Consider the following 57,671-nt stretch of genomic DNA (forward strand, 5'->3'; position numbering starts at 1 on the left):
TCCCTGAATAACCTGACGCCGGAAGAATACCGGCTGATGGCTGAAAAACCGGAACTCTCAAAAAGTGTGTGGAACTAAAACAGGTATGCTTACAGGGCAAATGGTAACCAAGGCGGAACGACCAGTTTCGGGTCTTTGGTCAGTTGCTCTGGCGGGTCTGGAGGCAATTTAGGTATTGCGAGAACTTCATTTGGGACAGCTGCGTTTGCAGACCCTGCTTCTAATTACACTGGATCGCCTATCAGAACCAAAGATAGCCAAAGCGGCGGGCCGGGATTGGTATATCAAGTAGGATTTGTTCTAAGTGGAGGTGGAGGCAACAGTGATTATGGCAGTGGTGGTGCAGGAGCAAGCGGCGCGGGGCTTCCGGGGAGAGGTTATGGATCGGGAGGTGCCGGGGCCGCAGCTGGAGTAAGCTCAGCTGCACTTGCAGGAGGCGCTGGAATGCCAGGGTACGTTATTATTGAGGAGTACAGTTAATGGAATCTGGAAATTACGCAGTAATGGAGAATGATGAATATTTAGTGCTTAATACTATATTTGTACAAGATAAAATATCCATCAAAGGTAAATATCTTGTATTTATTGCCGAGGGGGTTTCTTGCGGAATAGGAAACTTTTACAATCCTAAAGATGGCCTGTTCTATTTAGACGGAGAATATAATGTGGTATCAGGAACTCCATTGGAAGTGAAAATAGATTTGGCAGGTTAACAATAACAATCTTCCGGTATGTAAAAAAGTAAGTTGCTTGGTGGGGTTATGACAAATCTAAATCAGTATCATCCTGAAATTGATGAGAAGAATTACCTTAGATTCAGGCACAACGTCCGACTATAGGTTACACTCGTGCAGCATACATATAAAAACAATTACCGGAAGATTCACGGCTTAGAACTAAAAAGGGGGATCCATGCACAACAAGTTCCCCCTGGAATTAAATTACGCAGAAACCTTATTGTTGTGGAAGCGATCCGCTATCACTGCACGTAATATTTTATTAATCGGGGCTTCAAAGAACTTATAAAGTAGGATGGATGAAAAAATACATAATGATAAAAGAATTGAAATTGAAACAAAGAAATCAAATGGCGTTATTATTTCCTTTTTTATAATAAGAGCAAAATGGTTTATAACTATTTGGTGAATCATGTAAAAACTAAATGAAGCCTCACCAAGAAAAACAAAAGGACGATAGGATATTGCTTTTGATATTATACCATTTGATAATGAGAATATTAAAATAATTGCTGCGATAGGAAGGACGTAATAAATATCATACCTCATATCTTGTGATGTTATATCTCTAGATGTCACGAACAACGCTAGCGCGACGAGGGATAAAAACTCAAGCAATGAGGATTTTATAAATGTAAGTTGAATGTGTTTTAGTTTGACGTAGGCATGGTACACTAGCATTCCTGAAAGGAAGTCACCAATTCTAAAAATAGGATTGATATAAAATAACCAAAGCCGATTAAATCCGTTTATAATCTCAGTGTCTGAAATTAAAATCTGCACAGTGACTATTATAACTAACAATAAACAAAGCAAAGTAGCTATCTGTCTAAATGTTAAAAAACATAGAAAAATGAATGAAGAATAAAAAAACATTTCAACAGATATGCTCCATGAGACCCCATTGAACGAGAACACAGACTCTATAGAAGGATACCAAGACTGAACAAGTAGGGCATTTGCTAAGGTACTAATCGGTGTTGGCTCTGATATGTGATTGCCATTTAAAAACAAAGCAATCGCGGTCAATAATGTGAGTAAATGAACTGGGTAGACACGGGCTAATCGATTCATAATAAACTCCCATGAATTACTTGCACCGGAAATAAGTTTATCTCTGTAACTATAAGATATTATAAAACCTGAAAGAACGTAGAAGAACGTTACCCCTATTGTTCCTTCATAGAAATACGCGCTTAAATATTTTAAATTTCCGCCAGAGTGAATGGATACTGTGCTAGCGTGAAACATAAAAACCGCTAGAGCAGCAAAGAACCTTAATGATGTTAAAGCATTCAGTTTATTCATATTAATCCAGTGAAACTCAAACCATAACAAGTGCGCTACCAGTATCATAAACCTAAGTATACCCGTAGGTTACGGCAAATCCAGCATCACCCAACCCCGTGGGGTTTATTCTATCTTCACAAACCCTCTCAATCGAATCTATACTGTATGTTCATACAGTGCTTGGGGGGTGGTTATGGGCGGTAAAGATTTGGGATTTGATGTTGTACTGCGCTGGCAGACTCGCAATCACATTCAGCCGGGGACATACGTGTTCTTCCAGCGGCTAAAGGAGCACGGTGGCGGCTTCTGGTTGGGTCAGGCATACGACGATTGGTTTGGGTTTGTGATAGAGGAGCCGGTGTCGCTGAGGCAGGGGATGGAATATCTGATGTCGATAAAGAGGAATGAGCCGCAACTTGGCGGGTTCCATGATGACCCAGATGATTTCTTTCTGCGATGAAAAGTGACGCCCAAAGTCACGTGAGTTATTATGTGGCGAGTGTCCTGCAGAAAAGCATGATTATCTGGTCAACTTTTTGCTTAGTACACGCCTTAGTACATATCTCCGTAAGCATCATTCATAATCCAATCCTAACTCATTGAATAATAAAGAATTTGGACATTAAGCAACTGATTTATTTATGTAATCTCGAACGCGAGCGGCATTTTGGCCGGGCGGCGGAAGCCAGTTTTGTCAGTCAGCCGACGCTGTCGATGCGCTTAAAAAATCTCGAGAAAGAACTCGGGCTGAACCTTATCAACCGTGGCAATAACTTTGAAGGTTTCACCGCCGAAGGGCTGCGGGTGCTGAGCTGGGCGCGGGAAATCGTGGCGGTGTATGAAGGCCTGAAGCTGGAAGTGGAATCGCTTAAGCAGGGCATGAGCGGCACGTTACGCATCGGCGTGATGCCGCAGTGCAGCGTTTCTCTGGCGCAGCTTATCAAAGCGGTGAGTCTGGTGCATCCGGGGCTGGATTACCGGGTGTCTGAAGTGAGCGCCGATCAGCTGATCGAGGCGCTTAGTAGCCATTCGGTGGACGTCGGCATCGGATTCTTCGAATTCTCTACCCTCAATGAACTGCGCTTCCAGCTAGTGCCGATCGATGACGGCGGTGTTGACGTGGTTTATCACCCGGATCACTTCCCGGAGTTGCAAAAGCTCAGTCTGATCAGCGCCGAAGAGGCCGTGGCGTTGCCGCTGTGCCTGTCCGAACCGAGCCGCTATTTCCGCCGCTATCTGGATAATTTCTTTCGTCAGGCCGGGCTGGAGCTGCATCCGCGCCTGGAAAGTACCTCGATATTCCAGCTGATGCAGGGCGTTTTTGTCGGCATCGGCTGTGCGCTGGTGCCACGCGGGCATCTGATCGACGAAATGAATCCGGCGCTGAAACGTTGTCCGCTGGATATCACACCGATGAGCCGCCATGCCGCACTGGTGGTTGCCGAAGCAGGGCGGTCAACACCGCTGGCGCAGCACTTCTTCACCACTGCCGGTCTGTGGTTAGCGCAGCAGCAGATTCAGAAATAAACCAATACCATTCAGTGCAGCTTTATCTCATGAAATCCTATTGATGTAATGAATGTTTGGGGTCAAGCTTTGCGTTATGCCTTAAGTGAAATGGATGGAATAAAAATGAAAGCATTAAAGACGGTGATTCTTGCAGTGGCGACGAGCGGTGTTTTACTGGCAGGCGGCGCGCAGGCGTCGAATAATCTGCTCGGGCAACTTCAGCAGGCGGCTAACGAAGGGCTGAACGGTGCGGGCAAGAACACCAACAGCACCGGCACGACCTCTTCGCTGACCTCACTGCTTAGCGGCGGGGACAGCGCACTGACTTCGACCAGCGCCAACAACGTAGCAGGTGTGTTGCAGTATTGCGTGAAAAACAACGTACTTTCCAAAGCCAGCACCGATAATGTGAAAGACCAGCTGTTGAGCAAACTGGGTATCCAGACCGCCTCCGGCGCACAAAGCCAGGATTACCAGCAGGGGCTGGGTGGCTTGCTGAAAACCGGTAAAGATCAAAGTGTGGATCTGAATAATCTTGGCAGCGGATTGACGCAGGTGAAAGAGAAAGTCAAAACCAAAGCATGTGATGTGGTGCTGAAGCAGGCCAAATCGTTTATTTGATTTTTGCATGGGCCGATGCAATTGATGGCTTTTAACTTCCTTCCAGTACAAGGTCAAAACCGTGGGTTGCCACCCATTTTGCCTTATACACAACTTTGCGAATGATGGGGAAGCAGACTGGGATTTTGCGGGGTTTGGTTTTTGCTCCTCCCCCTGCGAAGGGGGAGTGTTTAGACCGAGGACATGGTGAACACATGTTCGGGAACATGGTGAACACTTTTTAGCAATGTTTACCCACCGTGATCGACTTCGACGTCAGGTCGATCACGCCTATTTTTGTTTTATACCACCACACGCTGTAAATGCCATCGACTGTCTCTTCTTCTATACCCAGCCGCTCTTTGATGAACGCCTTTCCAACGTGATATTCCTTCCCTTTCAGCGTCACTCTTCCGCTGATATCGACCTTCCTTGTCTGCATATGCTCACCGTATTCTGCGGCTTCAGGCTTTGGATTATAGGCTCGTGGACTGGCGTGATATCGGCTGGACGGGACGGATAATGCGATACCCTCATGAGGGCGCTGCGTATTGTAAATATTCCGCCATTCATCCAGCGCCAGCTGCATGACGGGCAGCGACGGGAAGTCCCGCCGCGACAGCAACTCCGCTTTTAGCGTCCGGTGAAAACGCTCATCTTTACCCTGCGTCTGGGGATGATAAGGTCTTGAATGACTGACGCTTATTCCCTGACGCATCAGCCAGAGCTCCAGTTGTGTCCAGACGCCTCCCGTATGTCCCCAGGGCGCGCCGTTGTCCATCGTCATCCGTTCCGGAAGGCCATAACGTTCGAAGGTGCCGATAAGTTTATCCTGCACCGTCTCACGACGTTCGTCATGACAGCCTTGTAAACACAGGGAAAAACGCGAATGGTCGTCCAGAATAGTCAGCGGATGACAACGCCCTTCGCCGCAGGGAACGTGCCCTTTAAAATCCATTTGCCACAGGCTGTTGGGATGAGGGTGTTCGAAGCGTCCCACTGCGGGATGGCTGGCGGGTTCTTCAGGCAGAATAAGGCCGTGGCGTGTCAGAACGGCGTGTACCGTACTGACGGCAGGCAGCGTGAGGCCGATATCCTCGAGACGGCGCTTGAGCTTACGGGCACCCCAGGCGGGATGCTGAAGGCGGAGTGAAACGATGCGCGGTTCAAGTTCCGCGTCAGTATGTAAAAGCGTGGTGATGGGGCGACGGGAACGGTCGGCCAGCCCGGCCTCACCCGCGGCAACAAACCGCCGGAGCCACTTGTAGCCAGTGTTCGGAGCAATGCCGAACAGCCGGCAAAGTGCGCGAAAGTTAGCGCCCTCGAGGCGGGCGAGTGAAACAAACTCGAGACGTAATGACATGGTTGAAACCTCATTCCACGGCATAGGTACGTTCCTCACAGAAGTACAGATGCCTTAGTTTTAAGTGTTCACCATGTCTCCGAACAAGTGTTCATGATGTGTCCGGTCTAAACAGGGAGGCCGGGTGGGGGTATGGCTGGCAATAAACTGGTTAAAACACTTTAACCTTTTGATTTAACGTTAATACCCCACCCCAACCCTCTCCTTCGCAGGGGAGGGAGCTGTCCGAATTGTCCTTGAAATTGAGTAGGCTGTTTTCTTTTCAGACCTTGTGTCGGTGAAGTTGTGACCTAAAAGCCTCCAGCCTTTATCAAAAATCACGCCGTAACGACGGGATTTTGCAGCATCCGCAACTACTCCGCGTACACCTTCTCTTTGCTCTCACACAAATCTTCGATCAGACAACTCCCGCATCGCGGTTTACGTGCAATACAGGTATATCGTCCGTGCAAAATTAGCCAGTGATGGCAATCGAGCATAAATTCCTTCGGGACGACTTTCAGCAATTTCTCTTCGACGTCTTCGACGGTTTTTCCCGGCGCGAACTTCGTCCGGTTGCAGACGCGGTAGATATGCGTGTCGACGGCAATCGTCGGCCAGCCGAAGGCGGTGTTAAGCACCACATTAGCAGTTTTACGCCCGACGCCTGGCAGGGCTTCCAGCGCGGCACGGTCTTCGGGAACCTCACCGTTGTGCTTTTCCAGCAAAATGCGACAGGTTTTGATCACGTTCTCGGCTTTTGAATTGAACAGGCCGATGGTCTTGATGTATTCCTTCACGCCGTCCACGCCGAGTGCCAGTACGGAAGCAGGCGTATTGGCGACCGGATACAGCTTCGCGGTCGCTTTATTCACACTGACGTCCGTGGCCTGCGCGGAAAGTAGCACCGAAATCAACAGCTCAAACGGGGTGGTGTACACCAGTTCGGTGGTCGGGTGCGGATTGTTGTCCCGCAAACGGCTGAGGATCGCGACGCGCTTTTCCTTATTCATGCACACTTCCTTTTGGCAGAGTTTCTTCAGCCGCGACGTGCTGCACGGCTTTGCGCGCTTTCATGCGCTGGTCGATCAGATATTTGCCTGCCAGCAGCAAGCCGAGGCCGATAAAGGCGCCCGGTGGCAGCATCGCCAGCAAGAACGGGTTGTCCAAATGAATCACTTCGACGCGCAGTACCTTCGCCCAACTGCCGAGCAGTAAATCAGCGCCGTTAAATAACACGCCGCTGCCGAGAATTTCACGCATGGAACCCAGCACGAACATCGCACAGGTCGCGCCGAGGCCGGTCATCGCGCCGTCGAGCGCCGCCAGATGTACCGGGCTGCTTGCCGCGCAGGCTTCCGCCCGTCCGACCACAATGCAGTTAGTGACGATGAGCGGAATGAAGATCCCCAGCGCCTGATAAAGACCAAACGCATAGGCGTTGATCAGCATCTGTACGGTACTGACCACCGAAGCGATAATCAGCACGTAAATCGGAATACGGATTTCATCCGGGATCCACTTACGGAACGCCGAAATCATGGCGTTGGTGCAGGTCAGCACCAGCGTGGTCGCCAGCCCCAGCCCTAAGGCGTTGGTTGCGGTGGACGTCACGGCCAGCAGCGGACAAAGCCCCAGCAGCTGCACCAGCGAGGAGTTATTGGTCCACAGACCCTGAACGATTATCTTTTTGGCTTCACTCATCACGGGCTCCACAAGGGGTGAGGTGGGAAAGCTGAGACGGTACCGTCCCGATAAATAATGCGGTGCGTTTAACGGAACGCACCACGGCGCGCGGAGTAATGGTCGCGCCGGTGAACTGATCAAACATACCGCCGTCTTTCTTCACTGCCCAGCGCGCATCACTTGCGCCGTTGACGGTCTGATTGGCGAAATGCTTGATCCAGTCGGAAATACGCACTTCAATTTTGTCGCCCAGGCCCGGCGTTTCATGCTGTTCCAGCACGCGCGAACCGTACACGTTGCCGTTAAAATCCGCGGCAACCAGTAACTGAATGGCACCGGAGTAGCCGTCTGGCGCGGTGGTTTCTACCACGGCAGCGACCGGTTTACCGGCTTTGCGCGCCAGATACATCCGGTGTGGTGTAGCGGTGCCGAGAGATTCATCAGTGACGTTGTAACATTCATTCTGCAAGTTGTTATCATATACGCTGGCAGGAATGACCTGATCGAACAACGTTTTTTGCTGTAACAGCGCCTGATGTTCAATCGTGGGCTTGGTCATCAGATTGACCAGAGCGGTCATGCCGGTCATCAGGGCGCCAAAAAATGCCAGGATCAGGCCGTGGCGTCGCATTGTAGCTAACATAATTCTTCCTCAGCGATGCCCGTAAACGCGCGGCTGCGTGTAGTGATCAATCAACGGCACGGTAATGTTGGCCAGCAGAACGGCAAAGGCCACGCCGTCAGGATAACCGCCGTAAGTGCGGATAAGCCACATCAGTAAACCAATCAACGCACCAAATATCAGACGACCTTTCGGCGTGGTTGACGCGGTGACCGGATCGGTCGCGATAAAGAAAGCGCCCAGCATCGTTGCACCAGAGAACAGGCCCACCAGCGGCGAGGAGTAGCTCTCCGGCGCCAGACCCCAGGCGAGAGCGGCGCAGAACGTCAGCATGCCGAGCATTGCCACCGGAATGTGCCAGCTGATGATTTTGCGCCACATCAGGTACAGGCCACCGGCCAGGAACCCGAGGTTAATCCACTGCCAGCCGAGACCGGCCAGCGCGCCGCCAAACAGCGGGGTGGCAAGGATTTGATCGGCAGAATGGCCGGAGCGCAAACCGGTTTTGAACGCATCCAGCGGCGTTGCCTGCGTCACGCCATCGACGTTCATCTGTAACTGATATGCGCTCAGATCCTGACTGTTGTGACCGGTAAAAATGGTCAGCAGCGTGTCGGCAAAACCGACGTGATGATGCTGCAACGCATCCGGCGGCAGCCAGGTGGTCATCTGTACCGGGAAGGAAATCAGCAGCACGACGTAACCGACCATCGCCGGGTTAAACGGATTCTGCCCCAGCCCCCCGTACAGTTGCTTGGCGATGATGATGGCGAAGATCGTGCCGAGCACCACCATCCACCAGGGGCCGAGCGGCGGCAGGCTGATACCCAGCAGAACCGCCGTCAGCAGGGCGCTGTTATCGCCAAGACGTTTTTTTACCGGTTGTTTGCGCAGCTGCAATACCGCGCCTTCCGCCAGCAGCGCAATGGTGATTGCCAGCGCGAGCTGAACCAGCGTGCCATAACCGAAAAACCAGACCTGAGCGACCAGGCCGGGAATGCACGCCATAATCACCATCATCATGATGGTGCTGGTGTTCTGGCGGTTATGTGTAAAAGGTGAACTTGCAATCCTGAAGGCCATTTATTCCTCGTTCGACATGGTCTGAGCGGCTTTACGGGCCTTAACTCGGGCGATCGCAGCAGCGACGGCAGCTTTGCGTGGATCGCTTTCTTGTTGTGATGTGTCTTTTTGTTCCGGTTCAGCGTCCTGCGCTTCACTCAGCGCGGCGGCCTTTTTGGCCTTTGCACGGGCAATGGCAGCGGCGACGGCGGCTTTGCGTTTGTCGTCAGCAGAAGGCTCTGCCGGTGACGTTGTCACGGATTCAGCCGCAGCGGCTTTCGCACCGTCCGGCTGTGCGGCAGCGGCTTTTTTGGCTTTTACGCGGGCGATTGCGGCGGCCACGGCGGCTTTGCGATCGTCAGCGGCTTGCGCCGCAGGCGCGACGTTCAGCTCGCTGTCCGTTGCTTCCACCACCACGCCGGTCCCGGCTTTTTTAGCCTTCATCCGGGCGATGGCAGCAGCGACGGCGGCTTTACGGTCATCATCGGCGGTCGGTGCGACTTCAGGTACGGGCTCAGAGGCCACGGGAATTTCTTGCTCAGCGGCCGCTTTTTTGGCTTTCGCTCTGGCAATTGCTGCTGCAAGCGCCGCTTTACGCGGATCGGCATCGGCAGAGTCTGCCACCACGTCAGCTGCTGGCGCAGCTTCGACCGGCGCGTCATCGAGTTTCACGGCCGCTTTCTGATGTTTCTCTTCACGTGCTAATTTTTCACGTTCCATACGCGCCTGTTTGGCTTCGAAGCGGGCTTTAGCTTCGGTGGCGCGGGCGGTTTCAGTGTCGATGGCGCGGATTTCGGCCTTTTCCTGCCGATAATATTGCACCAGAGGAATGTTGCTCGGGCAGACATAGGCGCAGGCGCCACATTCGATACAGTCGAATAAATTATGGTTGCGGGCTTTCTCGTGTTCCTGACCTTTACTGAACCAGTAAAGTTGCTGAGGCAGCAAACCGGCCGGGCAGGCGTCGGCGCACAGGCTGCAACGGATGCAGGCTTCTTCCGGCTCAGGCTGACCAAGTTCGGATTCAGACGGGGCCAGCAGGCAGTTGGAAATTTTAACCACCGGCACGTTAAGCGATGGCAGGGTGAAGCCCATCAGAGGCCCGCCCATGATCACCATCTTTTTGTCGCCCTGCGGCTGCAATGCGCCTTCCTGCATCAGGTGCGCCACCGGTGTGCCAAGACGCGCCCAGACGTTGCCCGGTTTCGCCATCGCTTCGCCGGTCAGCGTCACCACGCGTTCGATCAGCGGTTCGCCATCGATGATTGCGCGTTTGATGGCATACACCGTCCCGACGTTTTGCATCAGCACGCCGATGGACGACGAGTGATGGCCTTTCGGCACTTCGAGTCCGGTCAGAATTTTGGTCAGCTGTTTGGCGCCGCCGGACGGGTATTTGGTCGGTACCACGCGCAATTCGAACCGCACGCCAGCGGCCAGATCACGCTCCATGCTGGCTTTGATGGCGGCTTTAAATGCAGCGATGGCGTCAGGCTTATTGTCTTCGATGCCGATCATCACGCGTTCCGGGTGCAGCATATGGCACAGAATGCGGGTGCCTTCGAGGATCTGATCTGCATGCTCCTGCATCAGCCGGTCATCGGCGGTGATGTAAGGTTCGCACTCGGCGGCATTGAGAATAAGCGTGCGGGTAGAGGTCAGCCCGCCCGAGAGTTTGCTGGCGGTCGGGAAGCCCGCGCCGCCGAGACCGGCAATACCGGCCTGACTGATGCGCTGATTCAGCTCATCGGCGGAAAGTTTGCGATAGTCGGCAATCAATTCGCGTTCGCACCAGGTGTCCTGGCCGTCGGCGTCGATCAGCACGCACTGCTCTTTCAGCCCCGAAGGGTGCGCGGTGATGTGCGGCTCAATGGCAGCGATCACGCCTGAGGTCGGAGAATGCACCGGTACCGTACGGCCACGGCCTGTGGTCAGCGGCTGACCTTTCAGAACGTGGTCGCCAGCCTGCACGCACAGCTCGCCCTCAGGGCCAAGATGTTGCTGAAGAGGGATGATAAAGCGCTCAGGCAGCGGCACGTTGCGCAGCGGAACGTGGCTCGACTGAGTCTTCATTTCTGGCGGATGGATCCCGCCGTCGAAGTCCCAGATTTTGTCTTTTTTGAGCGCGGCAAACAGATTAAACATGTTACTCCGCATGGATGACCTGAACCGGAATGGATTGCATATCCCACTTCCAGTTTGCGGTGGTGGTTTTGATCGGCAGCATTTCGATGCAGTCGGTCGGGCACGGCGCGACGCACAAATCACAGCCAGTACATAAATCGGTCACTACGGTATGCACGGCGCGGGTGGCACCCACGATGGCATCGACCGGGCAGGCCTGAATGCACTTAGTGCAACCGATGCAGTTGCTTTCGTCGATGTAGGCCACGCGGCGAACCGGTGCGGCAGCGGCGGCGTCTTCGCCCATCGGCTGTGGCTCAACGTTGAGCAGCGTGGCGAGTTTCAGCATGACCGCTTCGCCGCCCGGCACACATTTATTGATGCTGTCGCCATTGGCCACGGCTTCGGCGTAAGGTTTACAGCCGGGATAGCCGCATTGCGCGCACTGGCTTTGCGGCAGGATATCGTCAATCTGATCGACAACCGGATTGCCTTCCACGGCAAAACGGCGCGATGCGTAGCCCAGCAGCAGGCCAAAAACCAGTGCCAGAGCGGTCAGCGCGGCAATCGCTACCCATAATTCAAACATCAGAATTTCACCAGACCGGTGAAGCCCATAAAGGCCAGCGACATCAGACCTGCGGTGACCAGCGCAATGGAAGATCCTTTGAACGGGGCAGGGACGTCAGCGACGACCAGACGCTCACGGATGGCGGCAAAGAGCACCATGACCAGCGAGAAGCCAAGCGAGGCGGCGAAGCCGTATAGCGCAGATTCCATAAAGCCGAACTGCTGGTTGATGTTCAAAAGCGCCACGCCGAGTACGGCGCAGTTGGTGGTGATGAGCGGCAGAAAGATGCCCAGCAGGCGATACAGTGACGGGCTGGTTTTGCGCACCACCATTTCAGTGAACTGCACCACGACGGCGATGACCAGAATGAACGCCATCGTGCGCAGATAGACCAGCTCCAATGGCATCAGGATGAAGGTGTTGACCATCCACGAGCAGATATTCGACAGGGTGATGACGAATGTGGTCGCCAGCCCCATGCCGATAGCCGATTCGAGCTTCTTGGAAACGCCCATAAAAGGGCACAGGCCAAGAAACTTCACCAGAACGAAGTTATTCACCAGCATGGTGCCAACAAACAGTAATAAGTATGAGGTCATGTCAATAGCCCGGACATAATAAACATTAAAACTTCAGGGTTATTCCGTGAAGGTTTCTTTCACCCGCAGTGAGCGCTTGAAATAAGGCACAAACACCGCAGCGGCTAATAACGGTAACAATAAGTTACGAACAGCCAGATCGTCGGTAACCGGCGAGAAAGCAAAGGCTTTTACCGCCAGCAATACGGTACACAGCAACCAGATAATATACATTTTCGGCAACGCTTTGGCGCGCTTGCAGAATTGCCACAGTACAGCGACGGTAAATAACCCCATCGCCAATGTGGTCACTACGGAGAAATACCATTGCAGGGTAAATGCCTGCGAATTGGTCAGTAAATAATCCCGCGATTCCGGCATAAATAATGCCATGGAAAACAACGCCAGCATTAATACGACGCTCATCAGCGTCACAATCAGATACGCCATCGGGGCCAGTAGCCATCCGCCAATACGTTTGTAGCCCGGAATATTCGACATAAAAAACCTTTATTACGCGGGTTTTCCACCCGGACAGTACAGGGAGCTTTTCCCCATCTTCAAGGCGCAGTAGCTTAACCTGAGAGATAATTTCTCGTTATCGTATTTATGTGATCAATATCCCCTTCGTTTTTGAAGGGGATTTGCAATGAATGGCAGATTAACGCACAGGGACCAGAATTTCCGTCGCGACGATCACCACAACCAGACCAACCAGAACCGGCACGGAAGTGCGTTTGACCACTTCAAACGGGGAGATTTTAGCCATACCGGCGACGGCGACGATCACACCCGAGACCGGGGAAATCGTGCGTCCGAGGTTAGAGGCCTGAAGCATCGGGATGACCAGATACTCCGGATTAATGCCCATTTTCGCCGCCAGTTTCGGGATAAGTTCGACGAAGGCATAGAAGGAGGCGTTACCTGAACCGGTGGTCATGGCGGCCAGCACGGTGATCGTAACCAGAACCAGCATCATGATAATGCTGCCGGAACCGAAGTTCTGCGCCAGCCCGATCAGGCTGCTGATGAACCCGACAGTGCTCAGCCCTTGGGCGAACACGCCCGCCGCGACCAGTAACATCACCACGTTGGCGAAGGCATCCGCCATGCCGCGATAGGCGACGTCCAGACCGGCGAACACGATTTTTCCGCTGCGGTTGCGCACGGTTTCAATCAGTGCGGTAAGCAACATACAAATCACCAGAATGGTGATGATGTGCAGATTCGGTCCCCATTTGCCGTCGAATATCAGCACACCGATGATGGGAGTGAAGGGAAGAATGGCGTAAAAGGCGGGCGCGTTGGTTTCCACAACGTCATCTTTATTCGAATCCACGGCACCCACCAGTTCAGAGGTATCGCGTTTATCCAGATAACGCTGCCAGAAGAAGTGGGCGACGGCCATCGCCACAATGGCGGCGATAGAAATCGGCAGGGTGACTTTAAACGCGAAATCTACCAGCGGCATGTTCGCCGCCTGCGCCGCCAGCACCACGTCGCCGGAGGTGGGAGAAAGAATGATCGCCGCAGGCGACGCACAAATCGCCGCTGCCGCACCACGGCTGATGCCGACGTTGACCATAATCGGGAACAGTGTTGCCATCAGCAGCACGCCCAGTCCGGTCGCTGAGGAGACGGCCAGTGACATCAGGCACGCCAGGATATAGGCGGCGACCATCAGGATATACGGGGAATTGATCATCTTGAGCGGGCGGGACGCCAGTCTGACCACCACGTCGTTCGCGCCGATGTGCGTCATGTAAGCCGCGAAACCGCACAGCATCATGATCATCATTCCGAGATCGCCACCCCGGCTCATCAGCAGAATTTTGACGTACTCGACGATATCCGTGGTATTCCAGCCGGTGCTTTTCGCACCTTCCGGCAGCACGCTGTGACCCATCAGCGCACTTATTACCAGCAGCAACAGCCCGCCCACCATGAGCACGCCAGTTGGTGAATATCCTTTGATGATGTATCGCCCGACAAACACGGCGACCACCAGCCCGATCAGCAATTCCCACATACGTTGACTCCCCGGAGATTAAATTTGGACAAAGGCGGGCACTGTGAACAATAAATGCGGTGCGTGTTATGACGCCCATCAATGATTGGGGTTGAAACGGGGAGGGGATTTGGGAAATGTGATGCGAGGCTGACATAACGGGGGGCGGCTTTTAAATCGATTTTTAGGGCAAGACCTTGTGCTGCCGCCCAAACCGGCCCAAAGGACGCGTAAACGCGCGCCCTCTGGACTCCCGCGTTATCAAAAAACGTGCCCTGCATCCCGGCTATGTTTCAGAAACTCCCGCTATTGCCGCAAAATCCCGCCGCTGCGCGGTTCCCTCCGGTCGGGTTACAACCCGCGAAAAAGACGCGCGGTTTTCCACCTCTCCCTACGGCGTGATTTTTGAAAGCGGCCAGAAGCTTTTAGGTCACAACTTCACCGGCTCGGATCATTTCAAAAAACCAAATACATTTTGTTTTTTAAAAAATGGTGAGATGGCGCGATCAAAAAATCCTGCCGAACGGAGCGGCCTGAAGACCTGGGGCTTCAGGACCGAGAGAGGGCACCGCGAAGTGGCAGGGTTTTGCGCCAAACGCGGGAGCCACAGAACACGGCCATCGTTCTGGCGACTATCTCAAAGCTTCGGGATTTCCCGATAAAACCCAACGCCTATCAGCCTCCCAAACAAGAACGGGATAAATTTCCGCCCGCGCAGCCACGCCTCCATCCGGGATGGGGGTTTGGTTCTTTTCTTCTGTCCGGCACGACTGATCATAATCTGCAACGATTGTGTCGCCCACGTTGGAAACGTCCGGCGGCGCTGGATGCGTTGCAGATGCCGCAACGTCAACGTCCCGGATATCAGTGGCTGCGTAATAATATTGGCTGTCGCCACCGCGTCCTGAATCGCCAGATTTACACCCACGCCGCCAATCGGTGACATCGCATGCGCCGCATCGCCGATGCACAGCAGGCCAGGCTTTGCCCATTCTTTCAGGCGGTCAATGCGGATCACCAGCAGGCGCACGTCGTCCCAGCTGGCGATATCTTCCTGCAAACGCCCGCGATCGAAGGGCGAGACTTCGGCCAGCAAATCGAGAAATGGCGGAATGCCCTGCGCCCTGAGGGCGTCGAGGCTGTCCTTCGCGATCGAGTAGCCGCACTGCCAGTAATCGCCACGGTCGATCATGATGAAATTTTTCTTCGGCCCGCGATGCCGCATCGACCATTCAGGGTCGTCCGGGCGCTTGTTGATTTTCAGCCACAGCACGTCGCGCGGTGCGCCGAAGCGGCGGATTTCCATACCAGCCTGTTCACGTACCACCGAATTACGCCCGTCGCAGCCGACCACCAGATCTGCATGAAAAGGCTGTTGTTCGCCATCGACTTCAGCCAGCACACCGGTGACCTTGCCGTGGTCTTCCTGCAAGGACAGGACCTGTGCGTTGTGGATCAGACGGAAATTGGGCAGCACGGCGGCTTTACCGGCAATGAAGTTCAGAAAATCCCACTGCGGCATAAACGCAATGAATTTGCACTGCGTCGGCAGATGGCTGAAATCCGCCAGCGTGGTTTCCTTGCCGTTGATTTCGCCGTAGAGCTTTTCGGCGCGCTGGTGCGGCAATTTAAGAAATTCATCGAGAAAGCCGAGCTGCCAGATAATGTCCAGCGTCGAAGGGTGAATGGTGTCGCCGCGAAAATCACGCAGGAAATCCCGATGTTTTTCCAGCACCGTCACGTCAATACCCTTACGCGCCAGCAAATAGCCCAGCATTAAACCGGCCGGGCCGCCGCCCACAATGCAACATGACGCTGCGGCTGACTCAGTATTCGATGACATAAAACCCTGCCTGACAAAATGAATTTACATGATAACAATTATCATTTGCGCCGATGCGCGTCAATCGACCTGACCTCTCATTTCCATTGGCGGATTGCGCCATACCGGAACAACGCCTGCACGTTTCCTGTCCACTTCACCTGCAAATTGCACCACGGCGATCTTTTCCTTTGCGTCCGTTTTGAATGAAAAATAAACATTAGGCTATTAAATCATGCGGTTAAATTCTGTGCGTAAAACTGGCAGACAAATTGCAAAGTGGTCCACAGGTTGAGTTGTTGGGCCAATTTAGGCAGATGGCGGAGACACAGATGCACGGTGAACTGAATTTATTGCACCCGATCGCGCCACAGCAGAGTGACACGCTGGTGCTTGATGCGCTGACCCGTTATGTGGCGCAGTCCGGCACCCGCGTGGGGGAGAAGTTACCGCCTGAGCGCGTGCTGGCCGAAGGGCTGGCGGTAAGCCGCAACACGGTGCGTGAGGCGCTGAAACGCTGGGAAGCGCTGGGGATTATCCTGCGTAAAAAGGGCAGCGGGACGTTCCTGCAATCGGAAGTCACTGCCAACGACAGCTTTCTGTCGCTGCGCTTCAAAAATGATTCCGCCACCATGCTGCACGCGCTGGAAGTGCGCCGGATCATCGAATGTGAAGCCTCGGCGCTGGCGGCGGTGCGCGCCACGGAGAGCGATTTGCTGTTCATCGAACACAAGCTGGATGTGATGGAAAAAGTCCACCTGAGCGTCGGTTCTGCCGGGGCAGAGGACTGGCAGTTTCACGCCGCAATCTACACCGCCGCGCACAATCCGCTGCTGTTACAAATGGTTGGCGGTATCTACGACCTGCTGCACGCCTTTTTCGAATCGCCGCCTGAACAGGCGTTATTCAGCGACTCATTCCCGCTGCACCGCACCCTATTTGAAGCCATCGCGCGTCGCGAACCTGAAACCGCGCGCAGGCTGAGCAACGACATTCTGAACATAACTGAACGCGACATGAAGGAAGTGATCAATGCAGCAAGATGATAAAAGCCAGCACGATGAGTTGTCGGAAAGTACCCGTTTAGTTCACGACGCGCGCCACGATCGCGGGGCGATTTCGCCGCCGATTTACCAGTCGTCACTTTTCAGCTTCACCGATTATGACAGCATGATCGCCCGTTTTCGTGGCGACAGCGACCACGCACTCTATTCCCGCGTCGATAACCCGACGGTAGTGGAATTGCAGAAAAAGGTGGCGCAGCTGGAAGGCGGCGAAGCCTGTCTGGCGTTTGGCAGCGGGATGGCGGCAATCAGTAACGCTATTCTCAGCGTAGCCGGTCCCGGCGACAAAGTGGTGTGCGTCAATCACGTTTACCCGGATACCTACCGCTTCCTGCGCGGGTTCTGCACCCGTTTTCAGATTGAATCTCAGTTCGTCGACGGCAGTTCGCTGGCCGTTCTGGAAGAAGCATTGCAGGGCGCGAAGCTGCTGTATCTCGAAAGCCCGAACAGCTGGGTGATGGGCGAACAGAACCTGCGGGCGATTGCGGAATTAGCAAAAAAATACGGCGTGGTGACGATGATCGACAACAGCTGGGCATCGCCGATTTTCCAGAAACCGCTGGCGGCGGGCATCGATCTGGTGATCCACTCCGCGTCCAAATACATCAGCGGACACAGCGACGTGGTGGCCGGACTGGTTATCTCCAGCGCTGAACGCATCAGTGCCATCAGCCGTCATATCAGCCCGTTTCTGGGGGGCAAACTTTCTGCTAATGAAGCCTGGTTGCTGCTGCGCGGCCTGCGCACGTTGCCGCTGCGCATGCGTCAGCATCATGAAAGCGCACTCCAGCTGGCGCACCGCCTGCAAGGTTATTCGCGCATCACGAAAGTCAATCATCCCGGTTTAGATCCGCTGCCAACGTCAACCCTGACCGGTTACAGCGGCCTGTTTTCATTCGAGCTCGGTGACGGCATCGACATTCCTGCTTTCTGCAACGCGCTGAAGTTATTCCGCATGGGCGTCAGCTGGGGCGGTTTCGAAAGCCTGGTGATGCCGGCGGTCTCCGTGCTGAATCAGGCGGGTGAATTCAATTCGGCAATTGATTTCGGCGTATCGCCACGGGTGATCCGCATTTCCATCGGCCTGGAAGATACCGAGGATTTGTGGCGCGACCTAAAAAACGCCATTGAAAGCGCCTGTTTCTGAAGATTTTTCTCAAAGACTGTTCCTGTGATCCGACCTTTAGCTCCGTGGAGAATCAAGATTATGCGACACCCGAAACGTCATCTGCTCAGCCTGCTGGCTTTCAGCGTCAGCCTGTGTTCCAGCGCCAGCTTTGCCGCGACCAAACTGACGCTGGTGGAAGTGATCACCAGCCCGGCGCGTACCGAAATGCTGCAAAAAATGCTCACCGCCTACAAAGCGCAACACCCGGGGGTTGAGATTGAAGTGGTGTCGCTGCCGTGGGGGCAGGCGTTTGAAAAACTGGGCACCATGATCCAGAGCGGACAATACCCGGACGTGGTGGAAATGCCGGACACCTGGCAGGGGCTGTACGCCAGTAACGGCATGCTGGCGGATCTTGAACCGCGCCTGAAAAGCTGGAACGGCACGCCAGACTTAACCGACAAAACGCTGACCATGGCGCGCTCTTCCGGCGGCACGGCGACGATGGTTCCTTATGGTTTCTACCTGCGGGCGATGTTCTGGAACAAGAAACTCTTCGGGCAGGCGGGACTAACCGAACCGCCGAAAACGATGGAGGAATTTATGGCCGATGCGAAGAAAATCAGCGCGCTCGGCAACGGCATCAGCGGCTACTGTATGCGCGGCGGCGTGGGTGGCACTAACGCCTGGATGATGTTTATGGCGGCGATGAACGGTTCGCCGGAGTTCTTCGATAAAGAGGGTAACAGCACTCTGACGCAGCCGGGCGCCATTAAAGGTGCGCAGTTCCTGGTGGATATGTATCAGAAAGGTTATGCACCGAAAGACAGCGTCAACTGGGGCTTCAATGAAATCGTCTCCAGCTTCTACTCCGGCAAGTGCGCAATGCTCGATCAGGATCCCGATGCCTTGATTGCCATCAAAAACAGCATGAATCCGGATGACTTCTCAGTCGCGCCGATGCCGCTCGGACCGAACGGCAAAGCTTATCCGACCATCGGTTACACCGGTTGGTCGATGTTCAAACAAAGCAAAAATCAGGATCAAAGCTGGGACCTGATCTCGTTTCTCAGTAACAAAGAAAACAACCTGACGTGGTCGAAATTCGTTGGCACGTTGCCGATTTATAAGGGCGCGGAGCAGGACGCCTATTACCACGCGCCGCAGTTTGCTGGCTGGTTTGCCGAGCTGAATAGCCCGGATTACATCCCGCTGACCATGCCGACGCACCTCAAAGGCTGGGGCTATTTCAACTCGGTCATCGTTAAAGACAGTTCGCAGGAAACGCTGCTCGGGCAGAACGACACCGAAAGCATGGTGAAAGACTGGGCGAAGTACCTGACGAAAGAACAGAAAGCGTGGCTGGCCGCGCAGAAGTAAGGTTCAACGGCTCCGGCAACTGCTGCCGGAGCGCAAATTCCCCTTTGTTGGAGACGCGTCATGATGTTGGAAGTTTCACCACCAGACACCGCTGCCGCGCCGCGCTTTCCCCGTTTGCGGGCGCTGCTGGAACCCTGGGTTTACCTCAGCCCGACGCTGGTGCTGATCGCGCTGTTTATTTTTGTCCCGATGGCGATCGGCATTTCCTATGCATTCCAGAACATTCAGCTGCTTAACCCGTCCGACACCGGCTGGGTAGGTTTGGATAATTTTCGCACCATGTTTGACGACCGGCATTTCTACGCTGCGCTGCGTCACACCTTCAACTGGACACTGACGTCCTTAGTCCTGCAATTCGCGCTCGGTCTCGGGCTGGCGTTGCTGCTTAACCGCGAATTTGCCGGACGCGGCTGGGTGCAGGCGCTGGTTTTTCTGCCGTGGGCAGTACCGGCGTTTCTCTCCGGCCTGACCTGGGCGTGGTTGCTCAACCCGGTGATCGGCGTGCTGCCGTACTGGCTGACCGATCTGCACATTATTTCCGAGCCGTACAACATTCTGTCCGATCCGCAACTGGCGCTGTACGGGCCGGTGGTAGCCAACGTCTGGTTCGGCATTCCGTTCTTTGCGATAACTTTGCTGGCGGCGTTGCAGTCGATACCGAAAGATTTATACGAAGCGGCGGCGATGGACGGAGCGTCCGGCTGGCAGCAGTTTTGCAAAGTGACGCTGCCGTTTCTGGCACCGATGATTGCCATCACGGTGATGCTGCGCACCATCTGGATCGCCAATTTCGCTGACCTGATTGTGGTGATGACCGACGGTGGTCCGGCGAATTCGACATCCATTCTCTCAAGTTTCATTTTCACTACCGCCTACCGCAAACTCGACTTTGGCTATGCCTCTGCGATGGCGGTTTTCCTGCTGGTGCTGATGACGCTTTACGCGCTGGTTCTTCTGCGAATCCGCCATCAGTTACTGAAATAAAGGAGCGCCATATGAATGCATTGTCATTAGGACTCTGGCTGCGCAAAGGCGGCCACCGGCTGGGGATCCTGTGTTATCTGATTTTCTCGCTGTTTCCGATTTACTGGCTGATCAAAATTTCCATCACCCCGGACAAACTGCTCTACAGCGAAGGCGTGAAGATGTGGCCGGGGGAGATGACGCTGGTGCATTTTCAGCGCGTGTTTACCGAAAGCCAGTTTCCGCTGTATTTCTTCAACAGCCTGATTGTTTCATTCGGCACGGCGTTTCTTACCACGGTGATTGCCGCCGGTGCGGGCTTTGCGTTTTCCCGCTTCAGCTTTAAAGGCAAAACGGTGATGGCCGCGCTGTTGCTGTTCACCCAGATGTTCCCGCTGGTGATGATCCTCGCGCCGATTTACAAAGTAATGGCACCGCTCGGGCTGACCAACAGCCTGCTGGGATTAATTCTGATCTACACCGCTTTTAACGTGCCTTTCGCGACCTTTCTGATGCAGTCATTTTTCGACAGCATTCCTAAAGATCTCGAAGAGTCAGCAATGCTGGAAGGGTGCAGCCGTTTTATGGCGCTGCGTAAAGTCATCATCCCGCTGACCTTGCCGGGCATGGCCGCCACGCTGGGATTTGTGTTTACCGCGGCATGGAGCGAACTGTTGTTCTCGCTGATGTTAATCAACAAAAATGACGTGATGACCTTCCCGGTGGGGTTGCTAAGTTTTGTGTCGAAGTTTGCGGTTTCCTGGGGCGACATGATGGCGGCGGCAGTGCTGGCGCTGATCCCTGCTTGTCTGTTCTTTGCGTTCATTCAGCGCTACCTGGTTCAGGGGCTGACTGCCGGTGCGGTAAAAGGATAATTTTATGGCTCAGATTACGATTTCCGATCTCCAAAAACGTTACGAAAATGTCGAAGTGCTGCGGCACATTAACCTGACGATCAAAGACGGTGAGTTCGTGGTGCTGGTCGGCCCGTCTGGCTGCGGCAAATCCACCTTACTGCGCACCATCGCCGGGCTGGAACTGGCGACGGCGGGGGACATCCACATCGGCACGCGGCTGATGAATCAGGTTGCGCCGAAAGACCGGGATATCTCGATGGTGTTCCAGAGCTACGCGCTCTATCCGCACATGACAGTGGCACGCAACATGGGGTTCAGCCTGGAAGTGCAAAAGCGCCCGAAAGCAGAAATCGACGCCGCCGTGAATAAAGCTGCCGACATTCTCGGCCTGACCGCGTTATTGCATCGCCGCCCGAAAGAGCTTTCCGGCGGGCAGCGCCAGCGCGTGGCGATGGGCAGGGCGATTGTGCGCGAACCGCAGGTATTCCTGTTCGACGAACCGCTCTCCAATCTCGACGCCCAGCTGCGCGGCCAGATGCGCATTGAAATTAAAAGTCTGCATCAAAGAATGCGCAACACCATTGTTTACGTGACCCACGATCAGGTCGAAGCCATGACGCTTGCCGATCGTATCGTGGTACTCAATCACGGCCTGATCCAACAGGTCGGCACGCCGCTGGAGCTTTACGACACGCCCGCTAATAAATTCGTCGCCAGTTTTATCGGTTCACCTTCGATGAACTTTATCGACGGCACGATAGAGATGGGCGATTCCGCCCCGCAGCTGCGCATCAATCCCACCCTGACGCTACCGGTGGACCCGGCCATTACCGGTCTGCAAAGCGATGCAAAAGTCATTTACGGCGTTCGTCCCGAGGCGATTGTGCTCTGCTCCGGGGACGCGCCGGGCGCACTGCCTCTGGATGTGACCCTCATTGAACCGACCGGTCTGAGCGAGCTTATTCACGGGACGCTGGGCGGCGAAAAGCTGAGTGTTTACAGCATGGTGAGATCGGGAGCCGCGCCGGGGGACAGAGTGTGGATAACAATTGATACCGCAAGGGTGCAGGTGTTTGACGGAGGGAGTCAGAGGCGGCTGGCGAAACAAGGGGAAAATTTGGTGCCATGACCGGGCACCGGGCGGTTCAAACCATTCGGGAATGGTGAAATTTTTAAAACAATGATCGAGGATATTTCGGTTTCTGACGCTCAGCGATCCCATAGCGCACTGCGTCGAAACCGCCCAAAGAGGACCAGGACGGGCCCTCTTTGGAATCTCCGCGTCTTTTTAAAACACGCGCTACCGCTGGAACGATGGACGTGTTCTTTGACTCCCGCGTGTGGCGCAAAACCCTGCCGCTGCGCGGTTCCTTCTCTCGGTCTTCGAGCCTACGGTCTCGAAGCCGCTCCGTTCAGCAGGATTTTTTGATCGCGCCATCTCGCCATTTTTAGAAACAAATCCAAGACATCTGAACTGCGCGTTTGGTTTTTAAAATGATCCTGAGCCGGTGAGGCTGTGACCTAAAAAGCTCTGGCCGCTTTCAAAAATCACGCCGAAGGGAGAGGTGGAAAACCGCGCGCCTTTTTGCGCGGGTTGTAACCCGACCGGAGGGTACCGCGCCGCGGCGGGATTTTGCGGCAATAGCGGTGGTGGCTGAAACATAGCCCGTCTGCATGGCACGTGTTTTAAAGAGCCGCGGATTCTTAAGGGGGCGGCGATAAGCCCCCTTAAGGCCAGTGTGGGTGGCAACCCACGGTTTTGACATTGACGTTGATTTTAAACAGCAGGCCAGTGGGCAGCCCGGCCAATAAAAATTACGCCGGTTTAGCCTCCGCCAGCCTCATCAACCTGCCCCCCACGCCTACACCTGCCACCAGCATCACACTAATAAACACCGTGATCCCATTCCACCCGTACGCATGCCAGAAGAATCCGCCCAGCGTACCCGCCACACTCGAACCCGCGTAATAACAGAACAGATACAGTGAGGAGGCTTGTCCTTTCGCACGGCGTGCGCGCCTGCCGATCCAGCCGCTGGCGACGGAATGGGCGGCGAAGAAGCCGCCGGTGACCAGGATCATCCCAATGAAAATCAACCAGACCGGCGAAAAGGCAGTGAGCAGAATACCGGCCAGCATGATGGCGATTGCACCGATTAGCACCGGGCCCCGGCCATAAACGCCGGTCAGCACGCCCGCTTTCGGCGAACTGTAGGTGCCCATCAGGTACACCACTGACAAAATCCCGACGATGGCCTGACTCATATTGTACGGCGTCCCGAGCAGGCGATAGCCGATGTAATTAAACATCGTCACGAAGCTGCCCATCAGCAGAAAACCTTCGACGAACAGCAAAGGCAGCCCGCTGTCGCGCCAGTGCAGTTTAAAGTTGATGAGCAGTTTGCGTGGTTTCAGCGAGCTGGCGCGAAAGTGTTTGGAGGCCGGGAGGATGCGCCAGAACATAATGGCCGCCGCCAGCGCGAAGAGGCCGACTACCGCAATCGCGATGCGCCATGAGAAGAAATCGGTCAGCACGCCGCTGACCAGTCGCCCGCTCATGCCGCCGATAGAGTTGCCGCTGATGTATAACCCCATCGAGAAAGCCACCACGCTCGGGTGAATTTCTTCGCTCAGATAGGTCATCGCCACCGCTGCTACGCCGCTGAGCGAAAGGCCAATCAGGGCACGCATGACGAGAATGCCATCCCAGCTTTGCATAAAGGAACATACCAGCGTACAACCTGCCGCGAGCAGCAACGCTACCACCATCACCGATTTACGCCCGACGGCATCCGAAACCGGCCCGGTAAACAGCAGGCCGATGGCCATCAGCCCGGTGGATAACGACAGCGAAAGGCTGCTGGTCGCCGGTGACACGCCGAAATCATGAGATAACACTGGCAGGATCGGCTGCACGCAATAAAGCAACGCAAACGTCGCCAGCCCGGCAGAGAACAGGGCGAGTGTCACCCGGATAAACTGCGGCGTACCACGTTTGATAAAGGGCGATTTTGGAGTAGTGCGGGCGACGGAGGTGTCAGGATTAAGTTCGTCGTCATTGACCAGACTGTTATCAAAGGGAGATCCGGATGGTGCAGCGGGCTTCCGCTGAGTGGTTTTCACTGTCAATCCTTAGCGAGGGTGATAATAAAAAATATTTGAAAATGTATGAAAATTTTAACCCTGAGATTTATATTGTCTAATATATTAATTTCGCTGAAACGATATGTTTAAAGTATCAATTGGAGCCAACGCCGCGCGATGAGCCATATAGAACTGCGTCACCTGCGTTATTTTATCGCCGTCGCTGACGAGCTGCATTTCGGGCGGGCAGCTGAGCGGCTGCACATCTCCCAGCCGCCGTTGAGCCAGCAGATTCAGGCGCTGGAGGCCCACGTCGGTGCGGCGCTGTTTTACCGCAGTAACCGGACGGTGCGGCTGACGCAGGCGGGCGTGACGTTTGTGCATGAAGCGCGGCAGATTTTGCAGCGGGTGGAAGAAGCGTCAGAGCAGGCAGCGCGGATCCATCGCGGTGAGTCCGGCAATCTGACGCTCGGGCTGACCTCTTCGGCACCGTTTTTACACCGGGTTTCCCGCACTCTGCATCGTTTCCGCTTAACTTATCCCGACGTGAATATTCGCATTGAACAGCTCAACAGCAAGCAGCAGATCGACCCGCTGCTGGAAGGCAAACTGGATCTGGGGATTATGCGCAACGGCGATCTGCCGCCGCAGCTGGCGCATCAGCTGATATGGTCGGAGCCGCTGATTGCCGTGGTGCATAAAGACAATCCGCTCAATGATTTGCCCGCCGGTGAACTGACATTCCAGCATCTGGCCGATCAGCCTTTTGTATTTTTTTCCAAAGATGTCGGCACCTCACTGTACGACGATATTCTCGACCAGCTGAGAGCGCAGGGGATCACGCCCTATATCACGCAGGAAGTGGGTGAGCCGCTGACCATTATCGGGCTGGTCGCCGCCGGACTGGGCGTGTCGATTTTACCGGCGTCCTATCTGCGCATTCAGGTCGACGGCGTGAAATATTTACGCTTCGGGGATATGCAAGGCACCACAGAACTCTGGCTGGTGAATCACGCCGAACGGCCGATGACGGCGGCGACCAAGGCCTTTACAGATCTGATGATGAAAGAGGACGGTGTTTGACATAAGACAAAAGCTGCTGAATTTCCAGTCAATTCCGAACGTGTTTTCGCGCAATGTGTGCACTAAATCACATAACGAATCAAATAGTTGACGGCATATGGCAAAAACCCCACCATAGCCTCTAATCTTTATTTTGAAGCGCGAAAATAACAGGAGTTCCCTGAGTGATCCCCGATGGGCAGCCCGGCCATATTGATCAAATCAAACAAACTAACGTCGGTGCTGTGTATCGCCTGATAGATCAGTTTGGTCCTATTTCGCGCATTGAGCTTTCCAAAAAAGCCCAGCTGGCACCTGCCAGTATTACCAAAATTGTCCGTGAACTGATTCAGGCGCACCTGGTACTTGAAACGGAATTTCAGGATCCCGGCAGCCGCGGGCGTCCGGCAATCGGTTTAGCCCTCGACACGCAAGCCTGGCACTACCTTTCTGCCCGCATCAGCCTCGGCTCTATCACGCTGGGGTTACGCGATCTGAGCAGCAAACTGGTGGTGGAAGAAGTGTTGCCGCTGCCGGAACAGGCTCCGCAGTCGCTGATGCAGCGCATCATCGTTGAAATCGATCAGTTCTTTATCCGCCATCAGCGCAAACTCGAACGCCTGACCGCCATCGCCATTACCCTGCCGGGCATGATCGACGCGCGGCGCGGCATCGTTCACCGCATGCCGTTTTATCACGATGTGTTCGATATGCCGCTCGGCGATACTCTTTGCGCACATACGGGGTTGCCGGTGTACGTGCAGCATGACATCAGCGCGTGGACGCTGGCGGAAGCCTTGTACGGCGCATCGCGCGGCTGTAAAAACGTGGTGCAAATTGTTATCGATCACAACGTTGGCGCAGGTGTTATTACCAGCGGACGCGTTCTGCACGCGGGCAGCAGCAGCGTGGTTGAAATCGGTCATACGCAGGTCGATCCTTATGGCAAACGCTGTTATTGCGGCAATCATGGCTGTCTGGAGACCGTCGCCAGTACCGACAGCATTCTCGAACTGGTGCGTCAGCGTCTGACCGCTTCAGCCCCCGCAAGTTTATTGCACGGGGTAACGCTGACCATCGAAGCGGTGTGTGATGCGGCAAACCGTGGCGATCAGCTGGCACGCGACGTCATCGTCGGCGTGGGGCAGAGCGTCGGGCGGATGTTGGCGATCATGGTCAATCTGTTCAATCCTGAAAAAGTGCTGATCGGCTCACCGCTTAATTTATCGCAGGATATTCTTCATCCGGCAATAATGTCTTGTATTCAACAGCAATCCCTTCCCGCATATAGTGAAAATATCAAACTCGAATCCACGCAATTTTATAATCAGGGAACGATGCCTGGCGCGGCATTAGTTAAAGACGCGCTGTACAGCGGATCATTGCTGATAAAACTCTTACAAGGCTAAGTTTTTTATAACGTTAAAGACTGATTTAAAATAAATCCGAATAAGCTTTCTCGCGCTGGTAAACAAAACATTGCGCTAACGCAAACCGCTCGCATCTCGCATCGCCTAGACTTTCCGTCGTTACTTTGTCTCTGGCGGTGTTTTTCCGGAGACTATCTTTCAATAAGACGGAGAGATCCCGGAGCCTGAATTCCATGTTAACGCACTTTTTCGTCACGGGTACGGACGCCCGTGTAGGTAAAACCATTGTCACACGTGCCTTGCTACAGGCTTTAGCCGCGCAGGATCGCTGCGTTCTTGGCTACAAACCTATCGCTACTGGCAGCCAGGAGTTGGCCGACGGGGTTCGAAATAAAGATGCGGTAACTCTTCAGCAGTCATCTTCTATTGCTTATCCTTTTAAGAAAATAACGCCACTGGCATTAACGGATGAAGATATTTATGCCAGTGAAATACCGAAAAACGTGTTTGAAATAATGACAGACGGCCTCAATTTTATGCGTGAAGAGGCAGATTCGGTAGTGGTTGAAGGATGCGACGGCTGGAGAACCTTGATTACTCCACATCTTTTATATTCCGACTGGGTACGCCAGCAAAATATGCCGGTCGTGCTGGTTGTCGGTATTCAGGAAGGCTGTGTCAGTCACGCGTTATTAACCGCGCAGGCCATTATTGCTGACGGATTACCGTTGTTAGGCTGGGTGGCAAACCGAATTAATCCATGCCTAGCTCATTATCAGGAGACTATCGAAGCGCTTACCGCGAATATTTCCGCGCCGCTGCTCGGTGAAATTCCGTATCTGCCAAGGGCAGAAAGCCGCGATATGGCGAAGTTTATCGATCTCTCCAGTTTTAATCTGAAAACGCTGACCAGCGCCTGATTGGCCGCATCGCTACGTTCCACAACGGTTAAACGGTTCCGGCTTCCTCGCCCGGAGCCGTTTTTTTTGTCTATAATTCAGGATTAGCTTTAATGCATCAATCTGAAGAAAAAAGAGAACATGGCCGTTACGCACTCATCTGAACACTCACCCGTCGTTAAAAATGCTCACCGTCCGCTGATCCTCATCGCCTGCATGTTGTCGATGTTTATGGCCGCCGTGGAAGTGACGATTGTCGCGACCGCGATGCCGACCATCATTGGCGATCTCGGCGGTTTCTCGCTGCTTGGCTGGGTATTTGCGGTCTATTTGCTGACGCAGGCGATCACCGTGCCCGTGTATGGCAGGCTGGCGGATTTGTACGGTTGCCGGAAGATGTTTTTCATCGGCACCACTCTGTTTTTGATTGGCTCGGTGCTGTGTGGTTTTGCCCCTTCGCTCGGCTGGATGATCGGTTTTCGCGCCTTGCAGGGGCTGGGTGCCGGGGCAATCACGCCGATTGCCACCACGCTAATCGCCAACGTTTACGGCCCGCAGGAACGTGCCAAAGCGCAAGGTTATCTGTCAAGCGTGTGGGGCGTTTCGGCGATCGTCGGCCCGCTGATGGGCGCGTTTATCGTTTCACATTTTCACTGGGCGGTGGTGTTCTGGGTCAACGTGCCCATCGGACTGGTGGCGATGGGCATTCTGATCAAATACCTGCCGCCGGACGGCCAGCGTAAACAACATCAGCTGGATCTGGCGGGAACCGGGTATCTGACGCTTTCAGTTGCCGCATTGCTGCTGGCGCTGTTACAGGCCGAAGTGCTCGGCTACTGGGCGCTGGGGCTGATTGCGCTGGCGGTGTGCAGCGCGCTGTTGCTTATCCGGCAGGAGCGCAAAACGCCGGAGCCGCTGTTCCCGCTGGAGCTGTGGCAAAGCAAGGTGATTATCGCCGGGAACATCGGCGGCCTGATTATCGGTGCGACCATGATGGGGATCAGCGCATTTTTGCCGACTTACGTGCAGGGCGTGCTCGGCGGAACGCCGCTGGAGGCAGGCACTACGCTGGCGCTGATGTCCATCGGCTGGCCGCTGGCGAGTATGCTCAGCAGCCGTCTGATGCAGGCGACGTCTTACCGCGCTACGGCGGTAATTGGCGGGATTTTGCTGGTCGGCGGCAGTCTGGCGTTACTGCTGCTTTCACCGACCTCGGGCCTGTGGATTGCGCGCCTGGCGGCGTTTTCGATTGGTGCAGGGATGGGGCTGTGTAACACCACGTTTATCGTCTCCGTACAAAACAGCGTCGGCCCTGCTATCCGTGGAATAGCCACGGCTTCCACGCTGTTTACGCGAATGCTGGGTTCCGCCATCGGCACTGCGCTGCTTGGCGCGACGCTCAATCTCAATCTGCAATACCGTTTGCCGGAGATTGCCGATCCGGTGCAAAAGTTGATGGAGAAAGCCACCCGCAGCGCGATGGGCTCTGACCAGCTCAGCGCGCTGACCGACAGCGTGGCGGCCTCGCTGCACTGGGTATTTGTGGTGTCGGCGGTGATTTCCGTACTGGCGGTCGCTGCCGGTTTATTGATCCCGGCGGGTGACCGCCCGCATGCAGCACCTCAGCGCGAAAGTTAATTTATGCCTGGCGTTGCGAAAGCCTGAATGCGGCTAACATCAGCGTCAGGCTCAGTAACACTGCGACCGACGCCATCGCCATCCCGTCGCCCACCGAGCCCTGCTCAAACTGACGCCAGACAAAGACCGACACCGTCTGCACGCCCGCCGGAGAAAGCAGCAGGGAGGTAACCAGTTCGCGCGACGCGACGGCAAACACCATCATCATTGAGGCCAGCAAACTCGGTAATACCAGCGGCAGCAGGATCAGCCGCAACGTCTGCGCCGCCGTTGCGCCGTGAACGCGGGCGGCAGCATCCAGATTACCGCCAATCTGTTTCAGCGCTGCGCTGACGTAGCGTACCGGATAGGGCAGCAGCAGGCAGCAATAGGCCAGCAGCAAAATCCCCCAGGTGTTATACGGCGTGACTGGCCAGAAACTGCGGTTCCACGCCAGAATCAGCCCGACACCGACCACAATCCCCGGCAATGCGGCGGGCAGCAGAGAAAGCCCGTCGATCACGGCCGCACCACGAATTTTCCTCGCCACCACCAGCCACGACGCCAGAAAGCCGGTTGCCCCAGCAATAAGCGCTGTACCGAGCGCCAGACTGAGGCTGGTAGAAAGCGCACCCAGCGCGTCGCCGTGGGTGGCAAACAGCGCCGCGAAGTGCCGCAGGGTGAGATTGGCAAAAGACAGCCCGCCGGACAGCGTGCCGGAAAACGCCGTTACCAGCATCGATGCCAGAGGCAGCGCGACGGCGGTCAGCGCCACCAGCGAAAACAGCGCCAGCACCGGCACCGTCCAGCCGGACAGCGGCTTTGGCGTTACGTCCGCCGGTTTGCCGGTCATACTTTCGACATTTTTCCCCGCCAGCACCGCGCGCTGAACGCTGTAAGCGCACAACGCCATCGCCACCAGCACCAGCGAAAGCACCGCCGCGCCCGGCAAATCGATTGGCCAGTCCGCCAGCCGCTGCTCGATGCCGGTGGTCAGCATCAGAATACCGCTGCGTGAGCCCAGCGCGCCGGGCACGCCGTATTCCTCAATCGACAGCGTGAACGCCAGCAGTAAACTCGACGCCATCGCCGGTAACGCCATGGGCAGCGTAATGCGGATAAAAGCCTGAAACGCACCGGCGCCGTGGATGCGCGCGACATCCGCCAGCCGGCTGCCGCTGGCGGCCATGCTGCGCGAAACCGCGAAATAGACCACCGGAAAAATATTCAGCGTCATCACCACAATCATGCCCGGCAGTGAAAACAGAAAATCATTGAGATGCAGCCACGGCAGCAACTGCTGCACATAGCCGTTGGTCTGCAACGCCAGCATCCAGGAGAGTGCGGCGATATACGGCGGCAGCAAAAATGGCACCAGAAACAGCACGTCCCACAGCGCCGCGCCCGGCAGCCGGAACAATCCGCGCAGTGCGCCGAGCGGAATACCGATCAGCGCGCTGCACAAGGCCACGCCCAGCCCGACTTTTAACGTTGTGGCGATCAGCGCCAGCATCTGTGGTTCGGCGAAGACGCGGGAAAAGGCGCTGAACGGCGCAGAATAGCGGCCGGAATCCAGATGCGGGAAAATCGCCTGCAGCACCACAAAGCTGACCGGCACGGCGACCAGCAACAGCAGCGCAAGACCGGTCACGCCCGGTAAAAAAGCGTTTCTATTCATGATTCAGTTCTCAGAAACGGGCTACGCAGCGGGTGTGCGCAGCCCGTCGGGGGGTTACGGCTGGGCGAAGAGTTTGGCGAAACGATCGAGAACGTCTTTGCGCGAGGCGGACGCTTTCGGGTCTTCCGGCAGCAGTTTCAGGGATTTAAACAGCGGACGTTTAGCATCAATATCGGTACGGGCGGGCATCAGCCATGCGTCGGCCACCAGCTTCTGACCTTCCGGCGACAGTGCGTAATCGATAAAGGCTTTAGCCTCTTTTTGCTGCTGGCTGGATTTGAGGATCATCATCGGGCGCGGGGCGATCACGGTGCCGCTCTGCGGGAAAATTACTTTGACGGATTCACCGTCCTGCATACTCGCGTAAGAGACGTAATCCACCGCGCCAAATACCGCCGCTTTCGCGCCTTGTAACACCGGCGTCAGCGCCTGCGCGTTCGGCCCGGCAATGATCATGCCGTTGGCTTTCAGGTCGTCAAACAATTTCCATGCCTGTTGCGCGTGGGCATTCTGCAACCCGATCAGCAGATCCAGCGACGCGCCGGACAGGGAGGGATCCGGTGTGGTGACTTTGTCCTTGAACTCCGGTTTAGTCAGGTCGCCCCAGTCTTTCGGCTCGGACGTTCCGCTTTTGGTGTTCCACACAATCCCCAGCGCGGAAATGCCCTGCGCCACGTAATACGGCGTCTTGAACTGCGCCGGAACCTGCGCCGCGTTCGGGCTCTGATATTCCAGTAACCAGCCGCGCTGTTCGAGATCGGTAGCGGTATCCCATGACGCTGAGATCAGCACGTCTGCGCGCGGATTGGCCTGTTCGGCTTCGAGGCGCGCCATCACTTTGCCGGTGGTGGCCTGAAACACATCGACTTTTACGCCGGCCTGTTTTTCATAGCCCGCCGCCAGTTTTTTGGCCAGCGAACCCGGCCCGGCGGTATAAAGCGTCAGTGCCTGGGCGCTGCCCGCTGCCATTGCGAGAGAAAGAGTCATTGCAGTCATTACGCCTGTTTTGGTTCGGGATAAAAGTGTGCGAGTCATTGAGTCAATTCCATCAGAGGTTAAGCAACAAAAGGGGAAACAACGGAAGCATCATTCAGGTCAATACTGGCGATCGCGCCCTGGTCCATGCGTGCAATACGGTGCGCCAGTGCGCGGGCTTCGTGCCGGTCGTGGGTGACGTACACCGCCGTGGTGCCGAGCTGGCGCAAAAGCGTCGCCATCTCTTCACACAGGCTTTCGCGCAGATCGCGGTCAAGATTGGAGAGCGGTTCGTCGAACAGCAGAATGCGCGGCTCAGCGACAATCGCCCGCGCCAGTGCCACGCGCTGTTGCTGACCACCGGAAAGCTCGGAAGGGCGTCGTGAAGCGAAATCGGCCAGCCCGACGCGATCGAGCGCAGCCATCACTTTTTCCTGCTGAAGTGCGCCACGAACTCCGCGCATTTGCAGCGGAAACGCGACGTTCTGCCGCACGCTCATGTGCGGCCACAGCGCGTAATCCTGAAAGGCCATGCCGAGATTGCGCCGCTCCGGTGGCAGACTGAAGGTGTCGCTGGCGACGATTTCGCCGTCGAAGCTTAACTGCCCGGAGGCCGGGTGCAGTAAACCAGCGAGCATTTTCAGCAGCGTGCTTTTGCCGCAGCCCGAGGGGCCGAGCAGGGCGAGGATCGTGCCTTTGGGCACGGTCAGATTGACGTGATTGAGTACCGGTGTGCTCCCGAAGAAATGGGACACCTGATGGACTGCGATAGCGGGAGGCGAAGCAATGCGCGGTGGCGCATCCCCGCCGTTTAAAGCTGGAATGTTCATGACGGTACTATCCTCTTTGGGACTTATTAGTGCTGCTGAGCCTAAAGAGAATGTGTGACGGTGACATGACAGGTTTGTGAAGGTAGAAAGTGAATGTAGAAATTTGGCGGTGCAGGCAGGGAACCTGCACCGGATCATTCGTACACTGTTTTATTTCTTATATTGCTGTTCACCCCACGCCAGCATCCCGGCCAGCAGCGGTTTCAGAACGCCCTGTAATTCAGTGGCTTTAGCGTCGTCATAGGCGAACGGTTCGATCTCTTCCATGTAATTCACCTGCGCCAGCTCCAGCTGAACCGCGTGCTGATGCACATCCGGCTGACCGTATTCGCGGGTAATGTAGCCACCTTTGAAACGGCCGTTCAGCACGTGGCTGAAGCGCGATTGTTGCATGCAAACGCCTTCCACCACGCCGCTTAAACCGGGCGAACAGCTTGCGCCGCCGTTGGTGCCGAGATTCAGATCCGGCAGTTTGCCATCGAACAGACGCGGGATTTGTGAGGCAATAGAATGCGCATCAAACAGCAGCGCGTAGCCAAACTCCTGTTTCATCCTCGCCAGTTCTGACGCAATAGTGTGGTGATACGGCTGCCAGATTTGCGCCAGATACTGCTGGCGCTGCGCCACGGTCGGCTCCATCCCGGCTCTGAAGGTCGGGCGGCCATCAAATAACGTATCCGGGAACAGGCCAGTGGTGGCGGTGGCATAAAGCGGGGTGTCGTCGGCCGGACGATTGAGATCAATCACAAAGCGGGAATATTGCCCGACCAGAATGCTGGCCCCGAGCGCACGGGCAAAATCATACAACTGCGGAATATGCCAGTCGGTGTCAGAAAGCGGCAGCGCGGCATCGGTCAGCCCGCTGGCGACTTCCGGCGTCAGGTGCGTTCCGGCGTGCGGAATGCTGATCAGCAACGGGGCGGTTCCCCGGATGAAATGTAACGGTTCGGCGATAACAGAATTAGCTGAAAGGCTCATAAACGAACTTCTCCACGCAGGTGACCACGAAAAATAACGGTGCAGGGCAGCTGTCCGCCCAGCCAGTAAACCAGTTCAGCCGGGCGCGACAGCGGCCAGTGAATAAAATCGGCGACCTTGCCCGCTTCCAGCGAGCCGTGAGAATCCTGCAAACCCAGTGCCCGTGCGCCGTGGCAGGTCACACCGGCCAGCGCTTCTTCCGGCGTCAGTCGAAACAGCGTACAGCCCATATTCAGCATTAAGCGCAGAGAAAGCGCCGGAGAGGTTCCCGGATTGGCATCACTGGCCAGCGCCATCGGCACGCCGTGAGTGCGAAAATGTTCCACCGGCGGGCGCTGCGTTTCGCGCAGCAGATAGAAGGCGCCGGGCAGTAATACCGCGACGGTACCCCCGGTGGCCATTGCTTTGGCATCGTCTTCGGTGGCGTATTCCAGATGATCGGCAGACAGGGCATGATGGCGTGCGGCCAGCGCACTGCCGTGCAGGGAAGAGAGTTGTTCGGCGTGAAGTTTTACCGGCAGGCCGAGGAATTTTGCGGCATTGAAGACGCGTTCCACCTGCTCTGGCGAAAACGCCAGGTGTTCACAAAAGGCATCCACGGCGTCGGCGAGATTTTCCTGTGCAACCACCGGCAGCAGGGTGTCACAAATTAGCTGAATATATTCATCCGGCCGGTCTTTGAATTCAGGTGGCAGCGCATGGGCGGCGAGGCAGGTGGATTTCACCTCGACCGGCAGCATATGGCCAAGCCTGCGGATCACCCGCAGTATTTTGATTTCGCTTTCCACGCTCAGGCCGTAGCCCGATTTAATCTCCACGCAGGTGACGCCTTCGGCCAGCAGCGGTTGCAGGCGGACTAACGCCTGCGCCAGAAGTTCATCCTCGCTGGCGGCGCGTGTGGCGTTGACCGTTGATAAAATGCCGCCGCCCGCTGCGGCAATCTCTGCGTAACTCACGCCATTCAGCCGCTGTTCAAATTCAGCGCTGCGATTCCCGCCAAATACCAGATGCGTGTGGCAATCGACCAGCCCCGGCGTGATGATCCCGCCGTCGAATTGATGTTCGATGGCGTTCGGGTAATTCGGGCAGTCAGCGTCAGCGCCGACCCACAGGATCTTGCCGCCGCTGACGGCAATCGCGCCGTTTTCGATCAGGTTGTATTTCCCGTCCCGCATGGTGACCAGCGTGGCGCCGCGCCAGACGCTGTCACATTGCGAGGAGGGTTCAGAAGAGAAATGCGTGGACAGCGTTAAGGGCATGACGGGCTCCGGACAAGGTTGATCTTGTATAGACAACTAAAGTCAACCTAGCGCATAACCCGAAAACCGGCAAGCGAAAAGCGTCTCAACCGTGACTGGTGAAGCGTCCGAACAGCTGATAACGGGAACCAGCGTAGATCAGCCGCGCCGACGTGACCACGCGGCTGCCGCTCCAGGTACGGCGGTGGATCAGCAGGCAAGGCTCATGCTCGCTAAGCTGCAACAGTTCTCGCTGCTCGTCGCTGGCGCTGACGGCTTCCACACGATGCTCACCGGCAGTCAGCGGCGCGATGGTCATCAGATAGGTATAAGGCGACTGCTTATTCAGCACTTCTTCCAGATAATCGGGAGCCATTTCCGGATTCACAAAACGCTCTTCGATCTGTACCGGCACATGATTTTCGTAATGCACGATTTGCGAATAAAACAGGATTTGCCCGAGGGCGACGTCCATCTGCTGCACCTGTGCGGCATCCGCCAGCCGGGCTTCGCACAGCAGAATTTTGCTGTCGTGCTGATGGCCGCGCGCGGCGATTTCATCGGCGATGTTATGCACTTCCAGCATCGGGGTATAGGCCTTGGCTTCGGCCACGAAGGTGCCGACGCCCTGCATGCGGATCAGAAAACCTTCGCTGGTCAGCTCACGCAGTGCGCGGTTGATGGTCATGCGGCTGACGCCCAGCTCGTTGGTCAGCTCACTCTCGGAAGGTACGCGCTGATGCGGTTTCCATACGCCCGCGCGGATCTGGCTGACGATCGCCTGTTTCACACGCTGATAAATAGGGGCGGGGGCGTCGCTCATTGCGGCCGCCAGTTCGGACAATGTCTGCTGGGACACTCCCTGTTGCGCTGCACCAGAATGAAAAAGTGGTGTCGGCTCCGACATGTCTCGTACCTCGCTCGTTGATCTTGCTGAATTGTTTTCCGTTCACAGCCCCGTAGTGTCCACCACGGGCAGGCAAACGAAAAGAGGACGGGGGAAACAAAAATCAAAAAAATTCCTGTTGCAAGTTTACAGCGCAATCAGGCATATGTATATGTATAGACAAGTTGATTAAAACAGTAGCGTTTGTTTATCAAAAATTGCATTTATGTTTCCCCATGTTGATTCAGGAACGATGTCATGGCTGCTTATTTTGCTTCACGCGCCTTACTTGCCGACGGCTGGGCGCACGATGTTCGTCTGGAGGTTGACGCCGCCGGAATGCTGACGGCGGTGACGCCGGGTAGCCATCCGCAGGGCTGCACCACGCTTTCAGGACCGGTGGTGCCGGGCATGCCGAATCTGCATTCGCACGCTTTTCAGCGGGTGATGGCCGGGCTGGCGGAAGTCGCCGGAGATCCGCAGGACAGCTTCTGGACGTGGCGCGACCTGATGTATCGCATGGTGCAACGCCTGACGCCTGAGCAGACCGGCGTCATCGCCCGCCAGCTGTATATCGAAATGCTCAAAGGCGGCTATACGCAGGTTGCCGAATTCCACTATCTGCATAACGACCTCAGCGGGAAGCCTTATGCCGATCGCGGCGAAATGACCGCACAGCTGAGCGCGGCGGCGGAGCAGGCGGGCATCGGCCTGACACTGTTGCCGGTGCTGTACAGCTACGCCGGATTTGGCGCGCAACCGGCGCAGGACGCGCAAAGACGCTTTATTCAGGACGTGGACAGCTACCTGCAACAGCAGGATACGATCCGTCAGCAGACTGGCGGCAAACCGTTGCAAAACGCCGGTCTGTGCTTCCACTCGCTGCGCGCCGTGACTCTGACACAAATGCGTGAGGTGCTGGCGGCGGGCGACAAAAATTCCCCGGTACACATCCACATCGCCGAACAGCAAAAAGAGGTGAACGATTGCCTCGGCTGGAGCGGACAGCGGCCAGTCACCTGGCTGTATGACCATCTGGATATTGATAGCCGCTGGTGCCTGATCCACGCCACGCACACCGACCGTTTTGAATTAGCCAGCATGGCGAAAAGCGGCGCGGTGGCGGGATTATGTCCGACGACGGAAGCTAACTTAGGCGACGGCATTTTCCCCGGCGTGGAATACCTGGGTCACAACGGCCGCTGGGGCATTGGCTCCGACAGCCACGTTTCGCTCAACGTAGTGGAAGAGCTGCGCTGGTTCGAATACGGCCAGCGTCTGCGCGATCAGCGCCGCAACCGCCTGACGCTGCCGCATCAGAACCAGCATTCCGTCGGCGACGTGCTCTATTCCCACGCCTTACAGGGCGGTGCGCAGGCATGCGGTGCGGCGATCGGCGAGCTGGCCGTGGGCTATCGCGCCGACTGGCTGGTACTCGACGGCAGCGATCCCTATCTGGCGGCGGCCAAAAACAGCGAAATTCTTAACCGCTGGTTGTTTGCCGGTAACAGCGGGCAAATCCGCGATGTCTATGTCGGCGGTATCGCGCGTATTGTCGAAGGTCAGCATACACAGCAACAGACCGCTGCGGCGGATTTCCTCAAGGTGCTGAACCAACTGGCGGAGCGTGACGCATGACCGGCTGGCAGCCATTCAGCTTTGCGAGCCTGCCGGTCAGCCCGTGGCGTAACGGCGGCGGCGAAACCCGCGAAATCATCAGCTTTCCGGCAGGAAGCGCGGATTTTGACTGGCGTGCCAGCATCGCGACCATCGCGCAGGACGGCCCGTTTTCCTTATTCCCCGGCATTGACCGTTCGATCACGTTACTCAGCGGTGCAGGCGTCCATTTGCTGGCCGCACCGGACATCAGCCATTCCCTCAGCCGTGTGGCTGAACCTTTTGCTTTTCGCGGCGAACAGGCGGTCAGCGCCCGGCTGCTCGGCGGCGTGACCACCGATTTCAACATCATGACCCGCCGTCGTTCTTGCCTTGCACGGGTGATTGCCGCCCGCGATACGCTGGCGGTTTTACCTGAAAACGGCGGCGTGATTTACGTCCTTAACGGTGACTGGCATCTGCCGGACGGCGCGCAAATCGGGCAGGGCGATGGATTTTACTGGACGGCAACGGCGCAGATAAACCCGGTTATCGTCAGCACAGAACACCCTGACGGCCTGCTGCTTTGGGCCTCAATCATTACGGATTAATCGTTGCGAAGAACAGCCCGACAGACTGTGTTCTGGTGCGGGTTTTCGTTTAGCTTAACTTGTCTATACAGGAATAGATTATGGCTTCTTCATCCCCAGAAATAACCCTTTGCCCTCTGCAACCGGGTCAGGTTGATTTACCGACGCTGCGCCAGATTTATCAGGGTAACGTCCGCCTCGAGCTGGCGGAGGGCGCGCGGGCAGACGTTCAGGCTTCTCAGGAAACGGTCACGCGCATCGTCGAATCTGGCAAGGTGGTTTACGGCATCAATACCGGCTTCGGCAAGCTGGCGCAAACGCGCATTCCGGCGGAAAGGCTGGCGGAATTGCAGCGTAATCTGGTGCTGTCGCACAGCGTCGGCATTGGCAAGGATCTGGCGGATAACGTGGTGCGTCTGGTGATGGCCACCAAAGTGCTGAGCCTCTCGCGCGGGCATTCCGGTATCCGCATTGAAGTGATCGACGCGCTGATTGCCTTGTTCAACGCCGGTGTTTATCCATGTATTCCTGAGAAAGGATCCGTGGGCGCGTCCGGCGATTTAGCACCGCTGGCGCATCTTTCCCTGATGCTGATCGGTGAAGGTCAGGTGACGGTTAAGGGTGAGAAAGTGTCGGCGGTAGAAGGGCTGAAAACCGTCGGGCTTGCGCCGTTTGAGCTGGGGCCGAAAGAAGGGCTGGCGCTGCTCAACGGCACGCAGGTCTCAACTTCGCTGGCGTTGTCCGGATTGTTTGAAGCGGAACGCGTTTTTGCGGCCGGTCTGGTGGCGGGTGCGCTGTCCCTGGAAGCTATTAAAGGGTCAGTAAAACCGCTGGATGCGCGCATACATCAGGCACGCGGTCAGGTCGGGCAAATCGCCGTGGCGGCGGCGGTAACAGAATTGCTGGCAGGCAGTGACATTGTCACGTCACATTCCAACTGCGGCCGCGTGCAGGATCCGTATTCCATCCGCTGCGTGCCGCAAGTCATGGGCGCGTGTCTGGATAATCTTCATCACGCTGCCCGTATTTTACGCATCGAAGCCAATGCGGCATCCGATAATCCGCTGGTGTTCGCCGAAAACGGGGATGTGATTTCCGGTGGCAATTTCCACGCTGAACCGGTGGCCTTTGCCGCCGATATCCTCGCCCTGGCGATTGCCGAAATCGGCGCGATCTCCGAGCGGCGCATGGCATTGCTGCTCGATACCGGACTTTCCGGCCTGCCGCCGTTCCTGGTCAACGACGGTGGGGTCAACTCCGGTTTTATGATTGCGCAGGTGACCGCCGCCGCGCTGGCCTCTGAGAACAAATCCCTTGCGCATCCGGGCAGCGTGGACAGCCTGCCGACCTCCGCTAATCAGGAAGATCACGTCTCGATGGCGACCTACGCCGCGCGTCGTCTGGGCGACATGTGCTTTAACACCAGCGTCGTGGTGGGCATTGAGGCGATGGCTGCCGCGCAGGGTATTGATTTCCACCGTCCGCTGCAAAGTTCGCGGGTGCTGGAAAACGAGCTGAAAGCCATTCGTGCCGATGTGCCGTTCCTTGAACATGACCGCCTGATGGCACCGGACGTTGAAATGATGCGCCTGTGGGCCACCCGTGAGCGCTGGCCAGCGGCGGTTGAAGCGCTGTTGCCGAGTTTTGCCTGATTCTCCTGACCCGATAAAGGAACCGAAAATGAACGCTCCACAAAAAACTGCCGTTGCCCGCGTTGTTCGTGCCCCGCACGGCACAGAGCTCAGTTGCCAGAACTGGCTGATCGAAGCGGCATACCGCATGCTGCAAAACAATCTCGATCCGGACGTCGCCGAGCGCCCGGACGATCTGGTGGTGTACGGCGGAATAGGCAAAGCGGCGCGCAACTGGCCGGCGTTTGAAGCCATTCTCACCAGCCTGCGCGCGCTGCGCGAAGACGAAACGCTGCTGGTGCAGTCCGGCAAACCGGTCGGCGTATTTCGCACTCATACCGACGCACCACGGGTGCTGATTGCCAACTCCAATCTGGTGCCGCACTGGGCGAACTGGGAACATTTCCACGAGCTGGATAAAGCCGGGCTGATGATGTACGGCCAGATGACCGCCGGTTCGTGGATCTACATCGGTGCGCAGGGCATCGTGCAGGGCACATACGAAACCTTCGCCGAAGCGGGGCGTCAGCATTACAACAGCGATCTGCGCGGTAAGTGGATTTTGACCGCCGGTCTGGGCGGCATGGGCGGCGCGCAGCCGCTGGCTGGTGTGCTGGCCGGAGCCTGTGTGCTGGCGATTGAATGTCAGGAGTCGCGCATTGATTTTCGTATACGCACCCGATATCTCGACCATAAAGCCCACAGCATTGATGAAGCGCTGGCGTTGATCGAGAAAGCCTGCGCCGGGAAAAAAGCGATTTCCGTTGGCCTGCTGGGTAATGCGGCCGAGCTGATGCCGCAGCTGGTGGCGCGTGCCAAAGAAGGCGGCCTGCGCCCGGATATCGTCACCGACCAGACCTCCGCGCACGACCCGCTGAACGGCTATCTGCCGGAAGGCTGGAGCGTAGAACAATGGCAGACGGCGCGTCAGTCTGACCCGCAATCGGTGATCAAAGCGGCCAAAGCCTCGATGGCCAAACACGTGCTGGCGATGCTTGATTTCCACGCCATGGGCATCCCGACCGTCGATTACGGCAACAATATCCGCCAGGTGGCGAAAGACGAAGGCGTGACGAATGCCTTCGATTTCCCGGGGTTTGTTCCGGCGTATATCCGTCCGCTCTTCTGCGAAGGCAAAGGCCCGTTCCGCTGGGTGGCACTGTCCGGCGACCCGGAAGATATCTACAAAACCGACGCCAAACTGAAAGAGCTGTTCCCGGATAACGCCAATCTGATCAACTGGCTGGACATGGCGCGTGAGCGTATTGCGTTTCAGGGATTACCGGCGCGTATCTGCTGGCTGGGCCTGGGCGAGCGCCACATCGCCGGGCTGGCGTTCAACGAAATGGTGCGCAACGGCGAGCTGAAAGCGCCGGTAGTGATTGGCCGCGACCATCTGGACACCGGCTCCGTTGCCTCGCCGAACCGTGAAACTGAAGCGATGAAAGACGGCTCCGACGCGGTTTCCGACTGGCCGCTGCTCAATGCTTTGCTTAACACCGCAGGCGGCGCGACCTGGGTCAGCCTGCATCACGGCGGCGGCGTCGGCATGGGTTTTTCACAGCATGCGGGCATGGTGATTGTGGCGGATGGCACAAAAGAAGCGGATGCCCGTCTGGCAAGGGTATTGTGGAACGATCCGGCGACCGGCGTAATGCGTCACGCCGATGCCGGCTATGAACAGGCGGCAGCGTGCGCAGAGCGCAACGGGCTGAACTTACCCATGATCTGATGTGGTTCTGAACGCCAAAAGCCCGCTTAGCGTAAACCGTTAAGCGGGCTTCTTTCGTTTTATCAGGGAGCAGTACGTGATTTAAGAAAGGCTAATCGCCTGAAGTAAACCGCAAAACACCCCTTTATTCCCCGATCGGGTCTTACCGATTTCTGGTCTACTGGGTAACATCAGACAGGTGCAAAGCCAAGCAGGCGGGATTCTGAGGGCTGAGGCCGTCCAAAAAAATACCCCTGAAACAATGAACACCCTTCTTCTTTCAGACGCCGGAACTGCTCGTCAGTTTCCACGCCTTCGGCGGTGGTCTGAATAGCCAGACTGCGGCTCATACCGGTGATGGCGCGGATAATCGCCAGCGCTTCCGGGCTGTCTTGCATATCATTGATAAACGACCGGTCAATTTTGATTTTGTCGAACGGGAACGACCGCAGATAGCTCAGCGATGAATAGCCGGTGCCAAAATCATCCAGCGCGATGCGCACGCCGAGCGCCTTAAGTTTACGTAATGTGCCGACGTTGCCCAGCGTGTTATCGAGTAATACCGATTCGGTGATTTCCACTTCCAGCCTTTCCGGTGCCAGCCCTGACGCGGCCAGTGCGGATTCAACTACGGAAACCAGGCCGCTGTTTTTGAACTGGATCGGCGAGAGGTTCACCGCAACGGTCTGGTTTCCCGCCCAGGTGGTCGCTTCGCGACAGGCTTCGTGCAGCGCGAACGATCCCAGACTGTGGATCAACCCTGTTTCTTCGGCAATGGGAATGAAATCGATCGGCATGATCAAACCGTTTTGCGGATGGTGCCAGCGCATCAGCGCTTCATAACCGATCACTGCATCATGTTTGGCATCAGTGATTGGCTGATAGTAGAGGCGCAGCTGATTGCAGGTGATTGCATCGCGTAAATCCAGTTCCACCACACGGCGTTTACGCGCGGCAGCATCCATTTCAATGCGAAAATCTTCATAGCGGTTGCGGCCGTTGCGTTTGGCCTCGTACAGCGCCATGTCTGCGCAGCGCAGCAGCTGATCCGGCGTGTTATCCGGTGAATCCGCCAGCGCAATGCCGATGCTCAGGCCGACCGACAGCGAATGGCCGTCGACCATCACCGGCGGACGCACGGATTCGATCAGGCGTTTTGAGATCTGATGCGCGGCGGCGATATCTTTCAGCCCCGGCAGCACCACGGCGAACTCATCACCGCCAATGCGCGCCAGGGTATCGTCATCACGCAGCGTCATGCGCAGACGCTTGGCAATCGCGCGCAGCAACTCGTCGCCGACCTGATGGCCGAGCGCATCGTTGACGTTTTTGAAGTTGTCGAGATCCAGACACAGCGTGGCGGTATGCGTGCGGGTGTACCGGTCTTGCTGCAAGGCTTCGCTCAGTCGCTGACTGAACAGAATACGATTGGGCAGGCTGGTCAGATTGTCGTGATGCGCCATGTGATGAATGCGCGCGTGCGCCGCGTGCTGATCGGTCACGTCATCGGCAATCATCATTACGTAGCTGGTTTGCGGATCGTGCCCGCGGATCACCGAACTGGTGGTTTGCAGCGTGCGGTCACCGATGGCGGTCAGCAACTGCTGCTCACTTTTATGCACGCCTTCGGCGCGCAGACATTCGTCCGACTGCTTATTGATAAAGGAACTCAGGCCAACACCCATGCAGTCCTGTGGTCGCCTACCGAGCATTTCTTTGCGCGAAATCCCCAGCAGACGCTCGGCCTGACGATTCACCAGCAGGATCTCCCGCGATACCGCATTTTCGACGATCACCGACGATGGAATATTGGCGATCACCGTATTGAGAAACTGGGTGAGGGCGGAGAGCTGCTCGCTGTTAGATTCGGCCAGATCTTTGGCGTACATCAGTGCCTGTTCGTTTTCACGACGCTCGGTGACGTCACGGGTTATTTTGGCAAACCCGATGATCTGACCGGCTTCGCGCAGCGCTTCGATGATGACGTGCGCCCAAAAACGCGAGCCATCTTTGCGCTGACGCCAGCCTTCAGATTCATAACGGCCGGTTTCACGCGCCGTTTCCAGCCCGTGCTGCGGCCAGCCATTTTTTTTATCTTCTTCAGTGTAAAAACAGGAGAAATGTTTCCCGACCACTTCCTCAGGCGCATAACCTTTGGCTCGCTGCGCACCGGCATTCCAGTTCGCCACGGTGCCATCAGGTTTCAGCATATAAATTGCGTAATCTTCAACGCGTTGAACCAGCAACCGATACAGTACGTCAGAATCTTCGTTCATTTTAATTTGCCTGCTAGCTGGCCGCCTCTGTGCGGGGTCCTCCCAAATCAGAGTCCGGCTGAATAGTGCGTCTGTTCCCGACGCATTTTTGCTGTGATGTGTGATGAAACGTTAGCATAAGATAATTTTTGGTTCGTCAAATTTTGCCTCTAACGTGCTTAAAATTAAGCATTTTTAGCAAAAAGATCGGCCTTAAGTTAAATTCTACTTTTGGATTTAAATAGGCGTAATGGTTATCGGCAACTGCCTCAGGAGCTTTAATGTGATGGCACAAAAAGCTTAAGGATTTTCCGCGGAAGAAGAGAGGGGGACCGGCGTGCAAAAATGACAAAGCCGCAACGGTGTGCGGCTATTTACCCAGGCGTACGTTGACCGGATCAGGCATGGTTTTTATCGTGGGAATAAAAAGGGCCGTGAGCCACCGAATCCCGCAAAATAAGGTCAGAGGTAAATGGATTCTTTTCTGATAAATACCCGCCGTCGAGCATCGAAATAATCTGATTTATCACTTCACTGACCATATCACTCACCGGATCTTTTACGCTGGAGAGCGCGGGAATTAAAAACGGCGCGGTCGGAATATTATCAAACCCGATCACCGAAACCGCATCAGGCACTTTAATTCCGGCGTCGCTGAGTTGCTTCATCGCGCCGATCGCCATTTCATCGTTACTGACGACGATGGCGCTGAACGCGTGATCTCCGCCCAGCAGAACACTGACAGCGGCCGCGCCGCTGGCCGGAGACCATTTCCCCTGCACAATCAGGGATTCCCGCACCGGCAGACCGGCAGCGGTTAACGCGTCTTTGTAGCCAGACAGGCGTTCAATAGCCGTCGGGGAATCCATCGAACCGGTTATAAAAGCAATATCCTGATGACCGCGTGCGATCAGTGCCTGCGTTGCCTGATAACTCGATCCTTTATGATCACAATAAATACAGTGGCTCTGATGTTTTCTCAATTTACGGTTCACCACCATCACCGGCTTTTTATATTTATCGATGATCAAATCCATTTCATCGACCGATAAAAAGCGCGGATAAATAATGATCCCGTCGCAGCGTAAATCATGCAAAAACTCAATCGCTTCCTGCTCTTCAGCGGCGCTGTTTTTGCCATCCACCAGGATCAGCTGACGCCCGTTGGCATCCAGTTTTTTGGCTGCCTGTGAGATTAACTCACTGAAATAATTGCCGTTGTACAGCGTATTGGTCACCACCAGTCCGATACACATAGATTTACTGGTCGCCAGATTGCGCGCCAGTAAATTCGGGCGATAGCCGGTTTCTTCAATGGCCCGGAACACCTGATCTTTCGTTTCCTGGCTCACATAGCCTTTCCCGGAAAGCACGCGGGACACCGTGGCTTTGGAGACGCCTGCTCTGGACGCCACTTCCTGCATTGTCGACATCAGGCACACCTGAAAGAGAAAAAATGTTGCGTCATTCTACACATTTCTGCGGATTTTCGCGGATTTCGCCACGCCATGCCTTCTCATGGAGATCGTCATCACAAAAATGAAACAGGGTTGTCATTTTTTATTGAAGTCGCCGTCAGATCTGCACATTCTCGTATGTAACCGGTTACCTATCGTTTCAGAAACACACTAAAAAACGCGTTAAGGCCAATTTTTCGCAAACAGCATCGTTCATAACCCTATGAATCTGAGAGAGTTACCCTCATGTCTAAGAATTTTGCAGCAATGTCGCAGTCGATTATCAGTGCTATCGGCGGCGCAGGGAACGTCGCAGCGGTTACGCACTGCATGACGCGTCTGCGTTTTGTTCTCAACGACGCCTCCCTGGTTGACGGCGAAAAACTCAAAGCCATCACCGGTGTGATGGGCGTGGTGCGCAATGAGCAACAGTGTCAGGTGATCGTCGGCAATAACGTGTCACACGCCTACGCCGAAGTCCTTAAACTGCTGCCGGAAGGGCTCTCTGGGGCCAGCGGTGCGCCGGTTAAAAGCAAACTCACGTTACGACGTATCGGCGCGGGCATTCTCGACGCGCTGATCGGCACTATGTCCCCGCTGATCCCGGCGATCATCGGCGGTTCAATGGTCAAACTGCTGGCAATGATGCTCGATATGACCGGCGTCTTCGAAAAGGGCGCATCAACGCTGGTGATCCTCAACACCATCGGTGACGGCGCGTTCTTCTTCCTGCCGGTGATGGTCGCGGCCTCGGCGGCGGTCAAATTCAAAACCAATATGTCGCTGGCGATTGCGATCGCCGGGGTACTGCTGCATCCGGCATTTATCGATCTGATGGCCAAAGCTGCACAGGGGCAGAAAGTTGAGTTCATCGGCATTTCCATTACGGCGGTGAAATATACCTACACCGTTATTCCTGCGCTGTGCATGACGTGGCTGCTGTCCTACATCGAAAAATGGGTCGATCGCATTACGCCGGTGGTGACTAAAAACTTCCTCAAACCGATGCTGATCATGCTGATTGCCGCACCGATCGCGATTGTGATTATCGGCCCGCTGGGTATCTGGATCGGCACCGGCATTTCGGCGGTGGTGTATACCGTCCACAGCTATCTCGGCTGGCTCTCGGTTGCCATCATGGGCGCGGCATGGCCGCTGCTGGTGATGACCGGCATGCACCGCGTGTTTACGCCAACCATCATTCAGACCATTGCCGAAACCGGCAAAGAGGGCATGGTGATGCCATCGGAAATTGGGGCAAATCTGTCGCTCGGCGGTTCCTCGCTGGCGGTGGCGTGGCGCACCAAAAATCCCGAACTGCGCCAGACTGCCCTGGCCGCCGCGGCGTCGGCAATCATTGCCGGGATTTCAGAACCGGCACTGTACGGCGTGGCGCTGCGCCTTAAACGCCCGCTGATAGCCTGTCTCATCAGCGGATTTATCTGCGGTGGCGTCGCCGGTCTTGGCGGGCTTGCCAGCCATTCGATGGCATCGCCGGGGCTGTTCACCAGCGTGCAGTTCTTCGACCCGTCGAATCCGATGAGCATCGTTTGGGTCTTTGGCGTGATGATGCTGGCGATTGTGATTTCCTTCTTCACCACGCTGCTGCTGGGTTTTGAAGATATTCCGGTCGAAACGCCGCAGTCGAAAGAAGACCAGGCCGAAGATGCCACGATTTCCACACCCTTTGCCGCTGCGCAAAGTGCAGTAAAAACACATTGAAGACAGAAGAGGACTTTCTCATGGCAGCATCACCATTTCCTGACGGTTTCTTATGGGGCGGCGCGATTGCCGCCAATCAGGCCGAAGGTGCCAGTTTTGAAGGCGGAAAGGGCCTGACGACGGTGGACATGATCCCGCACGGCGCGCACCGTCTGGCGGTGAAAACCGGGCAGGAAAAGCGTTTTCAGCTCAAAGAAGATGAGTTCTACCCGAGCCATCAGGCAATTGATTTTTACCACCGTTATAAAGAAGACATCGCGCTGATGGCCGAAATGGGGTTCACGGTGTTCAGAACCTCGATTGCCTGGAGCCGCCTGTATCCGAACGGTGACGAGCTGACGCCGAACGCTGAAGGCATCGCGTTTTACCGCGACGTGTTTGCCGAATGTAAAAAATACGGCATCGAACCGCTGGTGACGCTGTGTCATTTCGACGTACCGATGCATCTGGTGATTGAATACGGTTCGTGGCGCAACCGTAAAATGGTCGAGTTTTTCGCCCGCTATGCGCGCACCTGTTTTGAAGCGTTCGACGGCTTAGTGAAATACTGGCTGACCTTCAATGAAATCAACATCTTGTTGCACAGCCCGTTCTCCGGCGCGGGTCTGGTATTCGAAGAGGGTGAGGATCAGGAGCAGGTCAAATATCAGGCCGCGCATCACGAACTTGTCGCCAGCGCACTGGCCACCAAAATCGCCCATGAAGTGAATCCTGATAATCAGGTCGGTTGTATGTTAGCCGGCGGTAATTTCTATCCACGCACCTGCAAACCGGAAGATGTCTGGGCAGCGCTGCAAAAAGACCGCGAAAATCTGTTTTTCATCGACGTACAGGCGCGCGGCGCGTACCCGTCTTATACAAAACGCGTCTTTGCCGAGAAAGGTATCGTCATTGCCCAAGAAGCGGGCGACGACCAGATCCTCAAGAACACCGTCGACTTTGTGTCCTTCAGCTATTACGCCTCCCGCTGTGCCTCGGCGGACATGAACGACAACAACAGCAGCGCGGCCAACATCGTTAAATCACTGAAAAACCCGTACATCGAAGCCAGTGAATGGGGCTGGGGCATCGATCCGCTCGGCCTGCGCATCACCATGAATATGATGTATGACCGTTACCAGAAACCGCTGTTCCTGGTGGAAAACGGCCTCGGCGCAAAAGACGAGATTAATGCACAGGGCGAAATCAATGACGATTACCGTATCAGCTACCTGCGCGAACACATTCATGCCATGGGCGAAGCCATCACCGACGGTATTCCGGTCATCGGCTACACCTCATGGGGTTGCATCGATCTGGTGTCTGCTTCCACCGGCGAGATGAGCAAACGCTACGGCTTCGTTTATGTCGATCGTGATGACAGCGGCAACGGCACGCTGGAAAGAAAAAGGAAGAAATCGTTCTGGTGGTATAAGAAGGTGATTGCCAGTAACGGGGGAGATTTGGCGTAGGAGAAGGCGAACCTTAACGCTGGCTGTACCGGTCGCGCGCCTGTCCGCAGACTCGTGGAAGCCTTACATCACTCGCCGCCATAACATCATGTTTGGCGGCGTTTGCGTATCCATGTTCGCGACGCAATTCACAGGCTTACCCCCGGACATCGCCCATACTCTTACCCCAGATTGCGGTTAACGTATTTTCACGCAGGGAGAAGGATATGAAAGAACAATGGAGTCAACAGCAGGCGGCAGAATGGGGAAAACAGCAAGGCTGGATCTGCGGATTTAACTATCTGCCGCGCACGGCGGTGAACTGGACGGAACTCTGGCAGCGAGAAACCTTTGATGCGGCGACCATCGATCAGGAACTCGGCTGGGCGCAAGAGGCGGGCTACAACCAGCTGCGGATTAATCTGCCGTTTATTGTCTGGCAGGGGGATCGCGATGGCCTGCTGGCGCGCATCGATCAGTTTCTGAGCCTCGCCAGTCAACATCAGATAGCAGTGATGCTGACGCTGATGGATGACTGCGGATTTTCCGGTGATGAACCTTTCCCCGGGCCGCAAAAAGCGCCGGAACCCGGCAAGCATAACAGTCAGGCGGCGGCCAGTCCCGGACGCGATGTGGTATGCAACCGCGACATGTGGCCGGAAGTAGAACGGTATGTGCGCGACGTGATCCGCCATTTCCGCACTGACCCGCGCATCGCGATTTGGGATTTGTATAACGAACCGGGTAATCGCGGCACTTTTGCCACCGGGCTGGATGAGGTGATGTACGATGAAAAGCTGGAAGTGTTTGCGCTGGAACTGATGCAAAAGGCGTTTGTCTGGGCGCGGGAGGAAAATCCTGATGCGCCGCTGACCGTCGGCGCATGGCATCTCTCGCAGGATCCCGATCAGCCGGAAAGCGAGTTCTTCGCCCATCCGATAGACGTCGCGGCGGCAGAGCTTTCGGACATCATCAGCTTCCACGCTTACGTGGCGACGCCGAAAATGCTTCAGGTGCTGCGTTTCTGGCAAAAATTCCACCGTCCGGTGCTGTGTACCGAATGGCTGGCGCGCCACGTCGGCAGTGTGGTCGAAGAACAGTTGCCGCTGTTTTGCGCGCTCAACGCCGGATGCTATCAGTGGGGGCTGGTGCGGGGTAAAACTCAGACCACGCTGCCGTGGCCGTCAGTGCGCAAGGGCAATCAGGATTACGCCCATCTCTGGTTTCACGACGTACTGGATGAGTACGGAATTCCGTTCCGGCATGCCGAAATGGATCTGGTAGGGCGTCTGACGCGCATGAAATAATCCACCCCATATCAGCTTAACGCTGCATGCTTCCCGATTTCATCAGCAGCCATAAAAACCAGGGTGCGCCGATCAGGGCGCAGAGTAACCCGGCGGAAACCGGCCACGGCCAGGCGATATTTCGGCCGAGCCAGTCGGAGATCACCATCAGCAAACCGCCATACAGCGCCGCGACCAGGCACTGTGACCGGAAATGAAACGCGCCGCTGTAACGCGCCAGCTGCGGCGCAATCAGTCCGACAAAACTCAGCGGGCCGATAAGCAAGGTGCCGCCCGCCGTCAGCGCCGCCGCGAGCAGTAAAATCAGCATATTGCTGCGCCGCAGCCCGACGCCCAGCGCCCGTGCAGTCGGATGCCCGAGGCTGAGCAATTGCACCCAGCGTTGTAACAGCAACGCCAGCGGGATAAGCACCAGCGCCTGACCCGCGCCCCACAATGCACGATCTGCGGTGATACCCGCCGTTGAGCCGGTACTCCAGTTGAGCAGCATCATCGCGCGCGGATCGCCGCTCATCAGCAGCAGCATGCTCAGCGCCATGCTCAGGTTAGTGAGACACAATCCGACCATCACCATGGACTGTGGCTGAAAGCGCGAACGCAGCCCGAACATAAACAGCAGGCTCGTCGCCAGCAAACTGCCCGCCAGCGCTGCCGGAAACAGGTTTGCCAGCGGCTGATTGAACAGAATTACCATCAGCACTACTACCAGCGAGGCACCGCTACTGATGCCAAGCAATTCAGGGCTGGCAAGCGGATTGCCACTTTGGCGCTGGATCAGCACGCCCGCCACCGCCAGCATCGCGCCTGCGCTGAGTGCACCGAGCATTCGCGGCCAGCGCCATTCCAGCAGCGGCCAGAACGCGGATGCCTCCGGCGACCGGTTGAGCAACAGCGAGACGGCGATCCCCCCCAGCAAGATCAGCAGTAATCCTGCCAGATGTGCGCGTGTCAGTACTCTGCCGGGCGGCGCGCTGAAAGGCGACGGCGTGATCAGCGGATTGCGCTGGCGGAACAGCAGAACCAGCATCAGCGGTGCGCTGAGTAAGCCCGACAGCGCACCGGTCGGTAAATCCCCACCGGCAGGCGAGAGAAATTGCGCCAGCTGATCGACCAGCGTCAGTAACAACGCCCCGCAGAGCGGTACCCACAACAGTTGATACCGGAATTGCCGTATGCCCGTCAGGCGGATCAGGGCGGGCGCGGCCAGCCCGATAAAGCCGATAATCCCAATCTGACTGGTCACCAGTGCGCTGAGCGCCACGGCAACGGCGAGGGTAGCGATCCTGACTTTTATCACCGACACGCCGAGTGCCCCGGCGCTTTGATCCGACAGGCCGATCAGCATCAGTGGCCTCGCCAGCAGGGCGCTCATCGCCATCAGCGCCAGCACCGGCAGCAGCAAAAACTGCGTGGGTTGCCAGCCGCTCTGGCTGAGTGAACCGGCCTGCCAGCTGAATAAATCGCTGAGATAATCGTGATTGAACAGCACCATCAGCGTGTTGATGGCGTTACCGTACAGGCTGATCACCATGCCGGTGAGGATCACTTTCAGCGGATCCAGCCCCTGCCGGGCAATCAGAAAATAAAGTCCCAGCGCGGTCAGCGCCGCGCCCGCCAGTGCCAGATTGGTCAGGCCAAAGAACAGTAAACCGGGGAACACAATGATGCTGGCGGACATCGCCAGATTGGCACCGGCGGCAATGCCGAGCGTCGCCGGTTCGGCCAGCGGATTACGCAGCACCTGCTGAAAGAGCAGTCCTGCCAGCGCCAGCGCCATTCCGGCAAGGATACCTGTCGCCAGTCGTGGCAGAAAACTGTAATGCAACAGCAGGCTGGCGGTGGCCGGTGAATTATGTTGGAGGCGCGAAAGGTTACTGAACAGCATAAACGCACATATCAGCATCAGTGACAGGGCCAAAAGCCACGGAAAGACGAAACGGGAAAGTTTATGCATGGCGATTAACCTCGCCGGGCACCGCCGTGATGTGCTGCGCCAGACTGACTGCCGTAGCGAGCCCGCCAAACGGGAAGAAGTGTGACAGTTCGCGCGCGCGGCCAGCGGCGACCAGCGGCAACTGTTGCCACAATCCGTCCGGCTGGCGCAGTCGGGAAACGCGGGTCAGCGTGGTCGGCAGTTCGGTGTAAAACAGCCAGTCGGCCTCTAAAGAAAGCAGCTTTCCGACGCCGACGTTAGCGGTGCCCATCGCGCCCACCGGCAGCGTCCACGCATTGCGCAGTCCGAGTTGTGTGAGAAGCGCATCGGGCAGGCTGTTCGCGCCGTAGACCGTCACGTATTTACCGTCCTGGCTGCGCACGGCAACCAGCACTCGTTGTCCTTCTGCCGGTTTAAGCCGTTGTTTGCATTGTGCGATGGCGAGATTAGCGTCATGGATTATCTGAGCCGCTTTTTCTGTTACATCGAGTGTCGACCCCAGTTCGCCGGTAAACGCCAGCAGCGTCTGCCAGAGCGGACCAACGGGCGGATAGACCGACACCACCTGCACGGGTGCGATGCGGCGCAGGCTGTCGAGCATGGCGGGGGCGAGCATATCGCTCAGGATAAGCGTCGGCCTGAGCGCGGCGACCAGTTCGAGATTCGGCTCCCAAAAGGGGCCGATATCTTGAACACTGGCCGGTAAAACGGGTGTGGCGATACGACGGCGAAAATAGCCGCCGTCGGAAACCGCCAGCGGCGTGATGCCCAGCGACAGCAGAGTTTCTGCGGCCAGCCAGTTGATGGCGACGATGCGGTGAGGTGAGGGCGCGGCCAGCGCCGCCGGTGCATTTAGCAGCGGCAGCGCCAGCAACGCCTTCAGGCAGTCACGACGGGTGAGTAACAGACCTGGCATCAGAAGCTGTATTTCAGCGAGCTGATGAACGTGCGTTCCTGTCCCGGATAACAGCTGGTGTCGTCGTCACAGGTGCCGACATAGTCGTGATCCAACAGGTTCTGAATGTTAAACCCGACGGATACATGTTTATTCACCTGATATTTCGCGCCCGCATCCACCAGTGCGAAGTTTTTCACCGGCACCGTATTGGCATTATCGCCGTACATACTGCCGACATAACGCACGCCGGTGCTCAGCATCAGGCCATCCAGTACGCCCTGATGAAAGCCGTAGTTCAGCCAGGTGGAGGCCATATGTTTCGGCACGTTGGCCTGCTCGTTACCGCGATCGCCGTTGTTGCTGGCGGTGATTTCGGTTTCGGTATAGGTGTACGACGCCAGCACATCGAGATTCTGCGTCAGTTTCACCGTGCTTTCCGCTTCGATCCCGCGTGAGCGGACTTCGCCGGACGCCACCTGATAACCGGTGATCACGTTGTTGACGATCTCGTTGGTCAGCACGTTGCTTTTGGTGATATCAAACGCGGCAAGCGTCAACAGCATGCTGGCGTCCGGCTGATATTTCACCCCGACTTCATACTGGTGCGCCTTGCTCGGATCGAACGTGCGGTTTTTGCTGTCGGTACCGCTGTTCGGCACAAAGGATTCGGCGTAGCTGATGTACGGCGCGAGGCCATTTTCGGCCAGATAGGTCAGCCCTGCACGACCGGTCCAGGCGCTTTTATCCAGCCAGCTGGTGTTGTCGTTCAGATTATTTTGCGTGCGCATGCTGATGTCATCGTGGCGCCCCCCTAAGGTGAGCAACCATTTTGGCGTCAGTGAAATCTGATCCTGCATATACAGGCCGAGCTGCGCGGTGGTCTGATCATTATTGTTCAGCGCGTAGGTCGGATCGGCGATGTTCAGGCCATATACCGGATTGTAGATATCCAGCGTCGGTGCGACCGCGCCGAAACGTTTGGCATTGCCGTCAAGGCGGCTGTAATCAAGTCCGGTTAACAGGCGGTGCGTGACGGAGGCGGTCGAGAAATCGGCCTGCAACTGGTTATCGAGGTTGAACGCATTCATGTGTTCATCAAAACGAATGGCGTTGCGCGATACCGTGCCGGTGGTGAAATTGACCGAGCCGGGCAGCAGGTTATTGAGAATGGTGTCGGTTTGCCCGTAACGCACATTCTGGCGGAACTGGAACGTATCGTTGAACTGATGGCTCAGCTCATAGCCGAAGGTGAACTGTTCCTGACGAAAACGGTTGTAGCTGTAATCGCCCAGCAGGGTATCCGTGACTTTTCCGCCTGGTTTGGTCAGCACGGCGATGGTGCCGCCGGAAGTGTCTCGCAGATAATCGGCACGCACGGTCAGGCTGGTGTCGGCATCCGGTAACCAGGTAAAAGAGGGCGCGAGGTACACGCGGTTGTCTTCCACATCCGGGCCGTCGCGGTACTGAAACTGGGTATCGCTGTCGCGGGCAACGCCAATCACGCGATACAGATAATGGCTGTCGTCGTCAATTTTGTCGCTCATATCAAACTGCGCCTGACGGCGGTTGAAATTGCCCAGTTCCAGTTCCACATCGTGCACGCCCTGTGCGGAGGGCAGTTTGCTGACGCGGTTGACGATCCCGCCCGCATCTCCCAGACCAAACAGGGTGGACGACGGCCCGCGCACGATATCAATGCGTTCCAGCGCATACGGTTCGGTGCGGAAATAGCTGTAACTGTTGTTGAGCTGGCGCAGCCCGTCGCGGTAATCGTTGGTGGTCAGGGCGTTGAATCCGCGGATGTAAATCCAGTCATAGCCCTTAGGATCGACGCCGTAGGTTTCGGTTTTAACGCCCGGCACATAACGCAGCGCTTCGGTGACGCTTTGCACGTTCTGTTGATCCATTCGTTCGCGGGTCACGACCGAGACCGACTGCGGCACTTCCAGCAGCGGCGTGTCGGTTTTGGTAGCGGAGCTGGTTTGCTGCGGCACACTGGAATACGGGCTGGATTGTCCGGTGACGGTCAGGGTATCGGCTCCGGCAGGCTGCGGCGCGACCACCACGATGCCATTGTCGATGCTGTAGCCCAAACCGCTGCCGCCTAACAGGCGGGCGAGCGCGGCCTCCAGCGTCATCTCTCCCTGCACCCCGGGCGCATTTTTATTGGCGACAGAGGCGGGTGCGGCAATCAGCTGCACACCGGCCTGCTGCGCCAGTGCATTCAGTGAAGTGATCAAAGGCTGTGCTGGCAACGAGACGTGCAGCGCGGCGGCCTGCGCCACGGCGACCGGTGAACAGACGCCTAACGCCAGTGCGGCGAGGCCGGATTTAACGCGGGCACCCTGATAGAAAGTAAAAATGGTCATGCAATTTTCCCCAGAAATAAATCAAATAAGAATCATTATCCTTTCTGAAGACGAGACAGACGCCAAAACCCTGACGTCGTCTTGTGAATATTTTTACTTTTTTTTTACGCAGGCAGATCAGCGCTTCTCGATCCGGGTTTCCCCCGCCTGGGAGGTGATCTTCACCGGCAGCACTTTCGGCAGTGCGCGGGCAAAGCTGTCAGGGCGATGCACGTTGAAACTGCCGCTGACGCGCAATCCGGCGATGTCGGCGGAGGCCGGTCTATAAGGTATGTCGCCGTAGCGGGAAAATTCAGCCAGCGCCAGATCCAGCGGCGTATTGTTGAAATTGATGCGCGACTGACGCCAGTCAGCGATGGTGTCCGGTGCCACCGGCAACTGGCGGGTCAGATTACCCCGGGCGTCGCTGGTCACCCGCTGAGTGGCGCGCAGCACCATCAGATGCCGGTCGTGGGCGTTCATATCCAGCCGTGCCATCGCCCGCCAGCGGACATCGTCCAGCCAGGCGCGCGGACCGACGCGCACCGCGCCGCTGCCGACCGCGACGTCTATGCCGTCGCCGCTCATCGACTGCGGGATATAGCGCACACTGAACTGGGTGCCCAAAACGGTGACGCGCGACGGGCCGCTCAGCACCACAAACGGCTTATCTTCCAGATGCTGAACCTGAAACCAGACCTGACCTTTGCTCAGAGTAACTTCCCGCCGCAGCGGGTAATACGCCACCTGGATTTGCGTTTCGGCATCAAGGTTCAGCACGGTGCCGTCGGGCAGGGTGATCTGCTGAGTTTCACCGCGACCGGTATGCAGTTGGGTGGTCATCACCGGCGGCGCGACATACTGCCACGCAGGCCAGATCAGCACGGCGCACAGGGCGGCGGCGATGCAGGCACTTTGCCAGAAGGCGCGGCGCGGTATTTTCTGCGGCGCAGAAGGCAATGAAGCCCGCAGGCGCGCAACGTTTTCCTGCGGTAAATCCCCGACGCGCTGCCACAGCTTCTGCATGGACTCATAACACGCGGCGTTGCCCGCCTGTCCCAGCCATGCCCTAAATTCCCGCTGCTCGCTGGCGGACAATCCGTCCTGCTGGCGGGTCAGCCAGCGTGTGGCCTGTTCTTCTGACGACATTTGCCCGGTAATGGCGCTATTCATTACGGCCATCCTTATTTTTATGACTGGCGTTCCTGCCGCTGTGCTCCTGCTGCCAGAGATCGTTACTGCTCCGGCAGGCCAGCATGGCGCGAATAATATGCTTCTCGACCATGTTGATGGAAATGCCCATCTGACGGGCGACGTCTTTCTGCGACAGCCCGTCAAAGCGGTGCAGTATAAAGGCTTCGCGGCATCGCGGCGGCAAGGCTTCGATAGTGTTGGTCATCAGCTCAGTATACTGATTTTCTTCAATTAATTCGTAAGGCTGAAGATAAGAGGGCGCAGCAAAATGCTCCGCATCCGTTTCTTCCGAGGCGTCAGCAGATGAAATCTCCGGGCGACGATAGTGATCGACCAGCAAATTTTTAGCAATGCGGTACAGCAGGCTGCGGTGCGATCGGACAGGCTCCGTCACCGTCAGCGCCCGGATAAACGTTTCCTGCGCCATGTCTTCTGCATGTTCGCGGTCACGAAGCTTCCGGTTGATAAACCGATATAATTCAGTGTAATACTTCTCGAAAGCAGGCACTTGATTCTCTGAGGATGATAGCGATGAGGCGTATATTACGCACAAACCGCCGGTAAGTTCATTCTTAAATGATAATCATTCTCGAAATAAATATACCCGATCTGAACATTTCCCCACCCGGCACACTTCTTGCACTCTCCTTTTTATTCTTCTTCTGCTCAGGTTTTTACCATGACCTTTAACGCTCTCGATTTTGTACTGGCCTCTAAGAGAAGTGAAATCGCCGGCCTGCAACAGCTGTTGCAAATGGGCAAGCTGGTGGGCGCGGTCAGTCAGCTGATTCACGTTCTGCAACGCGAACGGGGAACGGCCAATATCTATTTGTGCTCGCAGGGTGAAACCTGGGGGGATCGTCTGAGCGAACGGGCGTTTCAGGTGCAGGGGGCAGAACAGGAGGTGAACCGGCAGCTTACCGCGCTGGATCTGAACGGCCCGGCACTGGCGAATGCGTCGCGGTTATTCAGTCGCATTGCGGCCGTATTACACAGCCTGAGTACCTTGCCGACTTTGCGCCAGCAGGTTCAGACGCTGAGCATCAGTCAGCCCGAAGCAATGAGCCGCTACAGCGCGGTGATCCGCACTCATCTGGCGCTGGTGTTTGAGGCCGCGGATACCTCCGGCGATCCTTCGGTATCACGGGCGCTGCTCGCCATGTTCAGCTTTATGCAGGGGAAGGAGCTGGCCGGGCAGGAGCGTGCGCTGGGTGCGGCGGGCTTTACCGCGCAGCACTTTGATGATTCTGCGCACCAGCAACTGGTGGAACTGATTGAAGGTCAGGAGCGGTGTTTTCAGACCTTCACGGAATTTGCTGATGCGCGCGCGCTGGCGCTATGGCAACAGCAACTGTGTGCCGACAGCAGCGAGTTCGAGCGTTTTCGACGTATCGCCTGTACCCGTGCAAAGCCCGCCGATGAAGCTTTGCGCTGGTTTGACGTGACCACTTCGCGCATTGATGGCATGAAAATCGTCGAAGATTTGCTGGAAGAGATCCTGATGGAGTGCTGCCGTCAGCGCATCCGTGACGCGGAGATCGCCGGAGAATTACAGCAGCAGGAGATCGACCTGATACCGCGTCAGGACAGCCATTATGCGGCGTTGATCCCACCGCAGCTGAGCCGTTCTGTCCTTGAACTGGTCGAGCAGCAGTCCCG

The 57,671-nt window shown here is 56.2% G+C and carries 48 protein-coding genes and 1 pseudogene (1 of these 49 running past the window's edge); 23 read left to right on the forward strand and 26 right to left on the reverse strand.

What is annotated here, in order from left to right; genetic code table 11:
* Positions 1-78 (forward strand): annotated as a pseudogene (locus AC0Z7K_RS20800) (integrase); the annotation flags it as partial.
* Positions 79-479: 401 nt separating this feature from the next.
* Positions 480-713 (forward strand): hypothetical protein, encoded by a 234-nt coding sequence (locus AC0Z7K_RS20805; RefSeq protein WP_485615775.1) that lies wholly within the window; start codon positions 480-482, stop codon positions 711-713.
* A gap of 228 nt (positions 714-941) precedes the next feature.
* Here AC0Z7K_RS20805 and AC0Z7K_RS20810 read toward each other — a convergent pair whose 3' ends face one another.
* Positions 942-2,045 carry an acyltransferase family protein gene (locus AC0Z7K_RS20810; RefSeq protein ID WP_485615776.1) on the reverse strand — a complete coding sequence of 368 codons (1,104 nt, stop codon included), beginning with the start codon at positions 2,043-2,045 and terminating at the stop codon, positions 942-944.
* A gap of 175 nt (positions 2,046-2,220) precedes the next feature.
* Here AC0Z7K_RS20810 and AC0Z7K_RS20815 point away from each other — a divergent pair, with 175 nt between their 5' ends.
* The 3 genes from AC0Z7K_RS20815 to AC0Z7K_RS20825 all read left to right on the forward strand — a co-directional run bounded on the left by AC0Z7K_RS20815 (position 2,221) and on the right by AC0Z7K_RS20825 (position 4,157).
* Positions 2,221-2,487, forward strand: a complete 267-nt coding sequence (locus AC0Z7K_RS20815; protein WP_485615777.1) for a hypothetical protein — start codon at positions 2,221-2,223, stop codon at positions 2,485-2,487.
* A gap of 155 nt (positions 2,488-2,642) precedes the next feature.
* Complete coding sequence (locus AC0Z7K_RS20820; RefSeq protein ID WP_485615778.1) at positions 2,643-3,554, forward strand: LysR family transcriptional regulator; 912 nt, start codon at positions 2,643-2,645, stop codon at positions 3,552-3,554.
* Between the two features lie 105 nt (positions 3,555-3,659).
* Positions 3,660-4,157 carry a YjjA family protein gene (locus AC0Z7K_RS20825; protein ID WP_485615779.1) on the forward strand — a complete coding sequence of 166 codons (498 nt, stop codon included), beginning with the start codon at positions 3,660-3,662 and terminating at the stop codon, positions 4,155-4,157.
* A 220-nt stretch (positions 4,158-4,377) separates the two neighbouring features.
* Here AC0Z7K_RS20825 and AC0Z7K_RS20830 read toward each other — a convergent pair whose 3' ends face one another.
* The 11 genes from AC0Z7K_RS20830 to AC0Z7K_RS20880 all read right to left on the reverse strand — a co-directional run bounded on the left by AC0Z7K_RS20830 (position 4,378) and on the right by AC0Z7K_RS20880 (position 15,972).
* Positions 4,378-5,523 carry an IS481 family transposase gene (locus AC0Z7K_RS20830; protein ID WP_485615781.1) on the reverse strand — a complete coding sequence of 382 codons (1,146 nt, stop codon included), beginning with the start codon at positions 5,521-5,523 and terminating at the stop codon, positions 4,378-4,380.
* Positions 5,524-5,852: 329 nt separating this feature from the next.
* Entirely contained in the window at positions 5,853-6,491 is a 639-nt protein-coding gene (gene nth / locus AC0Z7K_RS20835) for an endonuclease III (protein WP_413528748.1), read from the reverse strand.
* Complete coding sequence (locus AC0Z7K_RS20840; RefSeq protein WP_413528749.1) at positions 6,484-7,182, reverse strand: electron transport complex subunit E; 699 nt, start codon at positions 7,180-7,182, stop codon at positions 6,484-6,486. Before AC0Z7K_RS20840 ends, nth begins: the two co-directional genes overlap by 8 nt.
* Positions 7,175-7,807: an electron transport complex subunit RsxG gene (rsxG, locus tag AC0Z7K_RS20845; RefSeq protein WP_485615783.1), complete on the reverse strand. Its 633-nt coding sequence runs from the start codon at positions 7,805-7,807 to the stop codon at positions 7,175-7,177. Before rsxG ends, AC0Z7K_RS20840 begins: the two co-directional genes overlap by 8 nt.
* 9 nt (positions 7,808-7,816) lie before the next feature.
* Positions 7,817-8,869 (reverse strand): electron transport complex subunit RsxD, encoded by a 1,053-nt coding sequence (gene rsxD, locus AC0Z7K_RS20850; protein ID WP_413528751.1) that lies wholly within the window; start codon positions 8,867-8,869, stop codon positions 7,817-7,819.
* Positions 8,870-10,993, reverse strand: a complete 2,124-nt coding sequence (gene rsxC, locus AC0Z7K_RS20855) for an electron transport complex subunit RsxC (protein ID WP_485615785.1) — start codon at positions 10,991-10,993, stop codon at positions 8,870-8,872.
* 1 nt (position 10,994) lies between these two features.
* A complete protein-coding gene (rsxB, locus tag AC0Z7K_RS20860; RefSeq protein WP_112167627.1) occupies positions 10,995-11,561 on the reverse strand; it encodes an electron transport complex subunit RsxB in 567 nt (188 codons plus the stop codon).
* Positions 11,561-12,142, reverse strand: a complete 582-nt coding sequence (rsxA, locus tag AC0Z7K_RS20865) for an electron transport complex subunit RsxA (RefSeq protein ID WP_112167628.1) — start codon at positions 12,140-12,142, stop codon at positions 11,561-11,563. Before rsxA ends, rsxB begins: the two co-directional genes overlap by 1 nt.
* A gap of 39 nt (positions 12,143-12,181) precedes the next feature.
* Positions 12,182-12,622 (reverse strand): DUF2569 domain-containing protein, encoded by a 441-nt coding sequence (locus tag AC0Z7K_RS20870; protein ID WP_485615786.1) that lies wholly within the window; start codon positions 12,620-12,622, stop codon positions 12,182-12,184.
* 160 nt (positions 12,623-12,782) lie between these two features.
* Entirely contained in the window at positions 12,783-14,150 is a 1,368-nt protein-coding gene (dcuC, locus tag AC0Z7K_RS20875) for an anaerobic C4-dicarboxylate transporter DcuC (RefSeq protein ID WP_413528755.1), read from the reverse strand.
* Between the two features lie 616 nt (positions 14,151-14,766).
* Positions 14,767-15,972, reverse strand: a complete 1,206-nt coding sequence (locus AC0Z7K_RS20880) for an FAD-dependent oxidoreductase (protein ID WP_485615788.1) — start codon at positions 15,970-15,972, stop codon at positions 14,767-14,769.
* A gap of 311 nt (positions 15,973-16,283) precedes the next feature.
* On the opposite strand from AC0Z7K_RS20880, the gene AC0Z7K_RS20885 reads away from it, so the two are divergent.
* Genes AC0Z7K_RS20885 through AC0Z7K_RS20910 form a run of 6 tightly spaced genes read left to right on the forward strand, consistent with a single transcriptional unit; the run spans position 16,284 to position 22,452 of the window.
* Entirely contained in the window at positions 16,284-16,997 is a 714-nt protein-coding gene (locus tag AC0Z7K_RS20885) for a FadR/GntR family transcriptional regulator (RefSeq protein ID WP_112167632.1), read from the forward strand.
* Positions 16,984-18,162: an aminotransferase class I/II-fold pyridoxal phosphate-dependent enzyme gene (locus AC0Z7K_RS20890; RefSeq protein ID WP_413528757.1), complete on the forward strand. Its 1,179-nt coding sequence runs from the start codon at positions 16,984-16,986 to the stop codon at positions 18,160-18,162. Before AC0Z7K_RS20885 ends, AC0Z7K_RS20890 begins: the two co-directional genes overlap by 14 nt.
* A gap of 60 nt (positions 18,163-18,222) precedes the next feature.
* On the forward strand, positions 18,223-19,503 hold the full coding sequence (locus tag AC0Z7K_RS20895; protein WP_413528758.1) for an ABC transporter substrate-binding protein: 1,281 nt from the start codon (positions 18,223-18,225) through the stop codon (positions 19,501-19,503).
* A 60-nt stretch (positions 19,504-19,563) separates the two neighbouring features.
* Positions 19,564-20,487, forward strand: a complete 924-nt coding sequence (locus tag AC0Z7K_RS20900; protein ID WP_112167635.1) for a carbohydrate ABC transporter permease — start codon at positions 19,564-19,566, stop codon at positions 20,485-20,487.
* A gap of 11 nt (positions 20,488-20,498) precedes the next feature.
* The gene (locus tag AC0Z7K_RS20905) at positions 20,499-21,341 is read left to right on the forward strand and encodes a carbohydrate ABC transporter permease (protein WP_413528760.1); all 843 of its coding nucleotides are present in this window, start codon (positions 20,499-20,501) and stop codon (positions 21,339-21,341) included.
* 4 nt (positions 21,342-21,345) lie between these two features.
* A complete protein-coding gene (locus tag AC0Z7K_RS20910; RefSeq protein WP_485615791.1) occupies positions 21,346-22,452 on the forward strand; it encodes an ABC transporter ATP-binding protein in 1,107 nt (368 codons plus the stop codon).
* Positions 22,453-23,138: 686 nt separating this feature from the next.
* On the opposite strand, the gene AC0Z7K_RS20915 is transcribed toward AC0Z7K_RS20910, so the two are convergent.
* Entirely contained in the window at positions 23,139-24,389 is a 1,251-nt protein-coding gene (locus AC0Z7K_RS20915) for an MFS transporter (protein ID WP_485615832.1), read from the reverse strand.
* A gap of 195 nt (positions 24,390-24,584) precedes the next feature.
* Between AC0Z7K_RS20915 and AC0Z7K_RS20920 the strand changes: the two genes are divergently transcribed.
* The 4 genes from AC0Z7K_RS20920 to AC0Z7K_RS20935 all read left to right on the forward strand — a co-directional run bounded on the left by AC0Z7K_RS20920 (position 24,585) and on the right by AC0Z7K_RS20935 (position 29,376).
* A complete protein-coding gene (locus AC0Z7K_RS20920; RefSeq protein WP_485615792.1) occupies positions 24,585-25,490 on the forward strand; it encodes a LysR family transcriptional regulator in 906 nt (301 codons plus the stop codon).
* Positions 25,491-25,654: 164 nt separating this feature from the next.
* Positions 25,655-26,878: a sugar metabolism global transcriptional regulator Mlc gene (mlc, locus tag AC0Z7K_RS20925; RefSeq protein WP_485615793.1), complete on the forward strand. Its 1,224-nt coding sequence runs from the start codon at positions 25,655-25,657 to the stop codon at positions 26,876-26,878.
* A gap of 194 nt (positions 26,879-27,072) precedes the next feature.
* Positions 27,073-27,759 (forward strand): dethiobiotin synthase, encoded by a 687-nt coding sequence (gene bioD / locus AC0Z7K_RS20930; protein ID WP_413528764.1) that lies wholly within the window; start codon positions 27,073-27,075, stop codon positions 27,757-27,759.
* A gap of 120 nt (positions 27,760-27,879) precedes the next feature.
* The gene (locus tag AC0Z7K_RS20935; protein ID WP_413528765.1) at positions 27,880-29,376 is read left to right on the forward strand and encodes an MDR family MFS transporter; all 1,497 of its coding nucleotides are present in this window, start codon (positions 27,880-27,882) and stop codon (positions 29,374-29,376) included.
* A gap of 1 nt (position 29,377) precedes the next feature.
* Here the strand turns inward: AC0Z7K_RS20935 and AC0Z7K_RS20940 are convergent, their stop codons facing one another.
* The 6 genes from AC0Z7K_RS20940 to hutC form a co-directional block, all read right to left on the reverse strand.
* Positions 29,378-31,033 (reverse strand): ABC transporter permease, encoded by a 1,656-nt coding sequence (locus tag AC0Z7K_RS20940; protein WP_413528766.1) that lies wholly within the window; start codon positions 31,031-31,033, stop codon positions 29,378-29,380.
* Between the two features lie 54 nt (positions 31,034-31,087).
* Positions 31,088-32,068 carry an ABC transporter substrate-binding protein gene (locus AC0Z7K_RS20945; protein WP_485615794.1) on the reverse strand — a complete coding sequence of 327 codons (981 nt, stop codon included), beginning with the start codon at positions 32,066-32,068 and terminating at the stop codon, positions 31,088-31,090.
* Positions 32,069-32,088: 20 nt separating this feature from the next.
* Entirely contained in the window at positions 32,089-32,838 is a 750-nt protein-coding gene (locus AC0Z7K_RS20950) for an ABC transporter ATP-binding protein (protein WP_485615795.1), read from the reverse strand.
* A 150-nt stretch (positions 32,839-32,988) separates the two neighbouring features.
* On the reverse strand, positions 32,989-33,816 hold the full coding sequence (gene hutG / locus AC0Z7K_RS20955) for an N-formylglutamate deformylase (RefSeq protein ID WP_485615796.1): 828 nt from the start codon (positions 33,814-33,816) through the stop codon (positions 32,989-32,991).
* Positions 33,813-35,075, reverse strand: coding sequence for an imidazolonepropionase (gene hutI / locus AC0Z7K_RS20960; RefSeq protein WP_485615797.1), 1,263 nt, complete (start codon positions 35,073-35,075; stop codon positions 33,813-33,815). The genes hutG and hutI overlap by 4 nt, the downstream gene beginning before the upstream one ends.
* Positions 35,076-35,160: 85 nt before the next feature.
* On the reverse strand, positions 35,161-35,961 hold the full coding sequence (gene hutC, locus AC0Z7K_RS20965) for a histidine utilization repressor (protein ID WP_485615798.1): 801 nt from the start codon (positions 35,959-35,961) through the stop codon (positions 35,161-35,163).
* A gap of 237 nt (positions 35,962-36,198) precedes the next feature.
* On the opposite strand from hutC, the gene AC0Z7K_RS20970 reads away from it, so the two are divergent.
* The 4 genes from AC0Z7K_RS20970 to hutU all read left to right on the forward strand — a co-directional run bounded on the left by AC0Z7K_RS20970 (position 36,199) and on the right by hutU (position 41,489).
* Positions 36,199-37,578 carry a formimidoylglutamate deiminase gene (locus AC0Z7K_RS20970; RefSeq protein WP_485615799.1) on the forward strand — a complete coding sequence of 460 codons (1,380 nt, stop codon included), beginning with the start codon at positions 36,199-36,201 and terminating at the stop codon, positions 37,576-37,578.
* Positions 37,575-38,147 (forward strand): HutD/Ves family protein, encoded by a 573-nt coding sequence (locus AC0Z7K_RS20975; RefSeq protein WP_485615800.1) that lies wholly within the window; start codon positions 37,575-37,577, stop codon positions 38,145-38,147. Before AC0Z7K_RS20970 ends, AC0Z7K_RS20975 begins: the two co-directional genes overlap by 4 nt.
* Before the next feature lie 80 nt (positions 38,148-38,227).
* The gene (gene hutH / locus AC0Z7K_RS20980; protein WP_485615802.1) at positions 38,228-39,778 is read left to right on the forward strand and encodes a histidine ammonia-lyase; all 1,551 of its coding nucleotides are present in this window, start codon (positions 38,228-38,230) and stop codon (positions 39,776-39,778) included.
* Between the two features lie 28 nt (positions 39,779-39,806).
* The gene (gene hutU / locus AC0Z7K_RS20985) at positions 39,807-41,489 is read left to right on the forward strand and encodes a urocanate hydratase (protein WP_485615803.1); all 1,683 of its coding nucleotides are present in this window, start codon (positions 39,807-39,809) and stop codon (positions 41,487-41,489) included.
* Between the two features lie 170 nt (positions 41,490-41,659).
* Here hutU and AC0Z7K_RS20990 read toward each other — a convergent pair whose 3' ends face one another.
* On the reverse strand, positions 41,660-43,744 hold the full coding sequence (locus AC0Z7K_RS20990) for a putative bifunctional diguanylate cyclase/phosphodiesterase (RefSeq protein WP_485615804.1): 2,085 nt from the start codon (positions 43,742-43,744) through the stop codon (positions 41,660-41,662).
* Positions 43,745-44,121: 377 nt separating this feature from the next.
* A complete protein-coding gene (locus AC0Z7K_RS20995) occupies positions 44,122-45,156 on the reverse strand; it encodes a LacI family DNA-binding transcriptional regulator (protein ID WP_485615805.1) in 1,035 nt (344 codons plus the stop codon).
* A gap of 270 nt (positions 45,157-45,426) precedes the next feature.
* Between AC0Z7K_RS20995 and ascF the strand changes: the two genes are divergently transcribed.
* From ascF to AC0Z7K_RS21010, 3 genes are all read left to right on the forward strand, one after another.
* Positions 45,427-46,902, forward strand: coding sequence for a PTS cellobiose/arbutin/salicin transporter subunit IIBC (gene ascF, locus AC0Z7K_RS21000; RefSeq protein WP_485615806.1), 1,476 nt, complete (start codon positions 45,427-45,429; stop codon positions 46,900-46,902).
* 20 nt (positions 46,903-46,922) lie between these two features.
* The gene (locus AC0Z7K_RS21005) at positions 46,923-48,353 is read left to right on the forward strand and encodes a 6-phospho-beta-glucosidase (RefSeq protein WP_485615807.1); all 1,431 of its coding nucleotides are present in this window, start codon (positions 46,923-46,925) and stop codon (positions 48,351-48,353) included.
* A 206-nt stretch (positions 48,354-48,559) separates the two neighbouring features.
* Positions 48,560-49,639: a cellulase family glycosylhydrolase gene (locus tag AC0Z7K_RS21010; RefSeq protein ID WP_485615808.1), complete on the forward strand. Its 1,080-nt coding sequence runs from the start codon at positions 48,560-48,562 to the stop codon at positions 49,637-49,639.
* Positions 49,640-49,655: 16 nt separating this feature from the next.
* Here AC0Z7K_RS21010 and fhuB read toward each other — a convergent pair whose 3' ends face one another.
* From fhuB to AC0Z7K_RS21035, 5 genes are all read right to left on the reverse strand, one after another.
* A complete protein-coding gene (gene fhuB, locus AC0Z7K_RS21015; protein WP_485615809.1) occupies positions 49,656-51,593 on the reverse strand; it encodes a Fe(3+)-hydroxamate ABC transporter permease FhuB in 1,938 nt (645 codons plus the stop codon).
* A complete protein-coding gene (locus AC0Z7K_RS21020; protein WP_485615810.1) occupies positions 51,586-52,488 on the reverse strand; it encodes an ABC transporter substrate-binding protein in 903 nt (300 codons plus the stop codon). Before AC0Z7K_RS21020 ends, fhuB begins: the two co-directional genes overlap by 8 nt.
* A complete protein-coding gene (locus AC0Z7K_RS21025) occupies positions 52,488-54,839 on the reverse strand; it encodes a TonB-dependent siderophore receptor (protein WP_485615811.1) in 2,352 nt (783 codons plus the stop codon). The genes AC0Z7K_RS21020 and AC0Z7K_RS21025 overlap by 1 nt, the downstream gene beginning before the upstream one ends.
* A 117-nt stretch (positions 54,840-54,956) precedes the next feature.
* Positions 54,957-55,991, reverse strand: coding sequence for a FecR family protein (locus AC0Z7K_RS21030; RefSeq protein WP_485615812.1), 1,035 nt, complete (start codon positions 55,989-55,991; stop codon positions 54,957-54,959).
* On the reverse strand, positions 55,984-56,520 hold the full coding sequence (locus tag AC0Z7K_RS21035; RefSeq protein ID WP_413528785.1) for an RNA polymerase sigma factor: 537 nt from the start codon (positions 56,518-56,520) through the stop codon (positions 55,984-55,986). Before AC0Z7K_RS21035 ends, AC0Z7K_RS21030 begins: the two co-directional genes overlap by 8 nt.
* Positions 56,521-56,691: 171 nt before the next feature.
* On the opposite strand from AC0Z7K_RS21035, the gene AC0Z7K_RS21040 reads away from it, so the two are divergent.
* On the forward strand, positions 56,692-57,671 hold the 5' portion of the coding sequence (locus tag AC0Z7K_RS21040; RefSeq protein ID WP_485615813.1) for a nitrate- and nitrite sensing domain-containing protein. It continues 226 nt past the right edge of the window; 980 of the gene's 1,206 nt are visible here — the first part of the coding sequence; its start codon is at positions 56,692-56,694; the stop codon falls past the right edge of the window.

The sequence above is a fragment of the Rahnella sp. 1L-D-7-B-C2 genome, from assembly GCF_057290995.1.

What these genes read in the sequence shown, in the direction of transcription:
- AC0Z7K_RS20950 (WP_485615795.1), bottom strand. Translation starts at nt 32,838, where the DNA reads ATGAACATTCCAGCTTTAAACGGCGGGGATGCGCCACCGCGCATTGCT.
- AC0Z7K_RS20890 (WP_413528757.1), top strand. Translation starts at nt 16,984, where the DNA reads ATGCAGCAAGATGATAAAAGCCAGCACGATGAGTTGTCGGAAAGTACC.
- AC0Z7K_RS20935 (WP_413528765.1), top strand. Translation starts at nt 27,880, where the DNA reads ATGGCCGTTACGCACTCATCTGAACACTCACCCGTCGTTAAAAATGCT.
- AC0Z7K_RS20970 (WP_485615799.1), top strand. Translation starts at nt 36,199, where the DNA reads ATGGCTGCTTATTTTGCTTCACGCGCCTTACTTGCCGACGGCTGGGCG.
- rsxB (WP_112167627.1), bottom strand. Translation starts at nt 11,561, where the DNA reads ATGTTTGAATTATGGGTAGCGATTGCCGCGCTGACCGCTCTGGCACTG.
- AC0Z7K_RS21020 (WP_485615810.1), bottom strand. Translation starts at nt 52,488, where the DNA reads ATGCCAGGTCTGTTACTCACCCGTCGTGACTGCCTGAAGGCGTTGCTG.
- AC0Z7K_RS20895 (WP_413528758.1), top strand. Translation starts at nt 18,223, where the DNA reads ATGCGACACCCGAAACGTCATCTGCTCAGCCTGCTGGCTTTCAGCGTC.
- AC0Z7K_RS21025 (WP_485615811.1), bottom strand. Translation starts at nt 54,839, where the DNA reads ATGACCATTTTTACTTTCTATCAGGGTGCCCGCGTTAAATCCGGCCTC.
- AC0Z7K_RS21010 (WP_485615808.1), top strand. Translation starts at nt 48,560, where the DNA reads ATGAAAGAACAATGGAGTCAACAGCAGGCGGCAGAATGGGGAAAACAG.
- AC0Z7K_RS20995 (WP_485615805.1), bottom strand. Translation starts at nt 45,156, where the DNA reads ATGTCGACAATGCAGGAAGTGGCGTCCAGAGCAGGCGTCTCCAAAGCC.
- hutC (WP_485615798.1), bottom strand. Translation starts at nt 35,961, where the DNA reads ATGTCGGAGCCGACACCACTTTTTCATTCTGGTGCAGCGCAACAGGGA.
- bioD (WP_413528764.1), top strand. Translation starts at nt 27,073, where the DNA reads ATGTTAACGCACTTTTTCGTCACGGGTACGGACGCCCGTGTAGGTAAA.
- dcuC (WP_413528755.1), bottom strand. Translation starts at nt 14,150, where the DNA reads ATGTGGGAATTGCTGATCGGGCTGGTGGTCGCCGTGTTTGTCGGGCGA.
- rsxD (WP_413528751.1), bottom strand. Translation starts at nt 8,869, where the DNA reads ATGGCCTTCAGGATTGCAAGTTCACCTTTTACACATAACCGCCAGAAC.
- AC0Z7K_RS20885 (WP_112167632.1), top strand. Translation starts at nt 16,284, where the DNA reads ATGCACGGTGAACTGAATTTATTGCACCCGATCGCGCCACAGCAGAGT.
- hutU (WP_485615803.1), top strand. Translation starts at nt 39,807, where the DNA reads ATGAACGCTCCACAAAAAACTGCCGTTGCCCGCGTTGTTCGTGCCCCG.
- rsxA (WP_112167628.1), bottom strand. Translation starts at nt 12,142, where the DNA reads ATGACCTCATACTTATTACTGTTTGTTGGCACCATGCTGGTGAATAAC.
- AC0Z7K_RS21030 (WP_485615812.1), bottom strand. Translation starts at nt 55,991, where the DNA reads ATGAATAGCGCCATTACCGGGCAAATGTCGTCAGAAGAACAGGCCACA.
- AC0Z7K_RS20990 (WP_485615804.1), bottom strand. Translation starts at nt 43,744, where the DNA reads ATGAACGAAGATTCTGACGTACTGTATCGGTTGCTGGTTCAACGCGTT.
- AC0Z7K_RS20880 (WP_485615788.1), bottom strand. Translation starts at nt 15,972, where the DNA reads ATGTCATCGAATACTGAGTCAGCCGCAGCGTCATGTTGCATTGTGGGC.
- AC0Z7K_RS20815 (WP_485615777.1), top strand. Translation starts at nt 2,221, where the DNA reads ATGGGCGGTAAAGATTTGGGATTTGATGTTGTACTGCGCTGGCAGACT.
- AC0Z7K_RS20805 (WP_485615775.1), top strand. Translation starts at nt 480, where the DNA reads ATGGAATCTGGAAATTACGCAGTAATGGAGAATGATGAATATTTAGTG.
- AC0Z7K_RS20945 (WP_485615794.1), bottom strand. Translation starts at nt 32,068, where the DNA reads ATGACTCGCACACTTTTATCCCGAACCAAAACAGGCGTAATGACTGCA.
- AC0Z7K_RS20940 (WP_413528766.1), bottom strand. Translation starts at nt 31,033, where the DNA reads ATGAATAGAAACGCTTTTTTACCGGGCGTGACCGGTCTTGCGCTGCTG.
- AC0Z7K_RS20810 (WP_485615776.1), bottom strand. Translation starts at nt 2,045, where the DNA reads ATGAATAAACTGAATGCTTTAACATCATTAAGGTTCTTTGCTGCTCTA.
- AC0Z7K_RS20905 (WP_413528760.1), top strand. Translation starts at nt 20,499, where the DNA reads ATGAATGCATTGTCATTAGGACTCTGGCTGCGCAAAGGCGGCCACCGG.
- AC0Z7K_RS21005 (WP_485615807.1), top strand. Translation starts at nt 46,923, where the DNA reads ATGGCAGCATCACCATTTCCTGACGGTTTCTTATGGGGCGGCGCGATT.
- ascF (WP_485615806.1), top strand. Translation starts at nt 45,427, where the DNA reads ATGTCTAAGAATTTTGCAGCAATGTCGCAGTCGATTATCAGTGCTATC.
- AC0Z7K_RS20900 (WP_112167635.1), top strand. Translation starts at nt 19,564, where the DNA reads ATGATGTTGGAAGTTTCACCACCAGACACCGCTGCCGCGCCGCGCTTT.
- AC0Z7K_RS20830 (WP_485615781.1), bottom strand. Translation starts at nt 5,523, where the DNA reads ATGCCGTGGAATGAGGTTTCAACCATGTCATTACGTCTCGAGTTTGTT.
- hutI (WP_485615797.1), bottom strand. Translation starts at nt 35,075, where the DNA reads ATGCCCTTAACGCTGTCCACGCATTTCTCTTCTGAACCCTCCTCGCAA.
- hutG (WP_485615796.1), bottom strand. Translation starts at nt 33,816, where the DNA reads ATGAGCCTTTCAGCTAATTCTGTTATCGCCGAACCGTTACATTTCATC.
- nth (WP_413528748.1), bottom strand. Translation starts at nt 6,491, where the DNA reads ATGAATAAGGAAAAGCGCGTCGCGATCCTCAGCCGTTTGCGGGACAAC.
- AC0Z7K_RS20870 (WP_485615786.1), bottom strand. Translation starts at nt 12,622, where the DNA reads ATGTCGAATATTCCGGGCTACAAACGTATTGGCGGATGGCTACTGGCC.
- fhuB (WP_485615809.1), bottom strand. Translation starts at nt 51,593, where the DNA reads ATGCATAAACTTTCCCGTTTCGTCTTTCCGTGGCTTTTGGCCCTGTCA.
- AC0Z7K_RS20910 (WP_485615791.1), top strand. Translation starts at nt 21,346, where the DNA reads ATGGCTCAGATTACGATTTCCGATCTCCAAAAACGTTACGAAAATGTC.
- AC0Z7K_RS20975 (WP_485615800.1), top strand. Translation starts at nt 37,575, where the DNA reads ATGACCGGCTGGCAGCCATTCAGCTTTGCGAGCCTGCCGGTCAGCCCG.
- rsxG (WP_485615783.1), bottom strand. Translation starts at nt 7,807, where the DNA reads ATGTTAGCTACAATGCGACGCCACGGCCTGATCCTGGCATTTTTTGGC.
- AC0Z7K_RS20825 (WP_485615779.1), top strand. Translation starts at nt 3,660, where the DNA reads ATGAAAGCATTAAAGACGGTGATTCTTGCAGTGGCGACGAGCGGTGTT.
- rsxC (WP_485615785.1), bottom strand. Translation starts at nt 10,993, where the DNA reads ATGTTTAATCTGTTTGCCGCGCTCAAAAAAGACAAAATCTGGGACTTC.
- AC0Z7K_RS20840 (WP_413528749.1), bottom strand. Translation starts at nt 7,182, where the DNA reads ATGAGTGAAGCCAAAAAGATAATCGTTCAGGGTCTGTGGACCAATAAC.
- hutH (WP_485615802.1), top strand. Translation starts at nt 38,228, where the DNA reads ATGGCTTCTTCATCCCCAGAAATAACCCTTTGCCCTCTGCAACCGGGT.
- AC0Z7K_RS20920 (WP_485615792.1), top strand. Translation starts at nt 24,585, where the DNA reads ATGAGCCATATAGAACTGCGTCACCTGCGTTATTTTATCGCCGTCGCT.